The following is a 56,720-nucleotide window of genomic DNA, read 5'->3' as shown; positions in this document are numbered from 1 at the left end:
AGCCAGGTTCGCCGCAGCTTATCACGACGCTCTTCGAACGTGCATTGAGACGTCGGGAATGGAGGTTTATAATACTCGGCTATCCATTTCACGCCCCCCTCTCTTCACAACCTGCTCATTGGGTGTAACCGACATGCTACGTATGGCGCAAGAAGCTCTTACGTTCGACGACGTATTACTCGTCCCCGGCTACTCGGATGTCCTGCCCAAGGACGTCAGCCTCAAGTCCCGCCTGACCCGCAATCTCAGCCTCAACATCCCGCTCGTCTCCTCCGCCATGGATACCGTCACCGAAGCGCGCCTGGCCATCGCCATGGCCCAGGAAGGCGGCATCGGTATCATCCACAAGAACATGACCATCACCAGCCAGGCGGCGGAGGTGCGCAAGGTCAAGAAGCACGAGAGCGTGATCGTCAAGGACCCGGTGACCGTGGCGCCTCAGGCCAAGCTGCAGGATCTGCTGGCCATGGCGAGTGAATACGGCTTCTCGGGCTTTCCGGTGGTCGAGGGCGAGACCCTGGTGGGCATCGTCACGGGGCGCGACATGCGCTTCCAGCCGGATTACAGCGACAGCGTCGAGGCGATCATGACGCCCCGCGAGAAGCTGGTCACCGTGCTCGAGGGCACGCCGCTGGAACAGATCAAGGCCAAGCTGCACGAGCATCGCATCGAGAAGATGCTGGTGGTCGACAAGGACTTCCGCCTGCGCGGCCTGGTGACCTTCCGCGACATCGAGAAGGCACGCACCTACCCGTTTGCCGCCAAGGACGCCGACGGCCGCCTGCTGGTCGGTGCCGCGGTAGGCACCGGTGCCGAGACGTCGGAGCGCATCGCCGCCCTGGCCGAGGCGGGCGTGGACGTGGTCGTCGTCGATACCGCCCATGGCCACTCCCGGGGCGTGATCGAGCGGGTGGCCTGGGTCAAGGAGCATTTCCCGCAGATTCAGGTCATCGGCGGCAACATCGCCACGGCGGATGCGGCGAAGGCCCTGGCCGAGGCCGGTGTCGATGCGGTCAAGGTGGGCATCGGCCCCGGTTCGATCTGCACCACCCGCATCGTCGCCGGTGTCGGCGTGCCGCAGATCACCGCGGTCTCCAATGTCGCGGCGGCCCTGGAGCCGTTCGACATTCCGCTGATTGCCGATGGCGGCGTGCGTTTCTCCGGGGATCTGGCCAAGGCCATCGCCGCCGGCGCCAGCTGCGTGATGATCGGCGGCCTGCTGGCCGGCACCGAGGAAGCGCCGGGCGAGGTCGAACTCTACCAGGGGCGCACCTACAAGGCCTACCGCGGCATGGGCTCCATGGGCGCCATGTCCCAGAGCCAGGGCAGCGCGGATCGCTACTTCCAGGACAAGAGCGCCGGCGCCGAGAAGCTGGTGCCGGAAGGCATCGAGGGCCGGGTGCCCTACAAGGGCATGATGAGCGCCATCGTCCACCAGCTGATGGGCGGCCTGCGCGCCTCGATGGGCTATACCGGCTGCCGCAGCATCGACGAGATGCGCACCAAGCCGCAGTTCGTCAAGATCACCGGCGCGGGCTTCAACGAGTCGCATGTTCATGACGTGCAGATTACGAAGGAAGCCCCCAACTACCGGGTGGGTTGAGAATCATCTGCGCTCGCTCAGGCAGTGTTAAACAGTGGCTCAGCATGCTCATTTACCCGCATGTAAACTCCGCTGCTTCGCCGCTGTTTGCCTCCCCTGAGCATTGCTCGAAAGATTCTCGATCCCGGCGGCTGGCAGATACCTGTTATTCAGCGGCGCGGAAAGTGCCGTTGCTTGTTTAGAGAGCATCCGATGACCGACATTCACGCCCACAAGATCCTGATCCTCGACTTCGGCTCCCAGTACACCCAGCTGATCGCCCGTCGCGTGCGCGAGATCGGCGTCTATTCGGAGATCCGCGCCTTCGATATCACCGAGGCCGAGATCCGCGACTACAACCCCAACGGCATCATCCTCGCCGGGGGGCCGGAGTCGGTGACCGAGCTGGATTCGCCCCGGGCGCCGCAGTGCGTGTTCGAGCTGGGCCTGCCGGTGTTCGGCATCTGCTACGGCATGCAGACCATGGCCGAGCAGCTGGGCGGGCGTGTCGAGGGCTCCCACAAGCGGGAGTTCGGCTACGCGCAGATTCGCATCGAGGGCGAGGACGCCCTGTTCAGGGACATCAAGGATCATGTCGACCATGACGGCAAGGCGCTGCTCGATGTGTGGATGAGCCATGGCGACAAGGTCGCCGAGGCACCCGCCGAGTTCACCGTCACCGCCTCCACGCCGAGTTGCCCGATCGCTGCCATGAGCTGGCCGGATAAGCGCTTTTTTGGTGTGCAGTTCCACCCCGAAGTGACCCACACCCTGCAGGGCCAGCGCATCCTCGAGCACTTCGTGCTGGGCATCTGCCAGGCCGAGCGACTCTGGACCCCGGCAAGGATCGTCGAGGACCTGAGCGCCCGGGTACGCGACCAGGTCGGCGATCGGCATGTGCTGCTGGGGCTATCCGGAGGCGTCGACTCCTCGGTGGTGGCGGCGCTGCTGCACAAGGCCATCGGCGACCAGCTCACCTGCGTATTCGTCGACAACGGCCTGCTGCGCAAGGCCGAAGGCGACCAGGTGATGGAGACCTTCGCCAATCACATGGGCGTGAAGGTGATCCGCGTCGATGCCGAGGAGCAGTTCCTGTCCCGGCTCGAAGGCGTCAGCGACCCGGAAGCCAAGCGCAAGGCCATCGGCAACACCTTCATCGACGTGTTCGACGCCGAGGCCGCGAAGATCGAAGGCGTCGACTTCCTCGCTCAGGGCACCATCTACCCGGACGTGATCGAATCCGCCGCCTCCAAGACCGGCAAGGCGCATGTCATCAAGTCGCATCACAACGTCGGCGGCCTGCCCGAGACCATGAAGCTCAAGCTGGTCGAACCGCTGCGCGAGCTGTTCAAGGACGAAGTGCGCAAGCTAGGTCTCGAACTCGGCCTGCCCTACGACATGGTCTACCGCCACCCCTTCCCGGGGCCGGGCCTGGGGGTGCGCATCCTCGGCGAGGTGAAGAAGGAGTACGCCGACATCCTGCGCGAAGCCGACGCCATCTTCATCGAGGAACTGCACAACGCGGACTGGTACCACAAGACCAGCCAGGCCTTCGCCGTGTTCCTGCCGGTCAAGTCAGTCGGCGTGGTCGGCGACGGCCGCCGCTACGAATGGGTCATCGCCCTGCGCGCCGTGGAAACCATCGACTTCATGACCGCCCGCTGGGCGCACCTGCCCTACGAGCTGTTGGAGAAGGTCTCCAACCGCATCATCAACGAGATCAGCGGTGTATCCCGGGTGACGTATGATGTGAGCAGCAAGCCCCCGGCGACGATTGAGTGGGAGTGACTCCGCTTAGCTCGTAAGCTTTTTGTTTCGCGGTAAGAGAAAAGCACGCCAATCGGCGTGCTTTTTTGTGCTTGGGAACAGAACTCGGCTAACTAATCTGGCCTTGACATTTGTACGGCATTGCCGTACATTTTGGCAATGTTATTCATCGAAACCTCTACGTTCACCAAGTTGTTGCCGAGCTACCTCACGGACGAAGAATACCGTGGGCTTCAAACATACCTTTTGCAGAAGCCTGATGCCGGCGATCTCATCAAAGGCTCTGGTGGTGTTCGCAAGGTTCGTTGGGCACCAGCGGGATCGGGCAAGAGTGGTGGCATTAGAGCGATCTACTATTGAAAAAAGTCTGACCACGAAGTATGGATGCTCACGTTGTACAGTAAATCTGAGCGTGCTTCGATTCCCGGGCATATGCTCAAGCAGATAGCGGAGGCCATCAAAAATGAGTGATAGGAATCTCGGTGCAGAAATCCTTGCTGGGCTTGATGAAATCAAGCAATTCAAAAAGGGCAATCTGTCACTGCGCACTCACGAACTGTCCGAGCCCTCAGCGCCGCAGGTTATTCGGCTGAAACTGAAAATGTCTCAGTCAGCCTTTGCCGGCCTCATGGGAGTAAGCGTTCGCACCTTGCAAGATTGGGAGCAAGGGCGTAGAGAGCCACAAGGCCCAGCAGTCGCGCTGTTGCGTATTGCTGAGCAACATCCGGAAGTCTTTAGCCAACTACACTGAGCATGGAGCAATGTGTAAGTTGAAGAACCCGTGATCAACGATGTCGGTTTGGCGGCGCTGACGCTTCTGGTGGCGGAGTCCGACCCCGCCAATAAGGAAACGACGATACGCCTGATCATGAACATGCTGGCTGGTGGGCACCCTCAAGTCAGTGGTGAGCTCGGGGTGTAGAGAGGTCGATATCTGGCGAGATGGGATGCGCACAAACGCACAATACCCCGAGGGAAGCCCTTCGAGGTATTGCACTATGCCATCATAAACTTACGTCTTGTTTAAGAAGATGTCGCAGGCTCATCCTCGGCTGCAGCGGGTTTATCTTCAGCGGCGGCGGCTCCACCCTCGGACGTGGTGGACTCATTATCAGCGGTGGCGGGTGCTTCTTGCGGCGCATTGGCTCCCTCCCGCATCACCCGCCAGACGATGTTGGAAAGGTCGTCGGCAATAATCACGGCGCCGTCCGGGGCAACGGTCACGCCGACCGGTCGACCGCGTGTCTTGCTATCTTCGGTCAGAAAGCCCGTCACTAAGTCGATGGGGTCACCAGCGGGCTCGCCGTTCTCGAATGGTACGAAGACCACCTTGTAGCCGACGGGGTCCGCGCGGTTCCAACTGCCGTGCTCGCCGATGAATACCCCCTCCGCGAATTCATCGCCCACGGCGGGCGTGGAGAAGTCGACGCCGAGCGGTGCCCGGTGCGAGCCGAGGCTGTAATCGGGTGAAATCGCCGATTCCACCTTTTCGGGGTTCTGCGGGCGCACGCGCGAATCGACGTTCTGCCCCCAATAACTATAGGGCCAGCCGTAGAAGCCGCCTTCCTGCACCGAAGTGAGGTAGTCGGGCACCAGGTTGGGCCCGAGTTCGTCGCGCTCGTTGACTACCGCCCAGAGCTGATCCGTGTCCGGCTGAATGGTCAGCGCCGTGGGGTTACGCAGGCCGGTCGCATAAGGCTTGTGCGCGCCAGTCTCGGCGTCGATCTGCCAGATTTCTGCCCGGCCGACCTCCGCCGCCATGCCGCGCTCGGTGATGTTGCTGTTGGAGCCGATGCCGACGTAGAGGAACTGCCCATCCGCGCTGGCGGTGAGCGCCTTGGTCCAGTGGTGATTGATCTCGGAAGGTAGCAGCGTCACTACCTCGGGCGGGCCGCTGGCCTGGGTCTGGCCTTCCTCGTAATCGAATCGCACCAGCGCATCCTGGTTGGCCACGAAAAGATCATTATCGATCAGGGCAAGTCCGTAAGGCGCGTTGAGGTTTTCGGCGAAAACCGTCTGCTCTTCATAGGTGCCATCACCATCGCTGTCGCGCAGCAGCGTCAACCGGTCACCACTCGCGACCGAGGTGGTCCCTTGGGCCATGATCATACCGGCAATGAAATCCTTCGGTCTCGGTCTGGGGGCTTTGCCACCGCCTTTACCTTCGGCCACCAGGATATCGCCGTTGGGCAGTACCAGTGTCTGGCGCGGCACCTTGAGATCGGTGGCGATGGCCGTGATCGAATAGCCCTCGGGCACCGTGGGTTTCTGGTCGCCCCAGGGCGCCGGCTCGGGCACTGTCATGCCGGGCAACAGCCCGCGCTGTGGCTCGGGCAGCGTTGGGTTGGCGCCGTAGGGTCGTTCCACTTCGTCAGCGCTGGTTGCCCCGGCGATCAGCAGTATCGAAATCAGGGATATCGAAAGCGGAGCGCCGTAGCGAATGCCGGAAAATTTCATGACTTGCCTCCAGCGCCGAGACGGGAGAAACCGAGCCAGGTCGAGGCAAAGGCCAGCACGGCAACGATGATCGAAAGCACGAAACCCGTGGGCATCACGCCCCAGGCATCCCGGGTATGAACCAGCGCATTGATGAAGCCGAGTATCCAGGTGGCCAATAGCAGAAAGAAGTAAACGAGGGAAAGCCGACGACGGCCATCGGCCCGAAACAGGCCAATCAGTGCACATAGCAGCGCGAGGCCGTTGAACACGAGACCGCCGACGATCAGCCAGGATGCGAAGTGAGTCCACTGTATGTAATAAGTCGATGAGTAGGCATAGTCGCTCAACGCGGCGCCAAGGAAGAGGGGCAGGGTTCCGGCAAGCAATACCCCATGAAGCGGATGCAGCCCGCTTCGATAGGTGCGTTCGGCAGTGGCGATCACGGCAAGCTCCTTTTGCTGATCAGGCGAAGACGCGCCGCCCAGGGCGGCCCGGGTTTTCTCCTGTCGATGATATCCTGTCCATTCGGCTGCAGTGTAGTTGGCTCTTTTCGTCTTCAACAGCTTAAAGAAGTCGATGGCATCTTCATCGAAGAGTCGCACAGCGCCGATTGGTACCACAGGACCAGCCAGGCCTTCGCCGTCTTGTTGCCGGTCAAGTCCGTGGGCGTGGTCGGCGACGGCCTTGGTGGCGTGTCGCGAGTGACCTACGACGTGAGCAGCAAGCTTCCGGCGACGATCGAGTGGGAGTGAGAACGAATAGCTGAATTATCAATAGGGTTGTCAATTGACAACCCTATTTTTTGCAACCATACTCGGGCGAGACGATGATACGAGCTTCCCATCCCAATAAAGAGATCGAAGCAGCACTTCGCCACGCAGAATCAAATGGTTGGCGAATCAAGACCGCCAGCGGCCATGCCTGGGGTCGAATTTACTGCCCCTACAACGATAACGAGTGTCGTTGCGGTGAGTTCTGTATCGCAAGTGTATGGAGCACTCCGAGAAATCCGACGGCACACGCTCGCGCTATTCGACGAGTGGTTGACAACTGCACGACGCACCAGAAGCAGGGCAGTGATCAGGAAGACGCTTAGGGAGCACGTCATGGAATATATCTTCACACTCAAATACCGGCTTACCGAGCAAGATACCGACACTGACGCGTTGATCGAGCGACTTGGAGAAGCCGGCTGCGATGACGCACTGATCGGTATCGGCCAGCCGGGGCGTTTGGCGCTTGAGTTCACCCGTGAAGCCGATGACGCATGGCAGGCGTTGTGCAGTGCATTGGCGGACGTGAAGCAGGCTCTGCCGACAGTGCGGCTGATTGAGGTAACCCCCGATTTTGTCGGGCTGACCGACGTGGCGGAAATGGTTGGCATGTCCCGTCAGAATCTACGTAAGTTGATGCTGGCCAATCCAGATACTTTCCCCGACCCCGTTCATGAAGGCAACGCCTCGCTTTGGCACCTCTCGGACATCCTGACGTGGCTGGATGCTCGCGGTAGCTACGCACTGGAGCCTAGTGTGATGGATATCGCCTCTGCTGCACTGCAGGTCAATCTGTTTAAGCTGACGCACCGCCAGTCTCCTGAGCATGACCAGGAGTTAGAGGTGTTGGTGAGCTAACTGTCCATGGAAATCAAGATCAACCCATGGAAATCAAGGTCAATTATCTCGACAACCTGTGTCAGGAAGCCAGGTTCGACGATTTCTCCGTCATCACCGTTCAGCCGATTCGTTACAAGGGCGATGGCTCCGCTTCAGCCGTGGATATGGCGCAGGCGGGCATCGCGGCGCAGGCGCAGCATGGTGATCACGTTGGTCAGGAAGATCAGGCTCTCGGCGAGGGTGCCGCCGACCGAGCCGGCCAGCAGGTTGCTGATGACCCAGCACAGCGCCGCCACGGCCAGGGCGGCGCGCATGGCGATCCCGCGCAGCATGAACATGCCCCAGGTGCCCAGCAGCCCCGCTGCCAACGCCGGGATGTCCCGCGGGCCGCTCCAGGTCAGCAGGGCCACCGCCAGGGTGGCCAGGAGCATCCCGATCATGAGCGCGCGGTGACGCGGGAAGCGGCGCACCAGGGCGATGCGCAGCACGATCAGCGCCGAGATGCCGGCCGCCACCCAGCTCTCGAAGAGCGCGAACTGCGCGGCGAAGGCGACGTTGGCGAACAGCAGCAGCACGAACAGCTTGTCGTCGCGCTTGCTGGCAAAGGCCACCAGGCACAGGCCCAGGGCCACCAGGCTGACGCCCTGGCCCAGCAGCCATCTCAGGCCGATCTCTTCCATGGAACATCCGTTATCGACCACCCACGGGCCTGGTCGTCGAGGCCTGGGCGAGTGATGTGAAAGGGGAGCGCCACAGGGAGCGCTCCGGAGAAAGAGGCGCTCCGGGGAAGGGGCTCCGGACTACTTGAAGCGAGAACGCGCCCGTTCGAGGGATTCGTTCAGGGAACTCCAGGCGCGTTCCGCGCCGGCCTTGATGTCGTCCCAGGCGTCGTCACTGGAGTTGCGCAGCTCGTCGAGCTTCTGGCGCATCTCCTCACGTTTTTTATCGAGGTGATCGGCTTCCTGCTCCCGCTCGATACGCGCATCGGCCTCGGCCTCCTGGGCGCGAGCCCTCATCTTGTCCACCTCGGCCTGCAACTCATCCAGCTTGGCACGCAGCTTCTGCTCGTAGGCATTCCTGTCGCTCATGGGGATGCTCCTTCCCGCCTGCGGGTAAAGTGGAATCTTGAGGATAGCCTCACGTCGGGCGATTGAGTGCTTATCGCAGGGTGGCATATTGACGGGGGGCGGTTGCAAGGTCGAGTCTATAGCGCCGCTATCGCGGTAGGTCGGGCCTGGCAGTGCAATGGACCGGAATCTTCGCAATTCATCTGGCGGAGGGGCCATGAAACCTCTTTCGAGCACAGGGTTCGCGATCTTCGGTGCAGCGCTTATCGCGATCAGTTACGGGCTTGCGCGCTTCGCCTTCGGGCTCTTCGTGCCCCCGATCCGCGACGAGCTGGAACTCACGCCGTACGTGATCGGCATCATCGGTGCGCTGCCGCTCATCAGCTTCCTGCTGGCCACGGCGGTCGCGCCCCTCGCGACCGATTATCTCGGCGCCCGCTACACGGCGATGCTGTCCGGCCTGTTCGGCGTTGGTGGTCTGGCGCTGATCAGCCAGGCCTCCGACGCGCTGATGCTGGGCGCGGGAGTGTTCGCGTGCGGCATCTGCACTGGCCTGATGATGCCCGCGCTCACGGCCGGCATGCAGGCGCTGGTGAAACGCTCGCTGCACGGCCGCGTCAGTTCGGTCATGAACGCGGGGACCAGCATCGGCGTGATCGTCGCCGTGCCGACGGTGCTGTTCCTGGCCGGCGCCTGGCGTGTCGCGTACCTCTCCTTCGCCGTCCTGGCGGCCATTGGCGTGATTGCCGCCTGGCGCTTTTTGCCCTCGGTGTCGCGGGTCGTGCCGTCCAACGCCGCGCCGCCGCCCCCGATCCGTGAACTGCCGTGGTCGCGCCTCATCAGGCTCTCGCTGTTTGCCTACTTGATGGGGTTCATCTCCTCCGCGTACTGGATCTTCGCGCCCGACCTGGTGGTCACCCTCGGCGGCTTGCCGCCCGGCGCCACCGGGTGGCTATGGCTCGCGGTAGGCATCGCCGGTCTCGGCGGTGCCGTGGTGGCCGACCTGGCCGATCGCAACAATCCCCCCATTACCCATGCCCTGATGCTGATGATGCTGGCGGCGAGCCTGGCGTTGCTCGCCGCCAGCCCCGCCCAGCCGGTGCTGGCGGCCTTCTCCGCGCTGGTCTTCGGCCTGGCCTACATGAGCCTGACGGGGCTCTATCTGATGACCGGTATCCGCCTGTTGCCGGGCCGACTGTCGGTGGGGCCGGTACTGCCCTTCATGGCGGTATCGCTCGGACAGGCGACCGGCTCACCAGTCGTCGGTGGGCTGGTCAATGCCTTCGGTTATGCCGATGCGTTTGCCATGTTCGCTGCTCTCGGCATCCTGGTGGGCATCCTGTCGCCCTTCTACCCGGGCCACATTGCCCAGTGGGAAGAGGAAGAGGCTGACGAGGAGAGCGGCCTCCAGGCGGCGTACGATCACCAGCTCCAGAACGAGGCGGGCGAGCCACTGGAGGAGCCCGTCGAGGAGGAAGCCGAAACGCCCGCGGCCAAGCCATGATAGCGGCCCCTGGGGTATCCGGGCACCCGGGGCATTCCACTTTTCGGTGCCTGTCGCGGGCGGGAATCACCCGAATCAGCGTGCCGTTTTGCAGACGAAGGGCCGGAAAAGCTGGATAATGACGCGCCATAGCCAGCCGAAAGCCACCAACACGGCCACTGTCCATGGAAATCAAGGTCAACTATCTCGACAACCTGCGTCAGGAAGCCAGGTTCGACGACTTCTCCGTCATCACCGATCAGCCGATCCGCTACAAGGGCGATGGTTCCGCGCCGGGGCCGTTCGACTACTTCCTGGCCTCGTCGGCGCTGTGTGCCGCGTACTTCGCACGGGTGTACTGCAACGCGCGAGACATCCCCACCGAGAACATCCGGCTGTCGCAGAACAACATCGTCGACCCGGAGAATCGCTACAACCAGATCTTCAGGATTCAGGTCGAGCTGCCGAACGACCTGTCCGACAAGGACCGCGAGGGCATCCTGCGCTCCATCGAGCGCTGCTCGGTCAAGCGGGTGATCCAGAACAACCCGGAGTTCCGGATCGAGGTGGTCGACAACATCGATGAAGACGCGCAAGCGCTTCTGATGGGCACCAGCGTCAAGAACGGGGCCGAGGGCGAAAGCACCTGGATCGAGGGCAAGGATCTGCCGCTGGAGCAGACCATCGCCAACATGACCGGCATCCTCGAGGAGCTCGGCATGAAGATCGAGATTGCCTCGTGGCGCAACATCGTGCCGCACGTGTGGTCGCTGCACATTCGCGATGCCGCCTCGCCGATGTGCTTCACCAACGGCAAGGGCGCCACCAAGGAAGCCGCGCTGTGCTCGGCGCTGGGCGAGTTCATCGAGCGCCTGAGCTGCAACTTCTTCTACAACGATCAGTTCTTCGGCGAGGAGATCGCCAATAGCGCGTTCGTTCATTATCCCCACGAGGAGTGGTTCCAGCCGGGGCCGAACGACGAACTGCCGGCGGGCATACTGGATGATCATTGCCGGGCGATTTTTGATCCCGACGGCGAGCTGCGCGGCTCGCACCTGTTCGACACCAACTCCGGCAAGGTGGAACGCGGTATCGTGTCCTTGCCCTTCGTGCGCCAGTCGGACGGCGAGACGGTCTACTTCCCCTCGAACCTGATCGAGAATCTCTACCTCAGCAACGGCATGAGCGCCGGCAATACACTGGCCGAGGCCCAGGTACAGTGCCTGTCGGAGATCTTCGAGCGGGCGGTGAAGAAGCGCATCATCGAGGAAGAGATCGCGCTGCCCGACGTGCCCGAGGCCGTGCTGGCGAAATACCCCGGCATTGTCGAGGGTCTCGAAGCGCTGGAGGTGCAGGGCTTCCCGGTGCTGGTCAAGGATGCCTCCCTCGGCGGGCAGTTCCCGGTGGCCTGCGTCACCCTGATGAACCCGCGCACCGGCGGCGTGTTTGCCTCATTCGGTGCGCATCCCAGCTTCGAGGTGGCGCTGGAGCGCAGCCTCACCGAGCTGCTGCAGGGGCGCAGCTTCGAGGGCCTGAACGATCTGCCGCCGCCCACCTTCAACTCCCAGGCGGTGGCCGAGCCGAACAACTACGTCGAGCACTTCATCGACTCGTCGGGGGTGATCTCCTGGCGCTTCTTCAGCGCCAAGCAGGACGTCGAGTTCTGCGAGTGGGATTTTTCCGGCACCAACGAGGAAGAGGCGGCCCGCCTGTTCCAGATCCTCGCGGACGAGGGGCTGGAAGCCTACATGGCCGTGCACGAGGACCTGGGCGCGCCGGTATGCCGCATCCTGGTGCCCGGCTATTCCGAGGTGTATCCCGTGGAGGACCTGGTCTGGGACAACACCAACACGGCGCTGGCCTTCCGCGAGGATATCCTCAACCTGCATTCCCTGGACGATGCGCAACTGGCCGACCTGCTCGAGCGCCTGGAGGAGAGTGCGCTCGACGAGCAGATGAAGGTCGTCACCCTGATCGGCATCGAGTTCGACGACAACACCGTGTGGTCCGAGCTCACCCTCCAGGAATTGAAGCTGCTGATCCACCTGGCGCTGCAGCAGTTCGAGGAGGCGCTGGACCGTGTCGAGATGTTCCTGCAGTTTAACGACAACACCGTCGCGCGGGGGCTATTCTATCAGGCGATGCAGGCCGTGCTGGAAATCACCCTGGATGACGAGCTGGCCCTGGACGACTACCTCTACAACCTGAGGCGCATGTTCGGTGACGAGACCATGCACGCCGTGGTCGGCTCGGTGACCGGCGAGGTGCGCTTCCACGGCCTGACGCCCACCAGCATGACGCTGGAAGGAATCGACAGACACCAGCGCCTGATCGAGAGCTACAAGAAGCTGCATGCGGCGCGCGCCGCCAGAGCAGGCATGGCGGTTTAAAGCGAGACACCTCTTCCCGTAACAATCTAGCGCCCCGGGCCAGTTGATTCTCTGGCCCGGGGCGATTCAGCCTAGAATACACGAGGCTATTCACAACTTCGTGTCAGGCACCACGGTGAAACAGCTTCTAATCCGCCCAGCGCATGCGAATGAGGCAGAGATGCTCTCTGCACTGGCCTTCAGTTCGAAAGCGTATTGGGGCTACTCCAGTCAGTTCATGGAGGCATGTCGAAACGAGCTTACCGTCCCCGCGACCAACCTCGATGACCCTCGCTTTCACTGTGCCGTCGCGGAGCTGTGCGAGAGTATTGTCGGGTACTACGCACTGGAGAGACTAACGGACTCAGAGTGGGAGCTGGAGGCACTGTTTGTCGAGCCGACTCACATCGGAAGTGGCATTGGCCGTGCACTTATTGAACATGCAAAGGCGGCAGCGGCCGCGCTAGGGGCAACACAGCTAATCATCCAAGGTGATCCGAACGCAGAGCATTTCTATACTGTAGCCGGGGGCATGCGTATCGGTGAGCGGGAATCAGAAAGCATCCCTGGCCGCAAATTGCCGCTGTTCGCAATCAAGCTGGCTCGCCACGAGCGCAGGTGATCGTGATTGATGGAGGCAACGTGGCTATGGCAGAACTGGGCAAGCTCAAGGCTTGCTGCAAGCTCAGCCCCAGCCCCTTGGGCGTGGTTTGGCGGGGGCACGTAAAGCGATCATGTAGTGGTCAAGTATTTCTAGCTCTTCGACGTTTCATGTGGAGTTGGCCTGATCCATCGCCCGATAAATCGGGCCCGCACCACCCGATGGCTTTGATCACTTGTGGGAGCTCGCTTCAGCGAGCGATAGGCACTTCGAGCCTTGGCTCAGGAGACGAATTCCACGCCCAGTGTCGAGGAGTCATAAAAAAACGGCGTTTCAACTTCCATTGAAACGCCGCCTTCGTTTTTTAATGACCTGCACTTGCTGAAATCACGCAGGCCAATATCATGCTAGATCGAAGCGGTCCGCGTTCATCACCTTGTTCCAGGCGCCGACGAAGTCTTTCACGAACTTCTCCCTTGCGTCGTCCTGGGCATAGACCTGGGTCAGCGCACGCAGTTGTGAGTTGGAGCCGAAGATCAGGTCCACGCGGGTGCCGGTCCACTTCACCTCACCGGTCTGGCGATCGCGGCCCTCGAACACGTCGGCATCCGCCGAGGTCGGCTTCCACTCGATGTTCAAGTCGACCAGGTTCACGAAGAAGTCGTTGGTGAGCGTTTCCGGACGCGTGGTGAACACGCCGTGCGGTGACTGGCCGACGTTCGCGTTCAGCGCGCGCATGCCGCCCACCAGCACGGTCATTTCCGGTGCGCTCAGCCCCAGCAAGTGCGCCCTGTCGACCAGCATCTCCTCGTCGGAGACGGTGAACGCGGTCCGGCGGTAGTTGCGGAACCCGTCGGCTTCCGGCTCGAGCGGCGCGAAGGATTCCGCATCGGTCTGCTCCTCGGTGGCGTCGGTGCGGCCCGGCGCAAATGGAACCTCGATGGCATGACCGGCATCCTTCGCGGACTTCTCGATGGCGGCGCCGCCGCCGAGGACGATCAGGTCGGCCAATGACACCTTTTTGTTGCCCGACTGGGCGCCGTTAAAGGCTTCCTGGATATCCGCCAGTGTCTGGAGCACCTTTGCCAGCTGTCCGGGCTGGTTGGCTTCCCAGTCCTTCTGCGGGGCCAGGCGGATGCGGGCGCCGTTGGCGCCACCGCGCATGTCGGAGCCCCGGAAGGTGGAAGCGGAGGCCCAGGCGGTCGAGACCAGCTCGGGCACGGAGAGATCGGAGGCGAGGATCTTGCCCTTGAGCTCGGCAATGTCCCCGGCGTCGACCAGCTCGTGATCCACCGCCGGAACCGGGTCCTGCCAGATCAGGTCCTCCGCCGGGACTTCCGGGCCGAGGTAGCGCACCTTCGGGCCCATGTCCCGGTGGGTCAGCTTGAACCAGGCCCGGGCGAAGGCGTCCGCGAACTCTTCCGGGTTCTTGTGGAAATGCTCGCAGATCTTGCGGTACGACGGGTCTTCCCGCATGGCGATGTCGGCGGTGGACATCATGATCGGCACGCGTTTCGAGGCATCTTCCGGGTCCGGGGCCATGTCCCTTTCCGTGAGGCCTTTCGGCCTCCACTGGTTGGCGCCGGCGGGGCTCTTGGTCAACTCCCACTCGTAACCGAACAGCATGTCGAAGTAGCTCATGTCCCACGTCGTCGGGGTCGGTGTCCAGGCGCCCTCGAGCCCACTGGTGATGGTATCGCGACCCTTGCCGCTGGCGTAGCTGCTCTTCCAGCCCAGGCCCATGTCCTCGATGGGAGCGGCTTCCGGTTCGGGGCCGACATGGGACGGGTCACCCGCGCCGTGGGTCTTGCCGAAGGTGTGACCGCCAGCCGTCAGGGCAGCCGTCTCGTAGTCGTTCATCGCCATGCGGGCGAAGGTCTCACGGATGTCCCGGGCGGACGCCAGGGGGTCGGGATTGCCGTCCGGACCCTCGGGGTTCACGTAGATCAGGCCCATCTGGACGGCGGCCAGCGGATTCTCGAGTTCCCTATCGCCGCTGTAGCGGCTGTTGGCCTTGTCGCTCGTGGCCAGCCATTCCTCTTCGGCACCCCAGTAGATGTCTTCTTCCGGCTGGTAGATATCCTCGCGCCCTCCGGCGAAGCCGAAGGTCTTGAAACCCATGGATTCCAGCGCGACGTTACCGGTGAGGATGAGGAGGTCGGCCCAGGAGAGCTTGTTGCCGTACTTCTGCTTGATCGGCCACAGCAGACGATGTGCCTTGTCCAGGTTGCCGTTGTCCGGCCAGCTGCTGATGGGAGCGAAGCGCTGGTTGCCGGTGCCGGCGCCACCCCGGCCGTCCCCCATGCGGTAGGTGCCGGCGCTGTGCCACGCCATGCGAATGAAGAACGGGCCGTAGTGGCCATAGTCGGCCGGCCACCAGTCCTGGGAGTCGGTCATCAGCGCTTCGAGGTCCTTCTTCACCGCGGCGAGGTCGAGGGTCTTGAACGCTTCGGCGTAGTCGAAATCCTCGTCCATCGGGCTGGACTTCGCGGAGTGCTGGTGAAGGATGTTGAGGTTCAGCTGGTTCGGCCACCAGTACTGGTTCGTCGCGCCCCTTCCACCCACTCTGGTCTGAGCCCCGTGCATGACCGGGCACTTGCCAGCGGTCTTGGTATTGTTCTCGTTCATGGCGTTCTCCTGTTACTGCTGCGGTGAAAAGCAGGGTTTTGAGTATGAGCATACGCCCAAGCTCGATCATCGGGTTACGTGGTTTTTCGTATCATTTAAATAGCTTTTGGCTATGCTTGTTTCGATCTCGAGACGCCCGATCGGGTGCCGAGCGATTTGCCGCGACACGACCGATCCCTCACAATCATCCCCTTCACGGATGAAGAAGTCGCATCATGGCACCAGCACGTTCTTGCCCCATCATTCCGACATGCCGCGTGTCGACCAAGCATCGCTTCCACGGCGAGCCCGCCGGAGGCGACCGATGAAAACGCTGCTGCGAGCCTACCTGGATGCCTCGCTGATCCTGCGGGTCAGTATTGCCCTCGTGCTCGGTGTGATCGTCGGCCTGCTGGGCGGGCAGGCGGCCGCCGACTGGCTGGCGCCGTTCGGCGACCTGCTGCTGCGGCTCCTGAAGTTCCTCATCGTGCCGATCGTGCTGTTCACGCTGATGGTCGGCATCAATCAGGCCAGCCCTGGCAGCATGGGGCGCATGGGTCGCAAGCTACTTGCGTACTATGTCGTCACCTCCGCGCTGGCGATCGTCGTCGGGCTTGGCGTCGCCACGCTGTTCGAGCCGGGGAGCGGTCTGACCCTCGACGAGAATGCCCAGGTAGAGGTACCCGAGAACCCGGGATTCGTGCAGGTTCTGTTGAACATCGTGCCGGATAACGTCTTCACGGCGTTCGCCGAGGTGAACCTGCTGGGCATCATCTTCACGGCCATCGTCTTCGGTCTCGCCCTCTTGAAACTGCGCACCTCCAGGACCCATGCCGATCTTGGCGAGCACCTCTATCGGGTGATCAACGGCCTGAACGAAATGACGCTGAAGGTCATGGCTGGCGTGCTGCAGTACGTGCCCATCGGCGTCTTCGCGATCGTCGCCGAGACGGTCGGCAAGCAGGGCATGGCCACGATTCTGTCGTTGGGCGACATGGTGGCGGTGCTCTACATTGCGTTGGCCGTCCATCTCGTCATCTATTGCGTGCTGATGCGTCTTTTCGGGGTGCGACTGAAAGCCTTCTTCCGCGAGGCGCGAACGCCGATGGCCACGGCCTTCGCTACCCAGAGCAGTTCGGGCACCTTGCCGCTGACCCTCGATGCCGCCCGGCGCCTGGAACTGCCCCGCAACCTTTATGGGGTCAGTCTGCCGCTCGGTGCCACCATCAACATGGACGGTGCGGCGATACGCATCGCGATCTCCGCCGTCTTCGCGGCCAACGTCATCGGTGCGCCGCTGGATTTCATGAGCATGGTCCAGATCGTGCTGATCGGTACCCTGACCTCGATCGGCACGGCCGGCGTGCCGGGCGCCGGTATCGTCATGATCGCCACCGTCTTCGCCCAGGTGGGGTTGCCGATCGAGACGGTCGCCCTGCTGGCCTCCATCGATGCCTTGGTCGGCATGGGGGCCACGGCACTCAACGTCACTGGCGATCTGGTTGGCACCTCGATCATCGCCCGCACCGAACGCAAGCACGAGGCGGCATCCGAGGCCGAGGCGGCCGAGCCGGCTGCCTAGATGCTCGGGTGAGGCGATAGCTTGGTGCCGGTACGATGCCGGTTGCCGATGAAACCTTCGACAAGCGAGAGGAGGAAGCTCAACCCGGCATGTCGGAGTCTCTGGTCGAGTCGGCCACTATGGCCGACACTGATCTCAGAAATATCACAAGTCTGCCAGATGAGGGTGCCGCCATGCCTCTGCTGCTCCCGAGCATTCTCGGGCTCCTTGCCCTGATGATGACCGCCTGCGGCGACATGGCCAAATTGCCGGTCTCCGCCGGGACAGGCCCCGACCCGCAATTGCCTCCGCCCAGCGAGACGCTGTTCCCCACGGTGAACATCGCGCCGGCCACGGGCTGGCCATCGGGTGAGAAGCCGGATGCCGTTCAGGGCACCGAGGTGACGGCGTTCGCCGATGGGCTCGATCATCCTCGCTGGCTCCACGTGCTGCCCAATGGCGATGTCCTGGTGGCCGAGACCAATCGCCCGCCCAAGGAAGCCGGAGGGCTTCGCGCCTGGATCATGGGATGGTTCATGGAACGGGCCGGCGCCGGCGGCAAGAGCGCCAATCGCATCACCCTGCTGCGCGATACCGATGGCGATGGCGTGGCGGACGAGCGCTCGACCTTCCTCGAGGGCTTGAATTCACCCTTCGGCATGGCCCTGGTCGGCAACGAGTTCTTCGTCGCCAATACCGATGCCGTGGTGCGCTTTCCCTATCGGGAGGGCCAGACCTGGATCACCGCCCCGGGGGAAACCCTCGTCGAGCTTCCTGCAGGGCCCATCAACCGCCACTGGACCAAGAGCCTGATCGCCAGTCCGGACGGCGACAAGCTCTACGTTGGCGTGGGCTCCAACAGCAACGTGGGCGAAAACGGCCTGGAAAACGAGGAAGGCCGCGCGGCGATCTGGGAGATCGACCCGGCCACCGGCGAGCATCGCGTCTTCGCCTCGGGGCTGCGCAACCCGGTGGGCCTGGCCTGGCAACCCGAGAGTGGCGAGCTCTGGGTGGCAGTCAACGAGCGCGACGAACTGGGCAGCGACCTGGTGCCGGATTACATGACCTCGGTGGAAGAAGGCGGCTTCTACGGCTGGCCCTACAGCTATTACGGTCAGCATGTGGATGAGCGGGTCGAGCCGCAAAAACCCGATCTCGTCGCCAGCGCCCTCGTTCCCGATTATGCCCTTGGGCCACACACCGCGTCATTGGGCCTGACGGCCGCTGAGGGCAATGATCTGCCCGAGCGCTTCAGCGATGGCATGTTCGTCGGCCAGCATGGCTCCTGGAATCGCAAGCCGCGCAGCGGCTACAAGGTGATCTTCGTCCCCTTCGAGCAGGGCATGCCCGCCGGTGAACCGATCGATGTGCTGACCGGATTCGTCAACGCCGACGAGAAGGCCCAGGGCCGGCCGGTGGGTGTGGCCATCGACCGGCAGGGCGGGCTGCTGGTGGCGGACGACGTGGGCAATGTCATCTGGCGGGTGAGTGGCAGTGGTGGTTGATTCGTTGTCGCTCCGGCTATATTGGCATATTATGCCAATATAGTGTTCAGAGGAGGTTTTCTCATGCCGACCCGCAATGTCGTGCTCACCGACGCCCAGGCTAGCCTGGTGGAGCGTCTGGTAGGCTCGGGCCGTTATCAGAATGCCAGCGAGGTGCTGCGCGAGGGGTTACGGCTGATCGAGAGCCGAGACCGGGAGGAGACTGCCCGGCTGCAAGCCTTGCAGCGGGCGGCGGATATCGGCATCGCCGACATGGAAGCCGAGCGTTTTCGCCTCTTTGAATCGTCGGATTCGCTGCAGGCGCATCTGACGGCTCTCGCCGAGGATGCCATCGAGGGTAACGGCACGGCATGACGCGGCATGAACGATGGACGGTTCGGCTGACAAAGACCGCTGAAGAGGACTTTCAAGGCATCGCGGCTTGGACGGCGCGGCATTTTGGTAAGGCGCAAGCCCGGATTTACGCCGAGACACTGACAGCCGCGATTACCGCGCTAACCTCAGGCCCAGACGTTCCTGGGGTTCGAGCGCGGGATGATATACGCAAAGGCGTTCGGGTGCTGCATGTTGCTCGCCGCGGGCGGAAGGGGCGGCATTTCTTGCTTTTTCGGGTAGGTGAGGATGCGATCGGGCGTCGCATCGAAGTGTTGAGAATCCTCCACGACGCCATAGACTTGCCGCGTCATCTGCCGTGAAGCTCGCTGAAAGTGCGCCATCCCGGGGATGTGGATGAGCACGACCCACCATCCGAGACCTGCCCGAGAAGATAGGACGCTTGTAGTATCGGTTCGGTGCGAAAAGGAGATGACTCATGCGATTGCAACTGGCCACCTGGCAGGAGGTAGAGGCGTATCTTCAGCGTTCGACGGGCATCATCATGCCCATCGGCTCCACCGAGCAGCACGGGCCCAACGGGCTGGTGGGCACCGATGCGATCTGCCCCGAGGCCATCGCCTGGGCCCTGGGCGAGCGGCATGACGTGCTGGTGGGGCCGACCCAGAACCTGGGCATGGCACAGCATCACCTGGCGTTTCCGGGCACCGTCAGCCTGCGCCCCAGCACGCTGATCGCGGTGCTGCGCGATACCGTGGGCTCCCTGGCGCGCCATGGCTTCACCCATATCTTCTTTCTCAATGGCCATGGCGGCAATATCGCCACGGTGAATGCCGCCTTCGCCGAGATCCAGGCCGAACGCAGCCTGGGCGAGCATTCGGGAGACGAGTTGCAGTTGACGCTTTACAACTGGTTCACGGGGCGACGCGGACGCGAACTGGCAAGCGAGTTGTTTGGCGACGCGGAAGGTGGCCACGCCACGCCCTCGGAGGTGTCATTGTCCTGGGCCGCACACCCGGAAGCGGTCAAGGCGGTGGCGATGTCGCCGCCCATCGCCCCCGGCGGAAGCGCCCAGTGCGATGCCCGGACGTTTCGGCAGCGCTTTCCCGACGGGCGCATGGGGTCGGATCCGTCACTGGCCAGCGTCGAGCACGGCCAGCGCTTCCTGCAAGCGGGTGTGGAGGATGCGCTGGAAGCCTACCGTGCGTTCCTGGGGTGAGCCGAGGCTCAGCGCTGGCTGCGCGATATACATGAACAACAAGCCGCTTCAATTTGGATATCGGTGCAAACGATAGAGGAGCAGACATGATCCCTACCGCCAAGACCGCCTTCGCCCTCCTGGCAATTGCTGCGTCGGGCCTTGTCATGGCCGAATCCGCGGGTCAGCAGAAGTATCCGGATATCGTCGACGTCGAGGTCATGCCCAGCGGCGAGAATCGCTTCGATTTCGACGTGACCGTGTCGTCACCCTACGATTCCGCGGAACGTTATGCGGATGCCTTTCGTGTCATGAGTCGTGATGAAGCGGTGTTCGGCGTGCGCGAACTGCTGCATGACCACGCCAACGAGCAGCCCTTCACCCGACGGCTGTCCGGTATCGAGATCCCACCAGAGGTGAACGAGGTGATCGTGCAGGGACGCGACCAGACCCATGGCTACGGCGGCGAGACCGTGCAGGTGGGGCTGCCGGGGCGTTGAAACCCCGGCCTTCACAGGTCGTGTCGATCAGAAATCGATCTCGAGGCCCAGATAGGCCCCCTTGCTCTCCCACTCATTGCCTTCGATCTCCATGGTCTCGTCCTGATAGCCGAGAGCGACGGTGGTCGATGCCGCGATCAGGTCCACCAGGTCGTAAGTCAGCCCCGCGCGCCAGCGATCGTGCTCGACGCTATCGCCGTCAAGATTCTGCTTGATCTCGGCTTCCACGCCCAGGGCACTGATCGGTAGCCGGAAGTGGGCACGTGCATTGGCATAGGCATTGTCGGAATCATCGATGCCGTCGGCGTCCATCTCCCAACGCTCGAAGCCGAGACCGGCGTCCAGGGAGGCACCCAGCACGTCGATCAACTCATAGTAGAACTCGGCGTTGAGGCTGTTCCCCTCTCCTGGGAAATCCTGATTCTTGTGTTCGGCGCCCACGGCGATGTTGGGCAGCAGCGGGATGGGATGTTCGAAGCGTAGTGACAGGTCCCCCTGGAAACCGTTGTCGCTTTCCCGGTCATGATATTCCCAGTCCGAGTAGGCGCCGTTGAGGCGAGCGGTGACGCCCAGGGCGTCGGCATTGGCATGGGTCGCACCGAGGATGAGTGCCGTGCCGATGAACGTGATGCGCGCAAGCTTTTTCATGATGACTTCCTGTCTTGAATGATGAGCCGGTCTCTGCCTGGGCCGCCAGGACGCCCTTTGCAGCCGGCAGCGGGGTGCTCACACCTCGGCGTTGTGATAGACGTTCTGCACGTCATCCAGGTCGTTGAGCATGTCGAGCAGTTTCTCGAACATCGCCACGTCGTCGCCCTCGATCACGGTGGTGGTCTGGGGCACGAACTGGATCTCGTCCACCTCGAAATCGATCTCGCCGAAGGTGTCGAGAAGGGCCTGCTTGGCCTTGGCGTATTCGGTATGCGGGGCGAAAACGGTGATGCGTTCGTCCTCGTTCTCGATGTCGGTGACATCCACGTCCGCCTCCATCAGCGCTTCGAGCACGGCATCCTCGTCGCCGCCGGCGAAGGCCAGAATGGCGCAGTGATCGAACATGTGGCTGACGCTGCCTGGCGTACCGAGCTTGCTTTTGGTCTTGGTGAAGCAGGAGCGCACGTCGCCGAAGGTGCGGTTGGGGTTGTCGGTCAGGCAGTCGACGATCACCATGCAGTTGCCGGGGCCGAAGCCTTCGTAACGCGCCGGGGAGAAGTCTTCGCCTCCGGCACCCGATGCCTTGTCCAGTGCCTTGTCGATCACGTGGGAGGGCACCTGGTCCTTCTTGGCGCGATCGATCAGCCCGCGCAGGGTCAGGTTGCCGGCGGGGTCGACGCCACCCGATTTGGCGCATACGTAGATCTCGCGACCGTACTTGCTGTACACCTTGGTCTTGGCGGCGGCCGTCTTGGCCATGGATTCCTTGCGGTTCTGGAAGGCCCTACCCATGTTGCATTCCCGTGACGTCGTGATCGAAGGGCGAATTTTACTCAACGAAGCAGAACGGGAACAGGGTTATTTGCCAACGAGGACGGTGCCCGCAAGGGGCTGGCGCTGGGAACGTCTTGTCGAGAGCGAGAGAATGAAGCAGCCCATCACCGGCTATCACAAGGATGACGAGGATCACTGGGTGGCAGAGCTGGCCTGTGGCCATTTCCAGCACGTGCGCCATACGCCACCCTGGGTGGTACGCCCCTGGGTCACGAGCGTCGAGGGGCGAGCGTCCATGCTCGGATTCGAGCTCGAGTGCGTGAAGTGCGAGACTGGCGCGCCCCGGGACAGCGTATGAAACGAACATCAGAAGACGTACCGGCGCCGCTGAGAGGCCTGTTCAGGAGCGCATTCGCGTCAGTCCTTCCTGGGCGCTGGAGGCGACCAGATGCCCTTGCAGATCGTAGATGCTGCCCCGGGCGAAGCCCCGCGCGCCACCGGCCCAGGGGCTGTCCATGTCGTAGAGCAGCCAGTCGTTGACCTTGACGTCGCGATGGAACCACAGCGCGTGGTCGAGGCTGGCGATCTGCAATCGGGGGTCGCGGAACTGGATGCCGTGGGGAACCAGGCTGGTGAGCAGCAGGTTGAAGTCGGAACTGTAGGCGAGCAGGTAGCGGTTGAGTGCCGCATCCTCGGGGAGTTCGCCTGCCAGGCGGAACCACAGGCGCTTTCGCGGGAAGTCCTCCTCGTCCTCGAAGTGGAGGAACTCGATGGGATGACCCTGGAAGTTGACCACTTCCATGCCGGCAGCCATCAACTCGTCTGGCTTGGGCAAGGGCGGCATCGGCGGCTGGTGGTGGAAGCCTTCTTCCTCGCCATGGAAGGAGGCGCTGCCGAAGAAGATCGTCCTGCCGTTCTGGATGGCGCTGACGCGCCGGGTGGTGAAGCTGCCGCCATCGCGCACGCGGTCGACCTGGTAGACGACCGGGCGCCTGGCATCCCCCGGGCGCAGGAAATAGCCATGCAGGGAGTGCACCCGGCGTGTGGGATCTACCGTCTGGCTGGCCGCCGAAAGGGCCTGGCCCAGGACCTGGCCACCGAACAGCTGGGGAAAGCCCAGGTCCTGGCTCCTGCCGCGGAAGAGGTTTTCCTCCAGGGTTTCCAGGGCGAGCAGTTCGACGAGTGTATCCAACGCGTGGGTCATGTTCTTATCCTAGATGACTCGGTGCCGTAGCAAAGCGCCACTGGCGCTCATACGTCTGTTTAAACATGGGTGGCCTACCGGCCGCATCATACTGGAGAGCGGTGCCATGCGCAGCGACGAATTCTACATGCACCGGGCCCTGGATCAGGCCCGGGAGGCGCTGGCGGCCGGCGAGGTGCCGGTGGGCGCGGTGGTGGTGGATGCCCGGGGCGAGATCCTGGGAGCCGGCTACAATGCCCCGATCTCCCGTCACGACCCGAGTGCCCATGCCGAGGTGCAGGCGCTGCGGGATGCCGCCATGCGCCTCGGCAACTATCGCCTCGACGGCTGCACGCTCTACGTGACCCTCGAACCCTGCATGATGTGCAGCGGGGCGATCATTCACGCACGCCTGGCAAGGCTGGTCTATGCGGCGGCGGAACCGCGCACCGGCATGATCGAGTCTCGCGCCAACCTGATTGCCCAGCCCTGGCACAATCATCGCGTCCAGGTCGAAAGCGGCGTGCTGGCCAGCCGCGCCAAGCAGCTGTTGCAGACATTCTTTGCCCAGCGCCGCGAGTAGTTCCTCACAACACCGGCGGCACGATATCGAATAGCTGACTCTCTTCCTGGGCATTCGGTGAGCGCTGGTTGAGCTGATAGAACTGCTGCTGACTGCGACTGACGTAGTTGAGAATCTCGTAATATCGCCGGATGTTGCGCACGTAGATCACCGGCTCGCCGCCCCGGGCATAGCCGTAGTTGCCCTTGGAGTACCATTCGCGCTTCTGCAAGAGAGGCAACGAATCGCGCACGTCGGCCCAGCTGTAGGGGTCGCCGCCGCGTATCTCGGCGATCTTCTGGGCGTCGTAAAGGTGCCCGAGGCCGACGTTGTAGGCCGCCAGTGCCATCCAGGTGCGATCCGGCTCCCTGATCTCCGGTTGCAGCCGCTCCTTCACGCTGACCAGGTAACGCGAACCGCCGTCGATGCTCTGCAGCGGATCGAGTCGATTCTTGATGCCCATCTGCTTGGCGGTGGGTTGGGTCAGCATCATCAAGCCGCGTACCCCGGTCGGCGAGGTGGCGCGGGGCTTCCAGTGCGATTCCTGATAACCCAGGGCGGCCAGCAGTTTCCAGTCGATACCGGTGCGCCGGGCAGCTTCCTTGAAGGCGCTTTCGTACTGGGGCAGGCGCTTCTGGACGTGACGAATGAACAGACGCGCCCCGACGTATTCCAGGTAGTCGTCGTGGCCGAAGTAACGGTCGACCAGGTCGTGGAGGATGTTTTCCCTGCGCAGCTTGTCGAGAAAGCGGTTGACCTCCCTCAGAAGCCCGAGGCCTTCGCTGGCCGGCACCGCCCAGACCAGGCTCAGCGACTCGCCGAGGGTGAAGCCATCCTCCACCCCCGGGTAGAACAGGCGATTGAGCTTGAACTGGTGTGCATAGATCACGGCGGCGTCGAGCTCGCCGTTTTCGATCATGTGCAGCAGATCGGCGACCTCCACACCCGTGGACTCCCGCCAACCCAGCTCGGGAAGCTGGCGCTGCAGTTCGCGCAGCGCCTGGCTGGCCCCGGAGTGGCGGATCACTCCCACCTTGCGCCCGATCAGGTCTTCCGGGTCGCGTACCGGCGGCAGGTCGCGACGGTAAACCACTAGCGGCTGCAGTTCGAGGATGGGCCGACTGTAGTGGATGCCGGACGGGATCGGTCCCATGGGCAGGGCGGCGGCACCGAGATCGGCGTCACCCTGGCGCACGATCGTCAGGACATCGTCGATGCTCTCGGTGGTGTCGATGGCCAGGCTGACGCCCAGATGATCGGCAAAACGTCGCACCAGTTCGAACTCGAAGCCGGTCGGCCCCTGTCGCCCCTGGTAATAGGTTGTCGGGGTGTTGCGGGTGATGACCTGAAGAAAGTCCCGGGTGCGAATCTTCTTCAGCAGTGGATCACCCGACTTCCAGGAGAGATCCGGCACCAGGGTCAGGACCAGAATGATCAGCGGGATTCGCCACCAGCGCGGGTCGCGGGCGAAGCTCTTGTACATGCATCTTAATCGACAGATAAGGAATTCGTACGATACCTCTGGTTCGTGGCGCTGTCATGTGGCCTGTAATCAACCGATTTCTCGCCGACCATGCTTTCCAGTATCATGTGGCCCTCATTGCCGCCGCTTGCGGCCCCCCATTCGGCTTTCTTCAGAGGCTTTTCCCGAGATGCTCGAACTGCGAGGAGCGCCCGCCCTTTCCGCTTTCCGTCACGCCAAGCTGCTGAATACCCTGCAGGATAGGGTGCCCGAGGTCGAATCCCTCGAGGCGGAGTATGTCCATTTCATCGACCACGATGACGAGTTGACCTCCGATGCTCGTGCCACGCTCGAAAGCCTGCTCACCTATGGCGCGAGGTGCCACGGCGAGGCCTCGCATCACGGTCACCTGTTTCTGGTCGTGCCCCGGCTGGGTACCCTGTCGCCCTGGTCATCCAAGGCCACCGACATCGCCCGCAATTGTGGATTGAGTCAGGTTCGGCGCATCGAGCGTGGGGTCGCCTACCGGATCAGCCTGCGGGGCGTGTTGAGCGAAGAGGCCTTCGAGGCCATCGTCGCCACCCTGCATGACCGCATGACCGAGTCGGTGCTGGCCAACGCCTCGGATGCGGTCAAGCTGTTCTCGCACCAGGCGCCGGCCCCCCTGGGGACGGTGGATGTCCTGAGCGGGGGCCGCCAGGCGCTGGCTACGGCCAATGCCGAATTGGGCCTGGCCTTGGCCGAGGACGAGATCGACTATCTGGTACGGGCCTTCGAGGAGCTCGAGCGCAACCCGAGCGATGTCGAGCTGATGATGTTCGCCCAGGCCAATTCCGAGCATTGCCGCCACAAGATCTTCAATGCCGACTGGGTCATCGACGGCGAGCCACAACCCCGCTCCCTGTTCAGGATGATCAAGCACACCCACGAGTGCGCCAGCGACGATATCCTCTCGGCCTACAGCGACAATGCCGCGGTCATCCGGGGCAGCGAAGCGGGGCGTTTCTTTCCCGCGCCGTTGACCGGCCAGGCAGGGGAGCAGGCCGTCTATGCGGTGCATCGGGAGCCGATTCATATCCTGATGAAGGTCGAGACCCACAACCACCCCACGGCCATCGCGCCGTTTCCCGGGGCGGCCACCGGCGCCGGCGGCGAGATCCGCGATGAAGGCGCGACGGGCATCGGCGGCAAGCCCAAGGCGGGGCTGACCGGCTTCGCGGTCTCCAACCTGCACATTCCCGAGTTCGTGCAGCCCTGGGAGGCCTTCGACTACGGCAAGCCCGAGCGCATCAAGTCGGCGCTGGACATCATGCTCGAGGCGCCCATCGGCGGCGCGGCCTTCAACAACGAGTTCGGCCGACCCAACCTGGCCGGCTACTTTCGCACCTACGAGCAGGATATCGTCGGCCTCGAGGGCATCGAGTGTCGTGGCTATCACAAGCCGATCATGCTCGCCGGCGGCTACGGCAACATCCGCGAAGGCCACGTACAAAAGGGCGAGATTCCGATTGGCGCCAAGCTGATCGTCATGGGTGGCCCGGCCATGCTGATCGGCCTGGGCGGTGGTGCCGCCTCGAGCATGGCGTCGGGGCATTCCAGTGCCGATCTGGATTTTGCCTCGGTGCAGCGCGACAACCCGGAAATGGAGCGTCGTGCCCAGGAGGTCATCGACCGCTGCTGGGCGCTGGGTAGCGACAATCCGATTCGCTTCATCCATGACGTGGGCGCCGGCGGGCTCTCCAATGCCCTGCCGGAGCTGGTCAAGGATGGCGGGCGCGGCGGACGTTTCGAGCTGCGTGCCGTGCCCAACGCCGAGCCGGGCATGAGCCCGCTTGCGATCTGGTGCAACGAGGCCCAGGAGCGCTACGTGCTGGCGGTGGCGGCAGAAGATATCGATACCTTCGATGCCCTCTGCGAACGGGAGCGCTGCCCCTATGCGGTGGTCGGCGAGGCCAGCGAGGCGCACCACCTGACCGTGCACGACGCGCATTTCGAGACCACGCCGATCGACCTGCCGATGAGCGTGCTGTTCGGCAAGCCGCCGAAGATGCAGCGCGAGTTCCAGCGCCGCACCCTGGAAATGCCCGGCGCCGACTTCGACAATCTCGACCTGCGCGAGGCCTTGGATCGGGTGCTGCGTCTGCCGGCGGTGGCCTCCAAAGGCTTCTTGATCACCATCGGCGATCGTTCGATCACCGGCCTGGTAGCGCGGGATCAGATGGTCGGCCCCTGGCAGGTGCCGGTGGCCGACGTGGCGGTGACCACCGCCAGTTTCGATACCCACGCCGGCGAGGCGATGGCCCTGGGCGAACGCCCGCCGGTGGCGTTGATCGACCCCGCCGCCAGTGCTCGCCTGGCGGTGGCCGAGGCAATCACCAACCTGGCCGCGGCGCCCATCGCCAAGCTTTCCGACGTCAAGCTCTCGGCCAACTGGATGAGTGCCCCGGATCACCCGGGTGAGAATCAGGCGCTGTTCGACGCCGTGCACGCGGTGGGCATGGAGCTTTGCCCGGCACTGGGCATCGCCATTCCGGTGGGCAAGGACTCCATGTCGATGCGTACCGCCTGGCAGGAGGGCGAGGCTGAACTTGAGAGCGGGGAGGCCGAGACCAAGGCAGTCACCGCACCGCTGTCGTTGAACGTGACCGGCTTCGCCCCGGTCACGGATGCGTTGAGAACCCTCACGCCGCAGATGCGCCTGGACCAGGACGAGAGCGATCTGATCCTGATCGACCTGGGCGAGGGCAAAAACCGCCTGGGCGGTTCGGCGCTGGCCCAGGTCTATGGCCAGGTGGGCAACGAGTGCCCGGACCTCGACGACGCGGAAGACCTCAAGGCCTTCTTCACCGTGATCCAGGGGCTCAACGCCGACGACAAGTTGCTGGCCTATCACGATCGCGGCGACGGCGGGCTATTGATCACCCTGCTGGAGATGGCCTTCGCCGGTCGCGGTGGTCTCGAGATCAAGCTGGACTGGCTGATCGACGACCCCTTCGAGGCCGCCGGCGCCTTGTTTGCCGAGGAACTGGGGGCGGTGATCCAGGTCAACCGCCGGGACACCGAGTTCGTGCTGGCGCAGTTCGCGGCGGCGGGTATCGATACCTGCGGTGTCATCGCCCGGCCGCGCTACGACGACCAGATTCGCGTGACGCTGTTCGAGCACCCCCTGCTCGAGACCACCCGCGCCCTGACCCAGCGTACCTGGGCCGAGACCAGCTATCGCCTGCAGGCGCTGCGCGACAATCCGGCCTGCGCCAAGTCCGAGTTCGACGACCTGCTCGATCTGCGCGATCCGGGGCTCTCCGCCACGCCCAGCTTCGATGTCGACGAGGAGATCACCGCGCCGTTCATCAATACCACGCGGCCGCCCATGGCGATCCTGCGCGAGCAGGGCGTCAACGGCCACGTGGAGATGGCGGCGGCCTTCGACAAGGCCGGCTTCGAGGCCATCGACGTGCACATGAGCGACATCCTCGCCGGACGTTCATCCCTGGAGGACTTCAAGGGACTGGTGGCCTGCGGCGGCTTCTCCTTCGGCGACGTGCTGGGCGCCGGGGGCGGCTGGGCCAAGTCGGTACTTTTCAATGCGCGGGCCCGGGAGCAGTTCGCCGCGTTCTTTGCCCGGGACGACAGCTTCGCGCTGGGCGTCTGCAACGGCTGCCAGATGCTCGCCCAGCTCAAGGAGCTGATTCCCGGTGCCGAGAACTGGCCGCGTTTCGTGCGCAACGAGTCCGAACAGTTCGAGGCTCGCGTCTCCATGGTGCAGGTCGAGGAGAGCCCGTCGATCCTGCTGGCCGGCATGCAGGGTTCGCGATTGCCGATCGCCGTCGCGCACGGCGAGGGGCGTGCCGAGTTCCGCGACAGTGCGCACCTGCGCAGCATGCAGGGTAGCGGCCAGATCGCCCTGCGCTATGTGGACAACTACGGTCAGGTGACCACGCGTTACCCGGCCAACCCCAACGGCTCCCCCGCCGGCATCACCGGCCTGACCACACCGGATGGGCGGGTGACCATCATGATGCCGCACCCGGAGCGGGTGGCCCGGGCGGTCACCAACTCCTGGCGGCCTTTGGAATGGACCCGGGATGGCGCCTGGCTGAGGATGTTCCGCAACGCGCGGGTGTGGTTGGGCTGAGAACGAACGCTAGGGTTCTATGGGCTTGCCCTGCTCATCCAGCGGGGCGTGGCTCACCCCGAGCTTGCGTTCCAGATCGTCTAGCATGTGCTCGTAGCTGCGGCTCAAGGTGTCGAAACGACCGAAGTCGTAGCCACACTGTTCGCAGAACACGTGGTACTGTCCCTCGCGGCCGGGCGGAAAGCGTTTCTCCTTGCTGCCACATTCGGGACATTCTGGTCCGGTAGGAGCCTTGGCGGGAAATTTCATCGTCCAACTCCTTTTCGTTACTCATGAGTCGACAACCATAATGACATTCGCCCAGGGGCTTCGTTCACCATAGCCCCATTTGCCGGCCGGTGTCAGCCATTGGGGAATGACGGCTACCCGCGTAACATGCGTGCATCATGTCCAGCCAAGAATCCAGTGCGCGAATCGCGCCCGTTCCATCGCCGCCCAGGCTTCGCCCCTATCAGCAGCAGGCGGTGACGCGGGTGGTCGAGCACTTTCGCGACAGCCACGCGCCGGCAGTCGTGGTGTTGCCCACCGGCAGCGGCAAGTCGCTGGTGATCGCCGAACTGGCGCGCCTGGCTCGCGGCCGGGTGCTGGTACTGGCCCACGTGCGCGAGCTGGTGGAGCAGAATCATGCCAAGTATCAGGCCTACGGCCTGGACGCGGACATCTTCAGCGCCGGGCTGGGGCAAAAGCAGGCCGAGCGCCAGGTGGTGTTCGGTTCGGTGCAGTCCGTGGTGCGCAACCTGGACAGTTTCGAGAAGGGCGGTTTCACGCTGCTGGTGATCGACGAGTGCCACCGCGTGTCGCCGGACAAGGACGCCAGCTATCGCCAGGTCATCGACCACCTCAAGCGCGCCAATCCACGCCTCAAGATTCTCGGCTTGACTGCCACCCCGTACCGCCTGGGGCAGGGCTTCATCTATCATCGCCATTGTCACGGCATGGTACGCGGCGAGGCGGACTGCTTCTTCCAGGCGTGCGTGTTCGAGCAGCCGCTGCGGCTGATGGTCAAGCAGGGCTATCTGGCACCGCCGGTCCGCGTGGACGCCGCCGTGGAGCGCTACGACTTCTCGCGACTCGCCCCCAACGCGCGGGGGCTGTTCGCCGAGGAGGAGCTCAACCGGGTGGTGCGTGGCAACCGCGCCACGCCGACCATCATCGAGGAGATCGTCGCCCGTGCCCGCGACCGCCGCGGGGTGATGCTGTTCGCCGCCACCGTGGACCACGCCGAGGAGATACTCGGTTACCTGCCTGCCGACGAGGCAGCGCTGATTACCGGAGCGACGCCCTCCAGGGAGCGCCAGCGGCTGATCGAGGCGTTCAAGACCGAGCGCTTGAAGTACCTGGTCAATGTCGCGGTGCTCACCACCGGCTTCGACGCGCCCCATGTGGATCTGATCGCCATCCTGCGGCCCACCGAGTCCGTGGGTCTCTACCAGCAGATCGTCGGCCGCGGCCTGCGCCTGGCACCCGGCAAGACCGATTGCCTGATCCTCGATTACGCCGGCAATCCCTGGGACCTCTATGCGCCCGAGATCGGCTCGCCCAAGCCGGACAGCGACAGCGAACCGGTGCAGGTGGAATGCCCGTCCTGCGGCCATGCCAACCTTTTCTGGGGCAAGCGCGACGGCGATCTCGTCATCGAGCATCATGGCCGGCGCTGCCAAGGGCTTGTTGATGATCATCAAGGAAAACGAAGCCAGTGTGATTTCCGCTTCCGCTTCAAGACCTGCGAGGCCTGCGGCGCCGAGAATGACATCGCCGCCCGCGCTTGCCACGGCTGCGGCGAACGGCTGGTCGATCCCGACGACAAGCTGAAGGCGGCGCTGCGCCTGAAGGATGCCCGGGTGCTTAGGGTCAGCGGCATGCAGCTCGAGGCGACCCGCAACGGGCGCGGGCTGCCGCGGCTCAAGGTGACCTACCACGACGAGGACGGCGCGACCCTCGACGAGTGGTTCGCGCTGGAAACGCCGGCCCAGCGCGGCGCCTTCGCCGCGGCCTTCCTGCGCCATCACCTGCGTGCCCCGGGGGCGAACTGGCGGCCCACGTCGCCGGAGGCAGTCATCGCCGAGCGCCGACGCCTCAAGGCGCCGGATTTCGTGATCGGCCGACGGGCAGGGCGCCATTGGCAGGTGCGCGAGAAGCTGTTCGATTACGTGGGCCGCCATCGCAAAGCCTCGGCTGCCGGAGATGCGGGTTGAAACCTCGTCAATCCAACGTTCTGCCGTGTCCTCTACCTTGGTAGACTGCGGGTTTGGTGGTGCGCTGCGAAGCACAGAATAGCCAGAGGAACTTGCGCGCGTGGGTGACATGTCGGATATCGTCGAATCGCCGGACCAGGCGGCCGTTCAGGAAACGGCGGCGGTACTGGCGCGTCTGCACGACCAGCCGATCACCGAGCTGCCCCAGGACCTGTATATCCCGCCGGAGGCACTGCGGGTCTTCCTCGAGACCTTCGAGGGGCCGCTGGACCTGCTGCTCTACCTGATCCGACGCCAGAACCTGGATATCCTCGCCATCGATGTGGCCGCCATCACCCATCAGTACATCGAATACGTCGAGCTGATGAAGGCGATGGCGATCGACCTGGCCGGCGAATACCTGCTGATGGCGGCGATGCTCGCCGAGATCAAGTCGCGTACCCTGTTGCCGCGTCCGCCCAGGGGCGACGACGAGGAGGGCGAAGAGGACCCGCGTGCCGAGTTGATTCGCCGCCTGCAGGAGTACGAGCGCTTGAAGCTCGCCGCGGAAGGGCTGGATGAACTGCCCCGCCTGGGCCGGGACTGGTTCGGTGCCAGCGCGGGCCTGCCGATGCTGGAAACCCGGGTGGTGCATCCCGAGGTCGAACTCGACGAGCTGCTGCGGGCCCTGTCGGGCATTCTCAAGCGTGCCGAACTCAACCAGTCCCACACCATCAGCCGCGAGGTGCTCTCCACCCGGGAGCGCATGCTGGCCATCATGGAGCGTCTCGATCACGAGCACTTCACGACTTTCGAATCGCTGTTCACCCTCGAGGAAGGGCGCGCCGGGGTGATCGTGACCTTCATGGCGATCCTCGAACTGGCCAAGGAAATGATGATCGAGATCGTGCAGAACGTGCCACTGTCGCCGATCCATGTGCGGGCGCGTCGGCCGGTCGATGAGACGGAGGAGATAGACGAACTTGCCGGTGACGGTGACGATGATGGCGAAAGTGCCTTCGAGGAGACACCATGAGCGATAGCGTCCGGCTCGACGAGATTCTCGAGGCAGCGCTGCTGGCGGCGGGCGAACCCTTGCCGGTGGAGCGTCTGGAGGGCCTGTTCGACGAACGGGAGCGTCCGCCGCGCCGCGAATTGCGCGATGCCCTGGCGGAACTGGCCGCGCGGCTGGAGAACTCGGCGCTGGAGTTGACCGAGTCGGCCTCCGGTTTTCAGGTGCGCATTCGCCAGCGTCTCTCGCCCTGGGTCTCGCGGTTGTGGGACGAGCGTCCGCAGCGCTATTCGCGAGCACTGCTCGAGACCCTGGCGCTCATCGCCTATCGCCAGCCGGTGACACGCGGCGATATCGAAGAGGTGCGCGGCGTTGCGGTGAGCAGTTCGATCATGCGCACCCTGAACGAACGCGGCTGGATTCGCGTGGTCGGCCATCGCGACGTGCCGGGGCGTCCGGCGGTCTACGCCACCACCCGCCAGTTCCTCGACGACTTCGGCCTGAAGACCCTGGATGCCTTGCCGCCGATGCACGAACTCAAGGGCTTCGACCTGCTCGAAGAGACGCGATACGAAGACGAGATCGATATTCAGGGAGCCCAGGCGAGCGCGGGGCACGCAGCACCGAGCGAAGACGGCAGCACCGATGACGCCCCCGCGCTGAACGAGCCGGTAGCACCGGAATCGTTGCAAGAAGGGCAAGAAAAGCAAGAAGAGCAGCAAACGACGGCCGGGATGGCCGACGACGAAACCCACGCCGGGATGGCGTCCGACCGGCCGAGACTCAGCTTCGCCGATCTCGAAGCGCGCTTGGCCGAACGCGCCCGCAACCCGCAGACCGTCGAGAGCGAAAGCGACGATGACGGCCTCGCGGGCGCGGAACACTCATCAGACGAGACTACGTCCGACTCATGACTACCACTCCTACCGAAAAACTGCAGAAAGTCCTCGCCCGAGCCGGCCTGGGATCGCGCCGCGAGATGGAAACCGCCATCGGCGCCGGGCGCGTCAAGGTCAACGGCCAGGTCGCCTCCCTGGGCGACCGTGTCGAGGCCCGCGACAAGGTCACCTTCGACGACCGCCCGCTCAACCTGCGCGGCGCCGAGGAAGTGCCGCGCCGGGTCATCATGTACAACAAGCCCGAGGGCGAGCTGTGCACCCGCAAGGACCCGGAAGGGCGGCGCACCGTCTTCGAACGCCTGCCGCGCCTCAAGGGCGAGCGCTGGATCGCCATTGGCCGCCTGGACATCAACACCAGCGGCCTGTTGCTGTTCACCACCGACGGCGAACTCGCCAATCGCCTGATGCACCCCTCGACCCAGGTCGAACGCGAATACGCCGTGCGGGTGATGGGTAACGTCAAGCGCGAGCAGGTCGTGGCCATGGTCGAGGGCGTGATGCTCGAGGATGGCCCCGCGCGCTTCACCGACGTGCAGGAGTTCGGCGGCGAAGGCATCAACACCTGGTTCCACGTGGTGATCATGGAAGGGCGCAACCGCGAGGTGCGCAGGCTGTGGGAATCCCAGGGGCTCACCGTCAGCCGCCTAAAGCGCGTGCGCTACGGCAACATCTTCATCGACAAGCGGGCCAAGGCCGGCGAATGGGTCGAACTCAGCCAGGACGAGATCGACGACCTCTCCCACCTGGCCGGTCTCGAACCGCGCAAGGTGCCCGACCTGACCCCGGACGAGCAGAACCGCTGGAGCCGCGACAAGAACAAGCGCCGCCCGGTGCGCGCCATGCGCAAGCCCAAGGCGCCGCGACACAAGCGCTGACGCGGTTTTCGATCGAGGGTGTTTGAGTAGAAGGCTTGTTCCAGCGTCGGAGCAAGCCTTTGTTAATTTTTGTTAAATATTTTCTTGTCGCTGCCGTTATTCCTTGAAATTGGCTTCTTGGAAAAGTGGCGGGAAACGGATGGGGTATAAAGAAAAGTGCCTGAACTACCTGGGGCTTGTCGCTCTATGCTGGTGGTCGAGTGCCGTGCTTGCCGCCGATATGCCCTCTGGCACGACCGAGAGTCCTGCGACTCGAAACTTCATCCGTGAGGACCAGCAGCGCCTGCTGGAAGAGCAGCAGCAGAAACTACAAGAGCTGGAACGCCTTCCCGGCGAACGTATGGAGCTGCCATCGGTACCTACGTCACCCGAAGCGCAATGTTTCCCGGTCGACGATATCGCGTTGGAGGGCGTGACACTCCTCGACGACAAGACATGGCAACAGCTAGTCAGTCCATTCATCGATCGCTGCCTGACGGTCAGCGACCTGAATGAACTCCTGCGCACGATCACCCAGGCGTATATCGACCGTGGCTATATCACGACACGTGCCTATTTGCCTCAACAAGACCTTTCCCGAAAAACGCTGCGCGTTGCCGTCATCGAAGGCAAGGTCGAAGCGATTGAAAGCCAGGGAGATTCTCCGACGCCTCGCGAGCTGAGCATGGCATCGCCAGCGGAGGCGGGAGACGCGCTTAATCTGCGCGATCTGGAACAGCTGATCGACCAGTTGAATCGACTCCCTTCCTATCAAGCCACCATGGAGCTCGTGCCGGGTAATACCCCTGGGGGGAGTCGTGTCCAGATAGCCAATGCGAGACAGAAGCCTTGGCGCGTTACGCTAGGACACAACAACGGCGGCAGCGATGGCACCGGCGAACAGCAGCAGAGCGCAGGTCTGGAATGGGACAGTCCCCTTGGCCTTGCCGACCGTTTCATGGCTCAACTGGGCCATGATGCCAGTACCGAGCCGGGGCACGGATCGGGAAATGGCTATCTCGATTACAGCCTGCCTTACGGGTATTGGTCCTTTTCCTACAGCTACACGCAAAGCGACTATCGCTCACTTGCCGAAGCCAGCGGCTTCACCTTTGCGCTTGAAGGCAAGAGCGAGCGTCACCGGCTACAAGCCGAGCGTCTACTGGCCCGCGACAGCGTGAGCAAGACGTCCGCCAGTGTCGGCATCAGCCGTCTCTCGACGCGCAATTACATCGATGGGGCGCGTATCGAGGTGAGCAGCCAGCGGCTAAGTGAACTCGATATCGGACTCAACCACGGTCGTCGTGTCGGCAATGCGTTTTTCAATATCGATGCCGGTTGGCAAAAAGGCCTGACGGTCTTTGGGGCTCAGTCGGATAGCGAGGACATGCCGGGGACGCCCAAGGCCCAGTATAAAAAGACGACACTCACCCTGAGCTATCTACAGCCATTTTCTCTCTTTCAGCAGCAATTGAGTTTTTCGAGCCTGATCAATGGGCAATGGAGTACGGACGTTCTGTATAGCCCGCAGCGCTTGAGCCTCGGTGGGCAAAGTTCGGTGCGTGGTTTCAAGGAGCAATCCTTGAGTGGGGATAGCGGAGGTTACTGGCGTAACCAGGTGACCTGGCAGCGCCCTCTCGATGTCGCCCGGCCGGTGTTCAATAACGTGGAAGCCTCCTTGGCCTATGACGTGGGTGTGATCCACCAGGGTAGATACAACCCTGAGTTGAGTGGCCGTTTAAGCGGCTATGCCGTTGGATTCGGACTGCGCGGTGAACACCTCGCGGCAAATATTAGTTTCGCCCACTCGCTCGAACGGCCCGATATCTTCGAAAAAAGAGAGACGCCGGTGTACTTCAGCGTCGAAGCCTTCTTTTAAATGATGTGTTGAATACGATTATCGAGAATTAAAAAAATAGCGCAGGGAAAAGACCGTGAATATTAACAGCCCATTGAGCCGTTATGTGTCCATCATCCTCGTCAACACGATGTTCTGGCATCCGGTCGTCGTTTTTGCCGATGGCATCCGGGTGGCGCCCAATTCCAGCAATACCACCCTGGACAAGGCCGGCAATGGAGTGCCCATCGTCAACATCGCGACACCTAACGGCAAAGGGCTCTCGCACAACACCTTCAAGGATTATAACGTCGCCAAGCAGGGCGTGATTCTAAATAACGCCACGAGCAAATTGCAGTCGACTCAGCTTGGCGGCCTTGTCGTCGGTAACCCCAACCTGCGTGGCAAGGCGGCGCAACTGATCATCAATGAAGTCAATGGTGGCAGCCCCAGCCGACTCGAAGGCTACACCGAAGTCGCCGGGCAGGCGGCAAACGTCGTCGTCGCCAACCCCTATGGCATCACCTGTAGTGGCTGCGGCTTCATCAACAGCCCCAGAGTGACGCTCTCCACGGGCAAGCCCGTTATCGAAAATGGCGAACTCGAGCATTTTGCCGTCGATCAAGGCAAGGTCACCATCGAAGGGCTAGGGCTCGACGCCACCCAGGTCGATCAATTCGACATCATCACCCGTGCTGCCAAGCTGAATGCCGAGCTACACGCCAACAGGCTCAATGTTGTCACCGGCGCAAGCGATGTCGACGCCGACACCTTGGCGACCATGCCGCGCCAAGGCAAGGGCGATGTACCCGATTTGGCCATCGATGCCTCGGCGCTGGGTGGCATGTACGCCGGTAGCATCAAGCTGGTCGGCACCGAGGCTGGCGTGGGGGTCCGGTTGGCGGGTGACATGGCGGCCAGCGGCGGTGACATCGAGATCGACGCTGCCGGCCATCTGAGCCTGAACAATGCCTCCAGTGTGGGGCGCGTGATAGTCGAGGCTAATTCAGCGACGTTAAACGCCGATGTGCATGCAGTGGAGGGGGTCGGGATACGTACCGACGAACATCTCGATGTCGAAAGCAACCTGACCAGCGCCGGCAATATCATGCTGGACGCGGGACAGCGTCTGCATAACACCGGCCAGATCATTGCCGGGATTCAGGATGGCCAACGTCAGCCGAGTGCCGACCTCTCCCTGCAAGCTGATCAGCTCGATAACGATGGTCGTCTCGATGCCACCGGCCGCCTTGCGGTCGAAGCGCGCGAAACGCGCAACACGGCGCAATTGCTCGCCCAGGAGATTGCGATCGATGCTCGCGAGCGTGTCGTCAATACCGCCGTCATTCGGGGTCAACGCGTCTCGATCGCGACCGAAACCCTCGCTAACCAGGGCGAAGCGGCGACGTTGGCCGCGACCAACGCCCTCGAACTGGATGCCCGCTATCTGGACAACCTGGGAGGCACGATACAGTTCGGCCAGCAGCAAAACGTTGAGCTTGCCTTCGACCGGATCGACAACACGTCAGGTTCTTTTTTCCTCGACGATGGGGATCTTACGGCCAGTATTGGCAGTTTGATCAACCGGGATGGCCAGTTGACGGCACGCAATATCAGTTTCCAGGCGGGGGAGGTCGACAATAAGGGCGGCGTCATGGTGGCGCAGCAGGCCATCGAAGCCGCAGTGGTCGAGGGCTTCGACAACAGTGCCCAGGGTGTGGTGACTGCCGCCGATGTCATGATTCAAGCCAATCACTTGAATAATCAGCAGGGTGACGTGGTCGGTGATCGCGTCACTTTGGTATTGGGCAATCTCGACAACGAACGGGGATTGGTTGCCGCGCAAGAGGCGATGAACCTTGGCATGAGCGACCGATTAAATAACCACGAAGGGCCCTGCAGGTCGCACAAGGTGAGTTAGCACTTACGGGGGGCCTGGAGCTGGATAATACTGACGGCATTCTGATTGGCGATCGTCTGCGGCTGGATGGGGTCGGAGCGATAGATAACCGTAAAGGGCTGCTGGCAGGACGCAACATTCATCTGGAAGCCGGTCGACTGGATAACGCCAGTGGCATGGTCGAAGCCAGTGAAGGCCTGCATATTCACGCCGACACGCTGCATAACAACGATGGCGATCTACGAGCATTGGGAGAGAGTGGTGAAAGTCGCCTGGAAATGGCCGGCACATTCGACAATGATGCGGGTCGCGTTGATATCGCCAACCAGGACTTCTGGCTCAAGGCAAAGACACTCCTCAATGTTCAGGGCCAACTGAATCATGCCGGCATGGGGCTATTCAATCTGATAGCCGGTGCCTTGACCAATCAGGATGGGCAAGTGCAGGGCGCTGGTAGCGGCCTGGCGACCATCGAGCAAGTCATGAGTATTGGCAAATGGCTGTTCAAGGGGCCGCTCGGTATCACGCTCGATCAAGCCTTGACAGTCGAAGAGGACGAGCGCATTGCCTCCGCCGATAACTTGAGCCTGGAGTCGACGAGCCTTAACAACGCCGGCGAGCTATTGGCGAATAATGCCTTATCGCTGCGTACGAGCGGCGACATCACCAATCGTGGCCTGATTTCCACCCAGGGCGATCTCACCGTGAGGGCGCGCCACCTGACCCAGCACGACGGCCGGCTTGCCAGCGGTGATACCTCGACGTATTTCCTGAGTGGCACCCTCGATAACCTGGGCCGCCTGACGGGCCAAGGCAATGTCGACATTCAGGCCAATTACGTCAACAACCGTGGCACTCTGGGCAGCCAGCAGGATCTTCGCATCGCAAGTCATGGGTCTATCGACAATCGCCCCGATACGCTGTTGTTCTCCGGCGGTGATATGACCTTGCATGGTAAGCGCCTCTTCAACCGCTATGGCGATATCTACAGCCAAGGCGCTCTCAACTTTGCGCGCGATGATCAGAACAATAAAGCGGATAGCCTTGAGAATCGTTCGGGGACGATTGAGGCGAAAAGGGGGGTAAGTTTACATACAGCCTCCCTGTTAAATACGAAAGATGAGTTCGATACTTTCTACAACGCCACATCGAACTATATCGACGTAGACAAAACTTTAATTCCTGGCTACAGATATGAAAGCGGTACTCATCAGTGCTCAGGACATACGATGACGGGGCCTAATTCCTGTCGGTTTAGGGATAGTAGTAGAGATAAATATGGTTACAGTGTGGCAGTTCATGAGCTAGGTGAATACTTAATATCAAAAAATTCAGCCGACGGGATCATTTCTTCTGGTGGCAATCTTACTATAAAAAGCCACAAAATGCTAAACTCTAATAGCAATATTTATGCGAATAACGATATTTATATTTTTGCACATAGCCTTGAAAATTCAGGAGGTGGGCTGAGTTCGGTAGATCATGAGCGAGCCTATGAATTTACTCTTTCTGCTTATGTGACTAGAAGTAAGACTGATACAAAAAATGAAACAACATATTACACGGTCCCTAATGGTGATGTTGATCAATTTTCCTCGATGGTCGCTGAATGGAATCAGAAAGGAGGAGTCGGCTCAGGCGGTAACCTTTTAAGCCTTCCCTCAAAATTAAACAGCAACACGCTGAAAAGTGATGTGACCACTATTACTGATCTGGATGGTGGCGAAAGCGGAATAATTCAGGCGGGAAATCGAGTTGTCATCAATGCGGGCGACACTATTCAAAACGGCACTATCAATAATAACACCCACACCCAGCTAAATGGCCGCCTTGGCAATAGTTCCACCAGCGCCCCGGTCAACTCGCTGGAGATCACGCTTAATTCCCGGACCGACACGTCTGCCGATAGTCCATTGGTCGGCTCAGACGCCGTCGCCAACTATCACGACGCCGTCTTTGCCCGTGTCGCACCCACTCAGCTGTCGTCTTTCCGCCTGCCCCAGGGCAATTACGGGCTCTTTGTTCGCAACAGCTCACCGCAAAGCCGTTATCTGATCGAGACCAATCCGGAACTCACCAGCGTCGACAGCTTCCTGGGGTCCGGTTATATGCTCGACAAATTGGGCTACACCGATGATGGCGCCTACAAGCTACTCGGCGATGGCCGCTATGAATCGCGCCTGATCCGCGACGCCGTTCAGGCCAACACCGGGCAGCGCTTCCTCGACGACACCCTCTCGAACGACTACGCCCAGTACCGTTATCTGATGGATAACGCCGTCGCGGCCAAGGATGCCTTGCAACTCAAGGTCGGCGTTGGTCTGACTCCTCAGCAGACCGCCGCGCTCACCCACGACATCGTCTGGATGGAGAAGCAGGAAGTCGAGGGTGAGACCGTGCTGGCCCCGGTGCTCTATCTCGCCCAGGTCGACGCGCGTAACGTGCGGGGTAGTAGCCTGATCCAGGGCCGCGATATCGAACTGATTGCCGGTGGCGATCTGATCAATGTGGGCACGATCCGGGCCAGCGACAATCTCGCCGCGACCAGTGGCGGCACTATCCTCCAGGGTGGCCTGGTCGAGGCGGATGATCGACTTGCCCTGACGGCACAGGAGTCGATCCGCAACGCCATGGCCGGCGAGATTCGCGGCGGCCGGGTCGATCTGGACGCCATCGACGGCGATATCGTCAACGATCGCACCGCGGTAACTGCCGGCTATGAAAAATCCTACGCCACCTACCTCGATCAAGGTGGCCTGATCAGCGCCCGCGACAGCCTGGCACTGACCGCCGGGCGCGACATCCTCAATCGCGCCGAAATCGACAGTCAGGGTGACGCCACCCTCTTGGCAGGGCGCGATATCGCCAATAGCGCCGTGCAGGATACCCGCGGGGGCGCGCAAACCTATGGTCGAGGGCCAACGTGGGAGAGCACATCGCAACTGGGTGCCAGCATCATCACCGGCGGCGATCTAGCCCTTGCCAGCGGGCGCGATGTCGTGGTCACGGCCAGCGAGGCCACCGCCGGCGGTGCCCTGGAGGTCAACGCGGCTCGAGACATCCGCCTCGAGGCCGGTGAGGACACGACGCGGGCAGGGCTGTCACGCCGCGTTCATTACGACAAGCGCAGCGTCACGCAAGTCGCCAGCCGTCTTTCCAGTGGCGACGACACCACATTAAACGCCGGACGCGACGTGCGCCTGGAGGCCAGCCAGGTCGACAGCGGCGGCACACTCAACGTTGCGGCGGCCAACGATATTCTATTGGCGTCCAAGGAAGACAGTCGCAGCACGCAATTGGCCTTAAGGCGCCTCTCTGCTTCGTCCCTCCAGGCCGAACAGGTCGGCAGCGAACTCAGCGCCGCCGAGGATATGACCCTTCAGGCCGGCCAGAATGTCACGGCGATTGCCAGCCGTGTCGATACCGACGGCAGCCTGGCGATCCAGGCCGGCAACACCATCACTCTGGCCTCGGCTGAAAGCGTTCAGAGCGATAGCTTCGAGTCCCGCGCCAAGCAGAAGAAGAGCCTCAAGCGCCGCCAGCAGGGCAGCGAACTGACCGCGGGCAATGACCTCTCGTTGATCGCCGGCAATGACCTGCGCCTGATTGCAAGCCAAGCCAAGGCCGGCGACGAGGCTTATCTGTACGCGGGCGACGGCGTCCAACTGCTGGCCGCCCACGACCAGGACTACTCCCTCTACGAAAAGGAAACCAGCGGCGGGCTGTTCGGCAACAGCCGCTACCGGCGCGACGAGGTCAACGACCTGCGGGCGGTCGGCAGCCAGCTCGCAAGCGGTGGCGACCTCACTGTCGTCAGCGGCGGCGACCAGACCTACCAGGGCGTGCGCCTCGAGGCCGGCAACGACCTGACGCTGGCCAGCGGCGGTGCCATCCACTTCGAGGCCGCCCGGGATCTGCACGTCGAATCCCACGAGAAACGTAGCGGCAACCTCGCCTGGCAGTCTTCCAATGGCCAGGGCCGCACCGACGAGACCCTGCGCCAAAGCCAACTGATCGCCCAGGGCAACCTCGCCATCCAGGCCGCCGACGGCATCGCCATCGACGTGAAGGACATCGACCAGCAGACGGTCAGCCAGACCCTCGACGCCATGGTGAAGGCCGACCCGGCCCTGGCCTGGCTCAAGGCCATGGAAGCGCGCGGCGATGTCGACTGGCAGCGGGTCAAGGAACTCCACGACAGCTGGGACTACGAACAATCCGGCCTAGGCGCCGGCGCGGCTCTGGCGATCGCCATCGTCGCGATCGCTTTTGTGGGGCCCGCGGCGGCGAGCCTGGCTGGCTTCACTGCGGGCACCGCCTCGTTTGCCGCGGTGAGCGCCGGGGCCGCCTCGTTGAGCACGACCGCCACCATCAGCACCATCAACAACGGCGGGGATCTTGGTCAGGCGTTTGACGACACCCTCTCCTCGGATAGTTTGCGCGGCGCCTTGATCGCCGCTGGTTCCGCCGGGCTCGCCCAGGGCTCGGACCAACTCTGGGGCGGCGCCACCGATGCCGCCACCGGCACCACCCAGCAGCTGGATCTCGGCAGTCTCGAAGGCATCGGCCGCTTTGCGGGTAACCGCGCCACCCAAGCCATCGCCAATGCCAGCCTGGAAACCGCCTTCAACGGCGGCAGCCTGGGCGATAACCTGAACACCAACCTCGAAGGCGCCATGGCCCACGTCGCCTCGGGGGTGCTCTTCAATGCGGTGGGTGACTTCGCGCTCGAGCACGGCTGGCCCGATGGTAGCCCGCAGAAGATCGCCCTGCATGCGCTCAGTGGTGGCCTCGTCGCGGAAGCGATGGGTGGAGAGTTCCGCGACGGGGCGATCGCGGCGGGGGCCAATGAAGCGCTGGTCGATCACCTGGCCACGCTAGTTGAGGGCGATCCCAAGCTGTTGGTGTTTGCCTCGCAGCTCACCGGCATCGTCGCCGCCGAACTCTCGGGTGGCGACGTGAACCAGGGCGCGCAGATTGCGGCCCAGGCGACAACATACAACTATTTGACGCATAAGCAGGTCGATGCCTATGCAGAAGAGGCCAAGGCGTGTGAGGCCAACAATAACTGCGCAGAAGTGCAGGAAAAATATCGGCAACTGAGCCTGGCTCAGCAAGACGACCTGACCGCGATGTGTGCCACGAACACCACCGCCTGCCAGCAGCAGTATCAACACCTGGTGGATGACTATCCCTTGTTCAGAGAGGCACTTGATGGTCTGGGGGACCAAGACGTTCCCTGGTCCATTGGCATGGATGCGGGGCCACTTTTCAGCCAGTATATGGAGGCGGAATCAGCGGTCTCTCAGGTGGGGTTTGCTCAGCATCTTCGAGAGAACTACGACCTCAGCGATGAAGATGCCGCGCTGGCGTCTAGCGCGATACTGGCCTCGATGGGAGGGGTTGGAAAGTATCGGGGAGTAGGAAATGCTTTTAGTATAGCTAAGAGTGGTGGAAAGCATGCCGGTTTCTTGAAAAATAACCAAGACCGTCCTACTGAAGAGTTGGCTAAAGGCGCTGCCAAGATAGAGAAACAAATAGCCCTGCATCAAGCAAAAATCAAGGATCCTGCTAAGTACGTCGAGGGTTGGTCTAAATTAGACCCTCGCCAGCAGGAAGCTCTTGTAAATAAGAAATGGCCTTCGGACATACGACGTCAAGAGGAGCAGAGGGATATCTTGAAAGGCATACTGTCAGAGAGGAATTAGAGATGTCCGATGAAATATTTAAGAATTATGTTTATGATTTAGGAGTTTTGATAAAAGAGAGTGCTGAACTTGCCAAGGCTGAAAAGGATGCTTCTCAGGAGACCAATGCCGATACCTATAAACTGGGTTATTTAATGGCCCTTCATGATGTCGTCTCTTTAATGAAAGAGCAGGCCGACGTCTTCGGTATTGAGCAATGCTTGATTGGGTTAGATGATATAGATCCGGAATCAGAGTTGCTCTAGCTTTGGATCTATCGCCATGGCCCACGTCGCCTCGGGCGTGCTCTTCAATGCGGTGGGCGACTTCGCGCTCGAGCACGGCTGGCCCGACGGTAGCCCGCAGAAGATCGCCGTGCATGCGCTCAGTGGTGGCCTCGTCGCGGAAGCGATGGGCGGAGAGTTCCGCGACGGGGCAATCGCGGCGGGGGCCAATGAAGCGCTGGTCGATCACCTGGCCACGCTGGTCGACGATGACCCCAAGCTACTGATGTTTGCCTCGCAGCTCACCGGCATCGTCGCTGCCGAAATCTCGGGTGGCGACGTGAACCAGGGCGCGCAGATTGCCGCTCAGGCGACAACATACAACTATTTGACGCATAAGCAGGTCGATGCCTATGCAGAAGAGGCCAAGGCGTGTGAGGCCAACAATAACTGCGCGGAAGTACAAGAGAAGTACCGGCAACTGAGTCTGGCTCAGCAAGACGAACTGACCGCGATGTGTGCCACGGACACCACCGCCTGCCAGCAGCAGTATCAACACCTGGTGGATGACTATCCCTTGTTCAGGGAGGCACTTGATGTGGGATGAAAACAAAGTTTCATCCCTAGAAATAAAGATTCATCCCCACAAGCTCGGTACTGACACTGTTTCTGAAGCCTTTTAGGCTACACTCAGCGAGGGCACCGCGCTGACGTCTACTTCGCGCTCGGCATGCCAGGCGTCGTGAGCCGCCTGGAGACGCAGCCATAGGCTGGGACCATTCCCGAATAGCTTGCCAAGACGTGCAGCCATTTCTGGCGATACTGGCTTACGTGCGGCCAGGATGGCGTGCAACTGCTGGCGTGAGATGCCCAGCATCTTCGCGATGGCGCTCTTGCTGAAGTCCAAATCCTCCAGCATGTCTTCGATCACCTCTCCGGGGTGCGGCGGGCAACGGTTGGGGTTCTGCTTTGCGGTAATAGCCATAGTGGTTCCACCTCGCTCAGTGGTATTGCTCAAAATCAACCTGATAGGCGTTGCCTCCCTCGAATTCAAAGGTGAGGCACCATGGGCCGTTCACATGCACGGTGTAACGTTTGGGGTTGAAGCCCTGCAAGTCGTGGAAGCTATAGCCCGGTAAGTTGATGTCCTCAACGCTTGCGGCCTCGTTGATCACGGCCAACCGGATCAGGATGCGCCTATGCATACGCTTGTCGATCTTGGATTTACCAGTTTCCCACAGTGTCGCCAGGCCCTTGCTCTTGAAGGTCTTGATCATGGAGTTAGTGTAGCCTGATAGATTACATATGTAAAGCAATAGATTACAGGGTGGGCGTGATAGCTTCTCATATCGAACCTTGAAGGATGATACTTTATCTCTTACGGCGGCAGCCTGGGCGATAACCTGAACACCAACCTAGAGGGCGCCATGGCCCACGTCGCCTCGGGGGTGCTCTTCAATGCCGTGGGTGACTTTGCGCTCGAACATAACTGGCCCGACGGTAGCCCGCAGAAGATCGCCCTGCATGCGCTCAGTGGTGGCCTCGTTGCGGAAGCGATGGGCGGAGAGTTCCGTGACGGAGCAATCCCGGCGGGGGCCAATGAAGCGCTGGTCGATTACCTGGCCACGCTGGTCGACGATGACCCGAAACTGCTGGTATTTGCCTCGCAGCTCACCGGCATCGTCGCCGCAGAGCTCTCGGGTGGCGACGTGAACCAGGGCGCGCAGATTGCGGCCCAGGCGACGGAGTACAACTACCTCAGCCACGAGCAGATCGACGACTACGTTGATGAACTAGATGGGTGTGAGGCACGCGGCGATTGCACGGCGATCGAGCAGAAGTATCATGCGCTATCGGATGACCAGCAAGAATCGCTGCTTGCCCTCTGTGAAACGGACTTGAGGGCCTGTGCGGCTCAGTACGAGTCGGTGTTTGGCGATGCGGAAGCCATGGAGGTCGCGCTGGATAGACTGAAAGGCAGTGGCCGAGAGGACATACCCTTCAGTGCCAGTGACGACGCCTGATTGCTAGCGACGCCAGCGCCGGCGACGAGGCCTATCTGTACGCGGGCGACGACGTCCAGCTGCTGGCCGCCCACGACCAGGACTACTCCCTCTACGAAAAGGAAACCAGCGGCGGGCTGTTCGGCAACAGCCGCTACCGGCGCGACGAGGTCAACGACCTGCGGGCGGTCGGCAGCCAGCTCGCAAGCGGTGGCGACCTCAGCGTCGTCAGTGGCGGCGACTAGACTTACCAGGGGGCGCGCCTCGAGGCCGGCAACGGGGCCACCTACCAGTTCACCGATGCCGTCGCCGCCTATGGTCGTTGGGAGCGTATCGACGATATCGATACTGCCGACATTCTCGACGACATGCATGCCGATACCTTCGCCGCCGGCCTGCGCTACAGCTTCTGAAAGCGCGGAAAAGTGACCGTTGAGGCCATGTCCATCGACTAGGCATTGGCTGAAAAGTGTCTGCGCTTGCCCATACGGCGTTAAAAATTGTCTCAAGATACTCAGGGTATACGGATTTAATGGTTGATGGGGCACCTTCACCCCATCAATCTGATACCACCCTCAGATGGTTGATAGATCGACTCCGTAGTTGAGTTCCTCTGCGAAGTCCGGCAGTCCGTAACCGATGGTTTTCTTGTAGAAAGGAGAGACCTTCGCAGTCGGTGCCTTCTTCTTGTGCTTCGTGGTGTAGAGCATTCGTGCCCGCATCACCTCGAAGGAGTAACCGCGCCCTTCACGGTTCTTGTCCTTGGCCAGTCGGTTGATGGACTCCGTGTAAGCGTTGGTGACGGGCATGTCCGTCTCGAAGTAGGTCATGGTCTCTTCGCGCCAGTTTCCCACTGCCCTGACCAGATCGCTCCAGACTTCCTTTTGGCCCTTCGGGATGGTGGCTATCCACTCGTCCAGGGCGGCTTCTGCCTGGAGCCGTGTGGTGGCGTCCCAGATGCCGTAGAAGCGCTCCTTGTGCTCGTAGGCGGCCAGCAGTTGCGGGAACGCGCCTGTCCAGGTCTCCATGATGAGGCGCTCCCGGTCTGAGACTTCGTGAGCGCGTTTCAGCAGGATTTTCCGGTCTCCCTTGAGAGTCCGGCTCTGGGACGGTTTCAGCTCCTTTCTGAGGCCCTTGCGCACTCTCTCTAGGGCATCGTTGGCCATGCGCACCACATGGAACTTATCGACCACGATACGGGCCTGGGGCAGCACAGCCTTGACCGCTGCCCGGTAGGGGTTCCACATGTCCATGCTGACGATCTCGACCTTCTGCCGGTCTTTCAGCTTCATCAGGTAGTTGGTCACCACGTCCTGGCGGCGGGTGGCCAGCAGGTCGAGCAGGGTTCGCTCCTCAATGTTGGTCAGAATGCAGCGGTAGCGCTTGTTCAGGTATAGCTCGTCAATGCCCAGGATGCGGGGCGTCTCGAAGCGGTGCCAGCGCCCCAGGAACTCGGCGCGGGCGTTGAAGATGTCGCGCACCGTCTTCTCGTCCAGGCCGGTCTGTGCCGCCACAAAGGTGTAGGGGTGGTTGAAGGATTCCTTCTCCACGTACTCATGCAGCCGCAGTGTCATACGGAATCCGTCCACCATCTCCGGTAGCTGGGGCCTGAATGTTGTCTTGCAGGCCCGGCAGGTGTATCGGCGGCGGACCACCCAGAGAGTGACCCGCTTGCCGTGGATGGGCAGATCACGATAGGGAACGTCACGCTTGCCGAACCGTACGAACTCACCCTGCACGCCGCATTCCTCGCAGGCGATGGGATCGGGCACGTCCACCTGGAAGTGCATTTCGTCGTCGGTTGATTTGCAGCCCAGTACTTGGTATTGCGGCAGGTGAAGGATGTTGTCGGGAAGTTCGGTCATGGTGTTGTATAGGCGTAGGTGTCAGTCAGATCCATCCGGCTCGGCATTGGTGTTTGCTTTTTTACCCAACAAGCTGCTGGAAACGAAAAGTAAGGCACCGAGGACAATTGCAATATCAGCCAGGTTGAAGGCCGGCCAATGCCAGTCTCGCCAATAGAAATCAAAGGAATCCACAACATAGCCGCGAAAGACACGGTCAATCAGGTTGCCCATGGCGCCACCGAGGATAAGACTGTAAGCGATGGCTTCTCCTTTATGACGATTTTCAAGGATCAGCTTGATCAGAAAAATCGAGACCACTACCGCGATTCCGATAAAAAAGTAGCGCTGCCAGCCTCCACCATTCGCAAAAAGACTGAATGCGGCACCGGTGTTCCATAGGTGCACCCAGTTAAAGAACGGGGTCACCGAAACATACTCGCCATAGGCCATTGATTTCTGCACCAGCCACTTTACAGCCTGATCAGACGCTGCCAGCAGGCCCGATATGGACAATAGGGCATACGGCGAGAGCTTTTTGCCAATAATGAGCATTATTTAACCCTTCAACGCCAAAATGCGTCTGGCACCGTTAAGTACAATGCCCCCCGCGATGGTGCCGATAATCAGATCCGGATAATTGGAACCGGTCCACGCGACCAGGGCGCCGGCGGTGATGACCCCCAGGTTGATCACCACGTCGTTGGCCGAGAATATCCAGCTTGCCTTCATGTGCGCCCCGCCTTCCCGATGTTTGGATATGAGCAGCAGACAACTGGTATTGGCAATCAATGCGACGAATGCGATAGCCATCATCACCAGCGATTCAGGCTCACTACCGAATACAAAGCGTCTCACCACCTCTACGAGCACGCCCACAGCCAAGATCAGTTGCAATACACCAGCAAGATGCGCGGCACGTACCTGCATTTTCACGCTATGTCCAACCGCATAAAGGGCAAGCCCGTACACCGCCGCATCGGCAAAATTGTCCAGGGATTCTCCAATCAGGCCGGTGGACTGGGCGATCAGACCGGCAGTCATTTCCACCACGAACAGAAGTGCATTGATGCCGAGCAACCAGCGCAGGGTCCCGGATTCTTGCTTAGCAGAAGCTGCCGAAAACTCGGCGGCCTTGATGGTCTCCGGATTTGCAGCGACGGTTTCCTGAAGCGAGGCGCCTAGCCCCAAGGTCTTCAGTTTCGAGGTGACGGGCTCGACCTCGCCGTCATGCACGACCTTCAGCCGGCGGTTCGACAAGTCGAAGGACAGCGCCCGAATCTCCTCAAAGCCGTTCAGGGCTAGGCGAATCATTCGTTCTTCTGATGGACAGTCCATCTTCGGCACGGCATAAACACTGACCCATCTCCCTGGCGCCTCGGAGGAGGCCTGTATATCGGTATCCGCTGCGGACGTTGCATCACCGCCACAGGCGCCACCACAGGATTTGCTCATGATACGACTCCACTTGAACAATGTTGTGGTACCATTTAAAACTATAAAGCTACTATAAGGTCAATAGAGTAAAGAATCCGTTGGGGAGGAGGCTGATGCGCATTGGTCAGTTGGCGCAGTTGGTAGGGGTCGAAACACAGACGATCCGCTTCTATGAACAGCAGGGCTTGTTGCCGCCGCCTGATCGGCAGGACAACGGTTACCGTGTCTATACCGAGAAGCATGGTGAGGGGCTGGCCTTCATCCGTCGCTGCAGAATCCTGGGCCTGTCACTGGCTGAGATTCACGAACTACAGAGCTATCAGGACGACCCTCATCAGCCTTGTACCGCCGTCAACGCCTTGCTCGATGATCACATCTCTCATGTGCGGTCGCAGATAACCGCTCTGCAAGCGCTTGAGAAACAACTCGTTTCACTGAGAGCGAGTTGCAACGATGACCGGGAAGTTGAGGCGTGTGGGGTTCTTGCTGGAATTAGCGAAGGAAACATGCACCAGCAGTAGGTGAAGCATCAACCAGATAATCCGATGAGATGCCGGTCTGTCTCACTCTCATGCAAAGGTAAGATCAACCATTTAATCCGCTTACCCGATACTCATTTACAACATGTAAACTCCGTTCTTTCATCAATTTTTGCTTTGTAACCCACACGGATGTGGGAAATGCGTTAGCCCGCAGGAGCGGGCTTAGCGCTGGACTTCGCTCACCGACTTTTCAGACAGCGCCTAGATTCGTTTTTTGTTCACGGGATCGTGAGCTTTTCATGGCGTCAGACTCTGGCGCCTTTTTTATTCGATCCAGTTGTTAGCCACGTATCGCTATTCGCTTTTCTTATGACGGACCGCCATGATCCTCCTTGATCATGTCGGCGGCCTTCTCCGCGATCATGATGGTGGGGGCGTTGGTATTGCCTGAGACGATGCTCGGCATGATGGAGGCGTCGACCACTCGCAACCCGCTCAGGCCGTGAACCCGCAGGCGCGCATCGACCACCGCCATGGGGTCGCTGTCGCTGCCCATCTTGCAGGTGCTGGTGGGGTGGTAGATGGTCTGGCTGTACTGACGCGCGGCGTCGAGCAGCTCTTCATCGGTCTGGAATTTTTCTCCCGGCACGTACTCTTCGGTGATGACTTCTTCCAGCGGCTTTGCCTCGGCGATGCGCCGCGCCACCTTGATGGCGTCCACCACGACGCGCTGGTCTTCCTCGGCGCTCAGGTAGTTCGGATGGATCGCCGGGTAGTCGAGCGGGTTCGCACTGGTGATGCGCACCCTGCCGCGACTGTGCGGGCGCAACTGGCACACCGACGAGGTGAAGGCAGAGAATGGGTGCACGCCTTCCGCGGGCTTGTCGGCGCTCAGCGGCTGCATGTGGAACTGGATGTCCGGTCGATCCAGCCCCTCCCGGGACTGGGTGAAGACATAGACCTGGCTGGCCGCCAGGGTCAGCGGCCCGGTACGGGTCAGGACATACTGGGTGCCTACCATGAACTGTTTCAGAGGGTGGCGCACCTCATCGTTGAGGGTGCTGCAGCTTGTCTTGAAGACCAGGCGCACCTGCAGGTGGTCCTGCAGGTTCTCGCCCACGCCGGGCAGGGTGTGCCGACACTCCACGCCCACCGACTTCAGGTGCTCGGGCTCGCCGATGCCGGAACACTGCAGGATCTGCGGCGAACCGATGGCGCCGCTGCTGAGAATGACCTCGCGCCGTGCCCGGGCGGTCTTCTCCTGCTTCTGGTGCTCGAAGACCACGCCATGAACGTGCTTGCCGTCGAGTAGCAGTTGCTTGCACTGGGCGCGGGTCATCACCGTCAGATTGCGGCGCTTGCGGGCCGGACGTAGAAAAGCCTTGGCAGTGCTGCAGCGAAACCCCTTGAAGGCAGTCTGCTGGAAGTAGCCGACGCCTTCCTGATCCTGGCCATTGACGTCGCTGTTGCCGGGGATGCCGATCGCCTTGGCAGCGTCGATGAAGCGCTCGGCGATCTCGCGCCGCAGACGCAGGTCGGAGACGTGCAGGGGGCCGTCCACGCCGTGGTAGTCGTCGGCGCCTCGGGACTGGCATTCGGATTTCTTGAAGTAGGGCAGCACGGAGGCATAGTCCCAACCGGTGTTGCCGTCCCCCGCCCAGTCATCGTAATCCTGCTTCTGGCCGCGAATGTACAGGAGTCCGTTGAGCGAACTCGAGCCGCCCAGCACCTTGCCCCGAGGCCACTGCAGTTGCCGATTGGCGATGCCGGGATCGGGTTCGGTCAGGTAGCACCAGTCGGTGGCCGGATTGTGCATGGTCTTGAAGTAGCCCACCGGCACATGGATCCAGGGGTTCCAGTCACGTCCGCCGGCCTCGAGCAGCAATACCTCGACACCCGGGTCCTCGCTCAGGCGGTTGGCGAGTACGCAGCCGGCGGAGCCAGCCCCGATAATGATGTAGTCGTATTCGGAGGGGCGAGGGGCTGACATGGACATATGTCACCTTTGTTAGTGAGACATTTTGTTCCGATATGATTGTTCATTGAGGTCCGCTGGTCAATATTGAGACAAAATATTTCAAAATAATTTGCATCCTGGGTGGGAGTGGCCTAGCTTTGATCAAGCCCCTTGGGCCATCACAACAATCAGCACACCAGGAGCCCTCCATGAGCCAACAACAAGAGACGGGCATCTCCCGTCGCGATTTCGTCCGCATCTCCGGCCGCTTCGGCCTGACCTCGACCTTGCTGGCCGCCTCCGGTCTGGGGGCCACCATGACTGCCTCGAGCCTGGCGCGGGCCGCGGAAGAAGAGGAGAAGCAGCGCAGTCAGACCACGCCGAAACACACGTTGCGTTTCGGGGCCTCAGGCTTCAACGATCGGAACCTGGATATCCAGAAGTCCGGCCAGCTGTTCTTTGCCCGGGATATCGAGGCCCGTACCAATGGCGCCATCCGGGTCGAGTTCATGGGCAGCAACGAGGTCTGCAACCAGCTCGACTGCGTGAGCAAGACCCAGCAGGGCATCGTCGATATGTTCTCGGCCTCGACCCAGAACTCGGCCGGCGGCGCACCCTATTACAACGTGCTGGACTTCGCCTACATGTTTCCCTCCACGGCGTCGATGTTCCATTTCTTCTACGACAACCGCAGCGAAAAGCTCTTCAGGGAGCCGCTGCGTGATCGCCACAAGATCCAGTTCCTGTTCACCCACTGCGACCTGCGTGGCCTGATGATGGGCCTCAAATGGGCAGACAAGCCGCTGGTCACCAGCCTCGAGGACCTGGCCGGCACCAAGAACCGGGTGACGGGCACCCAGCTGGGCCGCATCGCCATGCAACTGATGAATCTCAACCCGGTGCCGGTGGCCTGGGAAGAGACGCTGGATGGGCTGCGCCAGGGCCTGCTCGATGGTGCGGAAACCTGGATGGCCGCGGTCGCCTATGCCGGCATGGCACCGGTGGTGTCCCAGGCGGTGGACCTGCGCTTCTTCGCCGGGACCGAGCACACCGCCATGAGCCTGCCGGTCTTCGACAAGCTGGGCAGCGATCTCCAGGACCAGGTGATGGAGTCCGCCTACACCGCGCAGATCTTTACCCAGGGCATGAACGAGGCGGGACGCACCCAGGTCGTCGGCGCCACGGAAAACCCGCAGGCCGGCACGGTCTTTGCCAAGAACAACGTGCGGGTGGCGCCGCTCTCGGACGAGGTGCGCCAGCAGGCCGAGCAGATGTGTTCGCCGGAGTTCAATCCCGAGCCTTGGGAGCAGTGGCGCGAGCGCCTTAGCAGCTGGGCGGGCGGCGTCGATGTCTATCAGGAGATTCACGATATCGCCCGAGAGATTCCTCGGGACACCGCGGCGGTCAACGTGAAGCCGAACCGCTGGTGGCGTGCATAACCCGGAGACTCCCATGACCCATGACGACAACACTCCAGGCCGGGCCCGTCCGGCCTGGCTCAGACCCTTTCTGTGGCTCGACGAGAACCTGGAGAAGACGATCATCCTGATCGCCTATTCGGGGATGGCGGGCATCATCTTCGTCGAGGTGATCCGGCGTTTCCTGTTCAGCCAGCAGGTTGCCTGGAGCACCAGCATCCCCATCCTGCTGTTCCTGTGGCTGACTTGGTTCGGCGCGTCGCTCAACGTGAAGAAGCGCAGCCACCTCTCCCTCAACGAGTTGCGCATGCGCATGCCCTATGTGGGGCAGTTCCTGTGCCTGATCCTGGATGCCTTGTTGTGGATCGGCTTCGGTGTGCTGGTCATCTACTACTCGACCCAGCAGGTGACCCTGGCCTATGACAACTTCGCCATCGTGAGTGGTACCAACGACGTCATGCAGTGGTGGTTCTATCTGGCCACGCCGGTCGCCTGGGTGCTGCTGATCTTTCGCGTACTGCAGAACCTGTACATGGACATCCAGCGTTTCAAGCGCGGCGAGTCCTTCCATCTGCAACCTGCGATCATGGACTAAAGGAGGCTGTCATGACGGATGGTACCTTGATCGGCCTCGTCACCTTCGTGATCGTGGGGCTGTTTCTCATCGGCGTGCCGATCTTCCTGGTGATCGGCCTTTGGGTGGTCGGCGTGAGCATCATCATCGACTTCAGCCTGGCCAACATCGGGGTGACCCTGTTCCAGGGGCTGCGCTTCTTCGGCTTGCTGGCGTTGCCCCTGTTCATTCTCACCGGGGATCTGATCAACGCCGCGGGGATCGCCAAGCGATTATCGGACTTCGCCTACTCGGTGGTGGGCTGGATGCGTGGCGGCATGGGCATGGCCACTCTCGGAGCCTGTGGTCTGTTCGCGGCAATCTCCGGGTCCAACGCCGGCACCACCGCGACCATCGGTTCCATCATGCAGCCGGAGATGGTCAAGAACGGCTACGACGAGCGCTTTTCCGCGGCCACGGCGGCCTCCGGCGGTACCGTGGGCATCATCATTCCGCCGAGCATCATCTTCATCGTCTACGGGTTCATGATGAACCTGTCGATCAGCGACCTGTTCATCGCCGGCATGGTGCCGGGCGCGCTGATGGTGCTGGTGATGATGCTGGCCTGCAACTGGGTCGCCCGCCGCAACCGCTGGGGCACGCTCATTCCGTTCCGGCCGGGTGACAGCCTGCGCCATGCAGGCAAGGCCTACCTGGGATTCGCGACCATCGGCGTGGTGCTCTATGGCATCTACTCCGGCAAGTTCTCGCCCACCGAGGCGGCGGCGGTCACCGTCGGCTTCACGCTGATCGCCGGACTTCTGATCACCCGGGAGATCAAGTTCAGGAACCTGCCGGCCATCCTGTTGCGCTCGGGGCAGATCGCCGGGATGCTGGCCCCCCTGATCGCGATCTCCGTGGTCATGCAGCAGCTGTTGTCCGTGCTCGGGGTAGGACAGTTGCTCAACGACCTGCTGCTCGGGCTGGGCAACTACTACCTCGTGCTGGGGATCTGCATGGTGATCATCCTGGTGGCGGGCATGGTGCTGGAGAGCCTGCCGATCACCATCATCCTGGCACCCATCCTGGCGCCGATCGCCCAGAACGTGGGGGTGGACCCGGTGCACTTCTCGGTGATCTTCCTGGTGGGCGCGGCCATCGGTTTCATCACGCCGCCCTTCGGCCTGAACCTCTATGTCGCCAGCAGCATCACCGGCATCCCCTACCTGCGACTGGTGAAGTTTATCCTGCCTTACTTCTTCGTGCTGGTGCTGTGCTGGCTGACCATCGCCCTGTGGCCCTCGCTGTCGCTCTATCTGGTGTCCTTCGGCGGCAGCTGAACACTCGGGCAGGGGGTTCCCGTGCCGCGGCTCGTGGTCTGGCCACGTGCCGCGGTATCATTGCGGCCTCGAACACGGCAGGGAGCATTGCATGTCACTGTCCACGAATTCCACGCTGCTCAGAGCCATTGCCATCATGGAAGAGGTGGTGCGGGCCGAGGGCGGGGTGACCGCCGCGGAGATCGGCAAGCGGCTGGATATTCCCAAGCCCACGGCACACCGGCTACTGGGACAGCTGGAACAGGAAGGATTGATCAAGCGCGAGCTGGATGGTCGCCATCTCGCGCCGGGCCCACGCATGAAACAGCTGGCCTTCGGGATACTCGCCAACCCCAGCGTCAGCGCGTCGCTGCGCGCCGTGCTGCAGCGCTTGGCGGAGCAGGTGGGGGAGACCTGCAACCTTTCGGTGCGCAGCGAGCACGAGGTCATCTACTTCGATCGGGTCGAGACCAACTGGCCGGTGCGCGTGCAACTGGTGCCGGGGTCCCGGCTGCCGCTGCACTGCACCGCCAGCGGCAAGCTGTTTCTGGCGTTGATGCCTCGGGAACAGCGTCGCACCCTGATCGCGAGCCTTGCCCTCAAGCCGCATACCCCCCATACGGCAACGACTCCCGAGCAACTCGAAGAGCGGCTGAAGCTCATCGAGCGCGAGCGCATCAGCACCGACAACGAGGAGTTCATCGAAGGCATGGTGGCAGTGGCGGTGCCGGTCTACGACCGAGCCAATCATGTGCTGGCATCCTTGGCGATTCACGCTCCCAGCATGCGCCAGCCTATCGAGCAGTTGTTGAAGCAGGTGCCGCTGATGCGCGAAGCGACCCGGGAGCTGGAGAGTATTCTGGAAGAGTAACCTTGTAGCGTCCTTGAGTCAGGTCAGCTGCCGCATGCCGGCGGCTTTGGCAGCCTGCTTGTCGAACGTCACCATGTGGCTGCATCCAGCCGCGCTGGCGCAGCGTTCGATCAGGCAGTCAGCGAAATCTGCCTTGGCACCGTCGAAACACCGCAGGGCTTGCCAAACGATTTCCGCTTGCTCGACGACCAGTTCTCGCGTTCTCAGAATGGTTTCGAGAACGCCGACGACTTCTTCCTTGGTGGCTTGGTAACAGCTTTGCAGTACCCACACCAATTCCACCATCGATACCATCGTGATAAAGCCGGGTTCGTCCGCGGAAAGGGATTCGATCATTGCCGTGGCCTTGGGCGACTGCTGTGGGTCGTCCTGAGCCACGTAGCGAACGACCACGTTGGTATCCAGGCCGATCATTCCGAGCCTGCTCCTTGCCGGGCGATGGCGGCGTTCATCTCCTCGATACTCACGGGCCTCTTTGGCTTGCGAATCATGCCCTTGAGCTCCTGAATGGAGCGATTGACCGCCAGGATGGCGAACTTGCCCTCTTCAACCTCCACGAACTCTATTCGGTCCCCGGCGCCGACTCCTAGCGAGGCTCGAACTTGGGCAGGAATCGTTACCTGTCCTTTGGAAGTAAGCGTTGAAGTTGTCATGAAGCAATCCTTCAATTTCGGTTTTTCCTTACTATGGGGTAAGGAATGGGCGCTGGCAATGTGCTTGTCAATCAAAACCTACTTGTCATCCTGAAGCGCTGTCAGTAATATGTGCGCCCTGTCGAGGGGGTCGTTAGCTCAGTGGTAGAGCAGTTGGCTTTTAACCAATTGGTCGTAGGTTCGAATCCTACACGACCCACCATC

50 protein-coding genes, 1 tRNA gene and 1 pseudogene are annotated in these 56,720 nt (G+C 61.7%); 34 read left to right on the top strand and 18 right to left on the bottom strand.

All coding sequences use genetic code 11. The features are described from left to right. Positions 1-133: 133 nt before the first annotated feature. The 4 genes from guaB (at position 134) to BUA41_RS19170 (ending at position 4,271) form a co-directional block, all read left to right on the top strand. On the top strand, positions 134-1,603 hold the full coding sequence (gene guaB / locus BUA41_RS03840) for an IMP dehydrogenase (RefSeq protein WP_072819882.1): 1,470 nt from the start codon (positions 134-136) through the stop codon (positions 1,601-1,603). A 192-nt stretch (positions 1,604-1,795) separates the two neighbouring features. Then, on the top strand, positions 1,796-3,370 hold the full coding sequence (gene guaA, locus BUA41_RS03835; protein ID WP_072819880.1) for a glutamine-hydrolyzing GMP synthase: 1,575 nt from the start codon (positions 1,796-1,798) through the stop codon (positions 3,368-3,370). A 442-nt stretch (positions 3,371-3,812) separates the two neighbouring features. Next, on the top strand, positions 3,813-4,100 hold the full coding sequence (locus tag BUA41_RS03825) for a helix-turn-helix domain-containing protein (protein WP_072819878.1): 288 nt from the start codon (positions 3,813-3,815) through the stop codon (positions 4,098-4,100). A 30-nt stretch (positions 4,101-4,130) separates the two neighbouring features. Beyond that, positions 4,131-4,271: a hypothetical protein gene (locus BUA41_RS19170; RefSeq protein WP_175546925.1), complete on the top strand. Its 141-nt coding sequence runs from the start codon at positions 4,131-4,133 to the stop codon at positions 4,269-4,271. Between the two features lie 101 nt (positions 4,272-4,372). Here BUA41_RS19170 and BUA41_RS03820 read toward each other — a convergent pair whose 3' ends face one another. Together BUA41_RS03820 and BUA41_RS03815 are read right to left on the bottom strand one after the other, a co-directional pair. Further along, entirely contained in the window at positions 4,373-5,806 is a 1,434-nt protein-coding gene (locus BUA41_RS03820) for a PQQ-dependent sugar dehydrogenase (RefSeq protein ID WP_072819876.1), read from the bottom strand. Next, entirely contained in the window at positions 5,803-6,231 is a 429-nt protein-coding gene (locus tag BUA41_RS03815; protein WP_072819874.1) for a DUF2231 domain-containing protein, read from the bottom strand. The genes BUA41_RS03820 and BUA41_RS03815 overlap by 4 nt, the downstream gene beginning before the upstream one ends. Before the next feature lie 120 nt (positions 6,232-6,351). Here BUA41_RS03815 and BUA41_RS18865 point away from each other — a divergent pair. Then, a pseudogene (locus tag BUA41_RS18865) lies at positions 6,352-6,540 on the top strand (GMP synthase (glutamine-hydrolyzing)); the annotation flags it as partial. 354 nt (positions 6,541-6,894) lie between these two features. Further along, positions 6,895-7,419, top strand: a complete 525-nt coding sequence (locus BUA41_RS03800) for a helix-turn-helix transcriptional regulator (RefSeq protein WP_072819869.1) — start codon at positions 6,895-6,897, stop codon at positions 7,417-7,419. 134 nt (positions 7,420-7,553) lie between these two features. On the opposite strand, the gene BUA41_RS03795 is transcribed toward BUA41_RS03800, so the two are convergent. Both BUA41_RS03795 and BUA41_RS03790 read right to left on the bottom strand, forming a co-directional pair. Continuing rightward, positions 7,554-8,081, bottom strand: a complete 528-nt coding sequence (locus tag BUA41_RS03795) for a YgjV family protein (RefSeq protein WP_072819867.1) — start codon at positions 8,079-8,081, stop codon at positions 7,554-7,556. 120 nt (positions 8,082-8,201) lie between these two features. Then, positions 8,202-8,489, bottom strand: a complete 288-nt coding sequence (locus BUA41_RS03790) for a sll1863 family stress response protein (protein ID WP_072819865.1) — start codon at positions 8,487-8,489, stop codon at positions 8,202-8,204. 196 nt (positions 8,490-8,685) lie between these two features. Between BUA41_RS03790 and BUA41_RS03785 the strand changes: the two genes are divergently transcribed. The 3 genes from BUA41_RS03785 to BUA41_RS03775 all read left to right on the top strand — a co-directional run bounded on the left by BUA41_RS03785 (position 8,686) and on the right by BUA41_RS03775 (position 12,942). Next, positions 8,686-9,972 carry an MFS transporter gene (locus tag BUA41_RS03785; RefSeq protein ID WP_072819863.1) on the top strand — a complete coding sequence of 429 codons (1,287 nt, stop codon included), beginning with the start codon at positions 8,686-8,688 and terminating at the stop codon, positions 9,970-9,972. Positions 9,973-10,136: 164 nt separating this feature from the next. Then, on the top strand, positions 10,137-12,341 hold the full coding sequence (locus tag BUA41_RS03780; RefSeq protein ID WP_072819861.1) for an OsmC domain/YcaO domain-containing protein: 2,205 nt from the start codon (positions 10,137-10,139) through the stop codon (positions 12,339-12,341). Positions 12,342-12,501: 160 nt separating this feature from the next. After that, positions 12,502-12,942, top strand: coding sequence for a GNAT family N-acetyltransferase (locus tag BUA41_RS03775; protein ID WP_072819860.1), 441 nt, complete (start codon positions 12,502-12,504; stop codon positions 12,940-12,942). A 381-nt stretch (positions 12,943-13,323) separates the two neighbouring features. On the opposite strand, the gene katG is transcribed toward BUA41_RS03775, so the two are convergent. Continuing rightward, the gene (gene katG / locus BUA41_RS03770; RefSeq protein ID WP_072819859.1) at positions 13,324-15,549 is read right to left on the bottom strand and encodes a catalase/peroxidase HPI; all 2,226 of its coding nucleotides are present in this window, start codon (positions 15,547-15,549) and stop codon (positions 13,324-13,326) included. A gap of 304 nt (positions 15,550-15,853) precedes the next feature. Here katG and BUA41_RS03765 point away from each other — a divergent pair, with 304 nt between their 5' ends. From BUA41_RS03765 to BUA41_RS03740, 6 genes are all read left to right on the top strand, one after another. Beyond that, on the top strand, positions 15,854-17,110 hold the full coding sequence (locus BUA41_RS03765) for a dicarboxylate/amino acid:cation symporter (RefSeq protein WP_072819858.1): 1,257 nt from the start codon (positions 15,854-15,856) through the stop codon (positions 17,108-17,110). Between the two features lie 173 nt (positions 17,111-17,283). After that, the gene (locus tag BUA41_RS03760; RefSeq protein ID WP_072820167.1) at positions 17,284-18,594 is read left to right on the top strand and encodes a PQQ-dependent sugar dehydrogenase; all 1,311 of its coding nucleotides are present in this window, start codon (positions 17,284-17,286) and stop codon (positions 18,592-18,594) included. A gap of 63 nt (positions 18,595-18,657) precedes the next feature. Next, on the top strand, positions 18,658-18,948 hold the full coding sequence (locus tag BUA41_RS03755; protein ID WP_072819857.1) for a type II toxin-antitoxin system ParD family antitoxin: 291 nt from the start codon (positions 18,658-18,660) through the stop codon (positions 18,946-18,948). Then, positions 18,945-19,289 (top strand): type II toxin-antitoxin system RelE/ParE family toxin, encoded by a 345-nt coding sequence (locus BUA41_RS19695; protein WP_072819856.1) that lies wholly within the window; start codon positions 18,945-18,947, stop codon positions 19,287-19,289. Before BUA41_RS03755 ends, BUA41_RS19695 begins: the two co-directional genes overlap by 4 nt. Before the next feature lie 116 nt (positions 19,290-19,405). Next, the gene (locus BUA41_RS03745; RefSeq protein WP_072819855.1) at positions 19,406-20,146 is read left to right on the top strand and encodes a creatininase family protein; all 741 of its coding nucleotides are present in this window, start codon (positions 19,406-19,408) and stop codon (positions 20,144-20,146) included. Between the two features lie 86 nt (positions 20,147-20,232). After that, complete coding sequence (locus tag BUA41_RS03740) at positions 20,233-20,625, top strand: hypothetical protein (protein ID WP_072819854.1); 393 nt, start codon at positions 20,233-20,235, stop codon at positions 20,623-20,625. 27 nt (positions 20,626-20,652) lie between these two features. Here BUA41_RS03740 and BUA41_RS03735 read toward each other — a convergent pair whose 3' ends face one another. Both BUA41_RS03735 and BUA41_RS03730 read right to left on the bottom strand, forming a co-directional pair. After that, positions 20,653-21,273 carry a porin family protein gene (locus BUA41_RS03735; protein WP_072819853.1) on the bottom strand — a complete coding sequence of 207 codons (621 nt, stop codon included), beginning with the start codon at positions 21,271-21,273 and terminating at the stop codon, positions 20,653-20,655. Positions 21,274-21,351: 78 nt separating this feature from the next. Further along, the gene (locus BUA41_RS03730; protein ID WP_072819852.1) at positions 21,352-22,068 is read right to left on the bottom strand and encodes a YebC/PmpR family DNA-binding transcriptional regulator; all 717 of its coding nucleotides are present in this window, start codon (positions 22,066-22,068) and stop codon (positions 21,352-21,354) included. Between the two features lie 133 nt (positions 22,069-22,201). Here BUA41_RS03730 and BUA41_RS03725 point away from each other — a divergent pair, with 133 nt between their 5' ends. Next, entirely contained in the window at positions 22,202-22,408 is a 207-nt protein-coding gene (locus tag BUA41_RS03725; protein ID WP_072820165.1) for a DUF3565 domain-containing protein, read from the top strand. A 42-nt stretch (positions 22,409-22,450) separates the two neighbouring features. Here BUA41_RS03725 and BUA41_RS03720 read toward each other — a convergent pair whose 3' ends face one another. After that, positions 22,451-23,254 carry an acyl-CoA thioesterase gene (locus tag BUA41_RS03720; protein WP_072819851.1) on the bottom strand — a complete coding sequence of 268 codons (804 nt, stop codon included), beginning with the start codon at positions 23,252-23,254 and terminating at the stop codon, positions 22,451-22,453. A gap of 106 nt (positions 23,255-23,360) precedes the next feature. Here BUA41_RS03720 and tadA point away from each other — a divergent pair, with 106 nt between their 5' ends. Next, a complete protein-coding gene (gene tadA / locus BUA41_RS03715; RefSeq protein ID WP_072819849.1) occupies positions 23,361-23,816 on the top strand; it encodes a tRNA adenosine(34) deaminase TadA in 456 nt (151 codons plus the stop codon). A 4-nt stretch (positions 23,817-23,820) separates the two neighbouring features. On the opposite strand, the gene mltF is transcribed toward tadA, so the two are convergent. After that, positions 23,821-25,278 (bottom strand): membrane-bound lytic murein transglycosylase MltF, encoded by a 1,458-nt coding sequence (gene mltF, locus BUA41_RS03710; protein ID WP_072819847.1) that lies wholly within the window; start codon positions 25,276-25,278, stop codon positions 23,821-23,823. A 169-nt stretch (positions 25,279-25,447) separates the two neighbouring features. Here mltF and purL point away from each other — a divergent pair, with 169 nt between their 5' ends. After that, a complete protein-coding gene (gene purL, locus BUA41_RS03705; protein WP_072819845.1) occupies positions 25,448-29,392 on the top strand; it encodes a phosphoribosylformylglycinamidine synthase in 3,945 nt (1,314 codons plus the stop codon). A gap of 9 nt (positions 29,393-29,401) precedes the next feature. Here purL and BUA41_RS03700 read toward each other — a convergent pair whose 3' ends face one another. Next, on the bottom strand, positions 29,402-29,641 hold the full coding sequence (locus BUA41_RS03700; protein WP_072819843.1) for a hypothetical protein: 240 nt from the start codon (positions 29,639-29,641) through the stop codon (positions 29,402-29,404). Between the two features lie 137 nt (positions 29,642-29,778). Between BUA41_RS03700 and radD the strand changes: the two genes are divergently transcribed. The 9 genes from radD to BUA41_RS03650 all read left to right on the top strand — a co-directional run bounded on the left by radD (position 29,779) and on the right by BUA41_RS03650 (position 44,586). Further along, entirely contained in the window at positions 29,779-31,587 is a 1,809-nt protein-coding gene (gene radD / locus BUA41_RS03695; protein WP_072819841.1) for a DNA repair helicase RadD, read from the top strand. Between the two features lie 109 nt (positions 31,588-31,696). Continuing rightward, positions 31,697-32,602, top strand: coding sequence for a segregation and condensation protein A (locus BUA41_RS03690; RefSeq protein WP_072819839.1), 906 nt, complete (start codon positions 31,697-31,699; stop codon positions 32,600-32,602). Continuing rightward, positions 32,599-33,492 carry an SMC-Scp complex subunit ScpB gene (gene scpB / locus BUA41_RS03685; RefSeq protein WP_072819837.1) on the top strand — a complete coding sequence of 298 codons (894 nt, stop codon included), beginning with the start codon at positions 32,599-32,601 and terminating at the stop codon, positions 33,490-33,492. The genes BUA41_RS03690 and scpB overlap by 4 nt, the downstream gene beginning before the upstream one ends. Further along, positions 33,489-34,352, top strand: coding sequence for a 23S rRNA pseudouridine(2605) synthase RluB (rluB, locus tag BUA41_RS03680; RefSeq protein WP_072819835.1), 864 nt, complete (start codon positions 33,489-33,491; stop codon positions 34,350-34,352). The genes scpB and rluB overlap by 4 nt, the downstream gene beginning before the upstream one ends. A 139-nt stretch (positions 34,353-34,491) precedes the next feature. Further along, on the top strand, positions 34,492-36,210 hold the full coding sequence (locus BUA41_RS03675) for a ShlB/FhaC/HecB family hemolysin secretion/activation protein (RefSeq protein ID WP_072819833.1): 1,719 nt from the start codon (positions 34,492-34,494) through the stop codon (positions 36,208-36,210). A gap of 55 nt (positions 36,211-36,265) precedes the next feature. Further along, positions 36,266-38,089, top strand: a complete 1,824-nt coding sequence (locus BUA41_RS03670) for a filamentous hemagglutinin N-terminal domain-containing protein (RefSeq protein ID WP_139249046.1) — start codon at positions 36,266-36,268, stop codon at positions 38,087-38,089. Next, positions 38,065-43,776 (top strand): DUF637 domain-containing protein, encoded by a 5,712-nt coding sequence (locus tag BUA41_RS03660; RefSeq protein ID WP_340641244.1) that lies wholly within the window; start codon positions 38,065-38,067, stop codon positions 43,774-43,776. The genes BUA41_RS03670 and BUA41_RS03660 overlap by 25 nt, the downstream gene beginning before the upstream one ends. Positions 43,777-43,778: 2 nt before the next feature. Continuing rightward, positions 43,779-44,021 (top strand): hypothetical protein, encoded by a 243-nt coding sequence (locus tag BUA41_RS03655; RefSeq protein WP_072819826.1) that lies wholly within the window; start codon positions 43,779-43,781, stop codon positions 44,019-44,021. 16 nt (positions 44,022-44,037) lie between these two features. Next, on the top strand, positions 44,038-44,586 hold the full coding sequence (locus BUA41_RS03650; protein ID WP_072819824.1) for a VENN motif pre-toxin domain-containing protein: 549 nt from the start codon (positions 44,038-44,040) through the stop codon (positions 44,584-44,586). A 72-nt stretch (positions 44,587-44,658) separates the two neighbouring features. On the opposite strand, the gene BUA41_RS03645 is transcribed toward BUA41_RS03650, so the two are convergent. Continuing rightward, positions 44,659-44,964: a HigA family addiction module antitoxin gene (locus BUA41_RS03645; protein ID WP_072819822.1), complete on the bottom strand. Its 306-nt coding sequence runs from the start codon at positions 44,962-44,964 to the stop codon at positions 44,659-44,661. Positions 44,965-44,980: 16 nt separating this feature from the next. Further along, positions 44,981-45,256, bottom strand: a complete 276-nt coding sequence (locus BUA41_RS03640) for a type II toxin-antitoxin system RelE/ParE family toxin (RefSeq protein ID WP_072819820.1) — start codon at positions 45,254-45,256, stop codon at positions 44,981-44,983. Between the two features lie 96 nt (positions 45,257-45,352). Between BUA41_RS03640 and BUA41_RS03635 the strand changes: the two genes are divergently transcribed. Continuing rightward, entirely contained in the window at positions 45,353-46,003 is a 651-nt protein-coding gene (locus BUA41_RS03635) for a DUF637 domain-containing protein (protein WP_340641243.1), read from the top strand. Positions 46,004-46,557: 554 nt separating this feature from the next. Here the strand turns inward: BUA41_RS03635 and BUA41_RS03625 are convergent. Genes BUA41_RS03625 through BUA41_RS03615 form a run of 3 tightly spaced genes read right to left on the bottom strand, consistent with a single transcriptional unit; the run spans position 46,558 to position 49,281 of the window. Next, positions 46,558-47,847, bottom strand: a complete 1,290-nt coding sequence (locus BUA41_RS03625) for an ISL3-like element ISPpu12 family transposase (RefSeq protein ID WP_004574636.1) — start codon at positions 47,845-47,847, stop codon at positions 46,558-46,560. 21 nt (positions 47,848-47,868) lie between these two features. After that, a complete protein-coding gene (gene lspA / locus BUA41_RS03620) occupies positions 47,869-48,381 on the bottom strand; it encodes a signal peptidase II (RefSeq protein WP_072819816.1) in 513 nt (170 codons plus the stop codon). A gap of 3 nt (positions 48,382-48,384) precedes the next feature. Further along, positions 48,385-49,281 carry a cation efflux transmembrane domain-containing protein gene (locus tag BUA41_RS03615; protein WP_004574643.1) on the bottom strand — a complete coding sequence of 299 codons (897 nt, stop codon included), beginning with the start codon at positions 49,279-49,281 and terminating at the stop codon, positions 48,385-48,387. A 95-nt stretch (positions 49,282-49,376) separates the two neighbouring features. Between BUA41_RS03615 and cadR the strand changes: the two genes are divergently transcribed. After that, positions 49,377-49,784 (top strand): Cd(II)/Pb(II)-responsive transcriptional regulator, encoded by a 408-nt coding sequence (gene cadR, locus BUA41_RS03610; RefSeq protein WP_004364961.1) that lies wholly within the window; start codon positions 49,377-49,379, stop codon positions 49,782-49,784. A 328-nt stretch (positions 49,785-50,112) separates the two neighbouring features. Here cadR and BUA41_RS03605 read toward each other — a convergent pair whose 3' ends face one another. Then, on the bottom strand, positions 50,113-51,735 hold the full coding sequence (locus tag BUA41_RS03605; protein WP_217652769.1) for a GMC family oxidoreductase: 1,623 nt from the start codon (positions 51,733-51,735) through the stop codon (positions 50,113-50,115). Between the two features lie 176 nt (positions 51,736-51,911). Between BUA41_RS03605 and BUA41_RS03600 the strand changes: the two genes are divergently transcribed. From BUA41_RS03600 to BUA41_RS03585, 4 genes are all read left to right on the top strand, one after another. Then, positions 51,912-53,141, top strand: coding sequence for a TRAP transporter substrate-binding protein (locus BUA41_RS03600; RefSeq protein ID WP_175546924.1), 1,230 nt, complete (start codon positions 51,912-51,914; stop codon positions 53,139-53,141). Between the two features lie 13 nt (positions 53,142-53,154). After that, the gene (locus tag BUA41_RS03595; RefSeq protein ID WP_072819812.1) at positions 53,155-53,715 is read left to right on the top strand and encodes a TRAP transporter small permease; all 561 of its coding nucleotides are present in this window, start codon (positions 53,155-53,157) and stop codon (positions 53,713-53,715) included. An 11-nt stretch (positions 53,716-53,726) separates the two neighbouring features. Beyond that, a complete protein-coding gene (locus tag BUA41_RS03590; protein WP_072819810.1) occupies positions 53,727-55,013 on the top strand; it encodes a TRAP transporter large permease in 1,287 nt (428 codons plus the stop codon). A gap of 91 nt (positions 55,014-55,104) precedes the next feature. Beyond that, positions 55,105-55,863: an IclR family transcriptional regulator gene (locus BUA41_RS03585; RefSeq protein WP_072819808.1), complete on the top strand. Its 759-nt coding sequence runs from the start codon at positions 55,105-55,107 to the stop codon at positions 55,861-55,863. Positions 55,864-55,881: 18 nt separating this feature from the next. Here BUA41_RS03585 and BUA41_RS03580 read toward each other — a convergent pair whose 3' ends face one another. Beyond that, positions 55,882-56,277, bottom strand: coding sequence for a type II toxin-antitoxin system VapC family toxin (locus BUA41_RS03580; RefSeq protein WP_072819806.1), 396 nt, complete (start codon positions 56,275-56,277; stop codon positions 55,882-55,884). Then, positions 56,274-56,516 (bottom strand): AbrB/MazE/SpoVT family DNA-binding domain-containing protein, encoded by a 243-nt coding sequence (locus BUA41_RS03575; protein WP_072819804.1) that lies wholly within the window; start codon positions 56,514-56,516, stop codon positions 56,274-56,276. Before BUA41_RS03575 ends, BUA41_RS03580 begins: the two co-directional genes overlap by 4 nt. A gap of 127 nt (positions 56,517-56,643) precedes the next feature. On the opposite strand from BUA41_RS03575, the gene BUA41_RS03570 reads away from it, so the two are divergent. Beyond that, positions 56,644-56,718 (top strand) — tRNA-Lys (locus tag BUA41_RS03570). Positions 56,719-56,720: the final 2 nt, after the last annotated feature.

Source organism: Modicisalibacter ilicicola DSM 19980, from assembly GCF_900128925.1.
In the GTDB taxonomy this organism is placed as follows: Bacteria; Pseudomonadota; Gammaproteobacteria; order Pseudomonadales; family Halomonadaceae; genus Modicisalibacter; species Modicisalibacter ilicicola.
The sequence above is the reverse complement of the archived record's forward strand: the minus strand, read 5'-3'. Positions and strand labels throughout refer to the sequence as shown.

Coding starts and splice junctions, on each gene's coding strand:
- BUA41_RS03690 (WP_072819839.1), top strand. CDS start 31,697: ATGTCGGATATCGTCGAATCGCCGGACCAGGCGGCCGTTCAGGAAACG.
- BUA41_RS03740 (WP_072819854.1), top strand. CDS start 20,233: ATGATCCCTACCGCCAAGACCGCCTTCGCCCTCCTGGCAATTGCTGCG.
- BUA41_RS03590 (WP_072819810.1), top strand. CDS start 53,727: ATGACGGATGGTACCTTGATCGGCCTCGTCACCTTCGTGATCGTGGGG.
- radD (WP_072819841.1), top strand. CDS start 29,779: ATGTCCAGCCAAGAATCCAGTGCGCGAATCGCGCCCGTTCCATCGCCG.
- BUA41_RS03760 (WP_072820167.1), top strand. CDS start 17,284: ATGCCTCTGCTGCTCCCGAGCATTCTCGGGCTCCTTGCCCTGATGATG.
- BUA41_RS19695 (WP_072819856.1), top strand. CDS start 18,945: ATGACGCGGCATGAACGATGGACGGTTCGGCTGACAAAGACCGCTGAA.
- rluB (WP_072819835.1), top strand. CDS start 33,489: ATGACTACCACTCCTACCGAAAAACTGCAGAAAGTCCTCGCCCGAGCC.
- tadA (WP_072819849.1), top strand. CDS start 23,361: ATGCGCAGCGACGAATTCTACATGCACCGGGCCCTGGATCAGGCCCGG.
- BUA41_RS03785 (WP_072819863.1), top strand. CDS start 8,686: ATGAAACCTCTTTCGAGCACAGGGTTCGCGATCTTCGGTGCAGCGCTT.
- BUA41_RS03765 (WP_072819858.1), top strand. CDS start 15,854: ATGAAAACGCTGCTGCGAGCCTACCTGGATGCCTCGCTGATCCTGCGG.
- BUA41_RS03640 (WP_072819820.1), bottom strand. CDS start 45,256: ATGATCAAGACCTTCAAGAGCAAGGGCCTGGCGACACTGTGGGAAACT.
- BUA41_RS03595 (WP_072819812.1), top strand. CDS start 53,155: ATGACCCATGACGACAACACTCCAGGCCGGGCCCGTCCGGCCTGGCTC.
- cadR (WP_004364961.1), top strand. CDS start 49,377: ATGCGCATTGGTCAGTTGGCGCAGTTGGTAGGGGTCGAAACACAGACG.
- BUA41_RS03605 (WP_217652769.1), bottom strand. CDS start 51,735: ATGTCAGCCCCTCGCCCCTCCGAATACGACTACATCATTATCGGGGCT.
- purL (WP_072819845.1), top strand. CDS start 25,448: ATGCTCGAACTGCGAGGAGCGCCCGCCCTTTCCGCTTTCCGTCACGCC.
- BUA41_RS03575 (WP_072819804.1), bottom strand. CDS start 56,516: ATGACAACTTCAACGCTTACTTCCAAAGGACAGGTAACGATTCCTGCC.
- BUA41_RS03645 (WP_072819822.1), bottom strand. CDS start 44,964: ATGGCTATTACCGCAAAGCAGAACCCCAACCGTTGCCCGCCGCACCCC.
- BUA41_RS03585 (WP_072819808.1), top strand. CDS start 55,105: ATGTCACTGTCCACGAATTCCACGCTGCTCAGAGCCATTGCCATCATG.
- BUA41_RS03615 (WP_004574643.1), bottom strand. CDS start 49,281: ATGAGCAAATCCTGTGGTGGCGCCTGTGGCGGTGATGCAACGTCCGCA.
- BUA41_RS03780 (WP_072819861.1), top strand. CDS start 10,137: ATGGAAATCAAGGTCAACTATCTCGACAACCTGCGTCAGGAAGCCAGG.
- BUA41_RS03720 (WP_072819851.1), bottom strand. CDS start 23,254: ATGACCCACGCGTTGGATACACTCGTCGAACTGCTCGCCCTGGAAACC.
- BUA41_RS03755 (WP_072819857.1), top strand. CDS start 18,658: ATGCCGACCCGCAATGTCGTGCTCACCGACGCCCAGGCTAGCCTGGTG.
- BUA41_RS03735 (WP_072819853.1), bottom strand. CDS start 21,273: ATGAAAAAGCTTGCGCGCATCACGTTCATCGGCACGGCACTCATCCTC.
- BUA41_RS03745 (WP_072819855.1), top strand. CDS start 19,406: ATGCGATTGCAACTGGCCACCTGGCAGGAGGTAGAGGCGTATCTTCAG.
- BUA41_RS03600 (WP_175546924.1), top strand. CDS start 51,912: ATGAGCCAACAACAAGAGACGGGCATCTCCCGTCGCGATTTCGTCCGC.
- BUA41_RS03820 (WP_072819876.1), bottom strand. CDS start 5,806: ATGAAATTTTCCGGCATTCGCTACGGCGCTCCGCTTTCGATATCCCTG.
- BUA41_RS03795 (WP_072819867.1), bottom strand. CDS start 8,081: ATGGAAGAGATCGGCCTGAGATGGCTGCTGGGCCAGGGCGTCAGCCTG.
- BUA41_RS03655 (WP_072819826.1), top strand. CDS start 43,779: ATGTCCGATGAAATATTTAAGAATTATGTTTATGATTTAGGAGTTTTG.
- BUA41_RS03580 (WP_072819806.1), bottom strand. CDS start 56,277: ATGATCGGCCTGGATACCAACGTGGTCGTTCGCTACGTGGCTCAGGAC.
- BUA41_RS03730 (WP_072819852.1), bottom strand. CDS start 22,068: ATGGGTAGGGCCTTCCAGAACCGCAAGGAATCCATGGCCAAGACGGCC.
- BUA41_RS03675 (WP_072819833.1), top strand. CDS start 34,492: ATGGGGTATAAAGAAAAGTGCCTGAACTACCTGGGGCTTGTCGCTCTA.
- BUA41_RS03625 (WP_004574636.1), bottom strand. CDS start 47,847: ATGACCGAACTTCCCGACAACATCCTTCACCTGCCGCAATACCAAGTA.
- BUA41_RS03700 (WP_072819843.1), bottom strand. CDS start 29,641: ATGAAATTTCCCGCCAAGGCTCCTACCGGACCAGAATGTCCCGAATGT.
- lspA (WP_072819816.1), bottom strand. CDS start 48,381: ATGCTCATTATTGGCAAAAAGCTCTCGCCGTATGCCCTATTGTCCATA.
- BUA41_RS03775 (WP_072819860.1), top strand. CDS start 12,502: ATGCTCTCTGCACTGGCCTTCAGTTCGAAAGCGTATTGGGGCTACTCC.
- guaA (WP_072819880.1), top strand. CDS start 1,796: ATGACCGACATTCACGCCCACAAGATCCTGATCCTCGACTTCGGCTCC.
- BUA41_RS03650 (WP_072819824.1), top strand. CDS start 44,038: ATGGCCCACGTCGCCTCGGGCGTGCTCTTCAATGCGGTGGGCGACTTC.
- BUA41_RS03800 (WP_072819869.1), top strand. CDS start 6,895: ATGGAATATATCTTCACACTCAAATACCGGCTTACCGAGCAAGATACC.
- guaB (WP_072819882.1), top strand. CDS start 134: ATGCTACGTATGGCGCAAGAAGCTCTTACGTTCGACGACGTATTACTC.
- mltF (WP_072819847.1), bottom strand. CDS start 25,278: ATGTACAAGAGCTTCGCCCGCGACCCGCGCTGGTGGCGAATCCCGCTG.
- BUA41_RS03825 (WP_072819878.1), top strand. CDS start 3,813: ATGAGTGATAGGAATCTCGGTGCAGAAATCCTTGCTGGGCTTGATGAA.
- katG (WP_072819859.1), bottom strand. CDS start 15,549: ATGAACGAGAACAATACCAAGACCGCTGGCAAGTGCCCGGTCATGCAC.
- BUA41_RS03725 (WP_072820165.1), top strand. CDS start 22,202: ATGAAGCAGCCCATCACCGGCTATCACAAGGATGACGAGGATCACTGG.
- scpB (WP_072819837.1), top strand. CDS start 32,599: ATGAGCGATAGCGTCCGGCTCGACGAGATTCTCGAGGCAGCGCTGCTG.
- BUA41_RS03790 (WP_072819865.1), bottom strand. CDS start 8,489: ATGAGCGACAGGAATGCCTACGAGCAGAAGCTGCGTGCCAAGCTGGAT.